Origin of the sequence: Streptomyces botrytidirepellens, assembly GCF_003721215.1 — a bacterium.
In the GTDB taxonomy this organism is placed as follows: domain Bacteria; phylum Actinomycetota; class Actinomycetes; order Streptomycetales; family Streptomycetaceae; genus Streptomyces; species Streptomyces himastatinicus.
The window spans coordinates 1-57671 of sequence record NZ_RIBZ01000313.1; the positions used below are offsets into that span (position 1 = coordinate 1).

Here is a 57671-nt window from a genome sequence, read left to right on the forward strand (position 1 = left end):
GGCCCGGCGCCGCGGGTGAGCGCCCGCGACGGCGTGGCCGCCGTCCGCATCGCCGAGGCCGCCGCCCACTCCGCGCGCACGGGCCGCGCCGTCGAGCTGACCGCCACCGAGGAAGGAACCCCCACGTGAGGGTCGCCGTACTGTCCTTCGCCCACGTCCACGCCGCGACGTACGTCGAGCTGCTGCGCGACCGCGACGGCATCGACCTGATCACCGCCGACCCCGACGCCCCGCCCGGTGACGCCACCCGCGGGCGCGCCCTCGCCGAGCGGCTGGGCGCGCCGTACGCGGACACCTGGGACGAGGCCTTCTCGCAGCCCCTCGACGCGGTCGTGGTGTGCAGCGAGAACGCCCGCCACCGGTCCCTGGTCGAGCGCGCGGCGGCGGCCGGAGCCCATGTGCTCTGCGAGAAGCCGCTCGCCACCACTGAGGCTGACGCCCGCGCCATGATCGACGCGTGTGCGCGCGCCGGAGTCGGCCTGATGACCGCCTACCCCGTACGGTTCAGCCCGGCCTTCGACGCCCTCCACCGCTCCCTGGCCGACGGCTCCCTCGGGGACCTCGTCAGCGTCCACGGCACCAACAACGGCACCAACCCCGCCCGCGTCCGCCGCTGGTTCGCCGACCCGGAGCTGGCGGGCGGCGGCGCGGTCATGGACCACACCGTCCACCTCGCCGACCTGATGGACGTCCTGCTGCACGGCGAACAGGCCACCGAGGTCTACGCCCAGGCCAACACCGTCCTCGACGCCGACTCGCCCGTCGAGACGGCGGGCCTGGTCACCGTCCGCTACCCGAGCGGCGCCGTCGCCACCATCGATTGCAGCTGGAGCCAGCCCCCGGCCCATCCCACCTGGGGCGGCCTGACCCTGACCTGCGTGGGGGAGCGCGCCATCGTCGAGTTCGACGCCTTCCCCCGGCTGCTCGGCGGCTTCGACACGCGGAGCGGCCGCGCCCGCTGGGAACCCGGCGGCACCGACCTGGACGCCGCCATGCTGGACGAGTTCCTCGACGCCGCCCGCACCCGCCGCCGCCCCCGCCCCGACGGCGAGGCGGGGCTGCGCACCCTGCGCATCGTCCTTGCCGCCTACGCCTCCCTGCGCACCGGCCGCCCCGCCGCCGTGGGCTGAGCCCGGGCGACTAGCGCACCCTGGCGGTGTCGGCTGTGTCGTCTTCGCCTGCCTCCAGCAGACCCGCCGCCGCGCCCACGATGCGCGGATCGGGGGTGCCGACGACCTCCTCGTCCTTGTCGGCGTAGTCGAAACGGGCGAGCACGCTGCGCATGGCCTCGACGCGGGCCCGTTTCTTGTCGTTGCTCTTGACCACCGTCCAGGGTGCGTGATCGGTGTCCGTGTCGCGGAACATGGCCACCTTCGCGGCGGTGTAGTCGTCCCAGCGGTCCAGCGAGGCGAGGTCCATCGGGCTGAGCTTCCACTGCCGTACGGGATCCACCTGGCGGATCGTGAAACGCGTGCGCTGCTCGCCCTGGGACACCGAGAACCAGAACTTCACCAGGTCCACGCCGTCGTCCACGAGCATCCGCTCGAACATCGGCGCCTGGCGCATGAAGCGCCGGTACTCGTCCTCCGCGCAGAAGCCCTCACCCGCTCGACACCGGCCCGGTTGTACCAGGACCGGTCGAAGAGCACGATCTCGCCCGCGGTCGGCAGATGCTCCACGTACCGCTGGAAGTACCACTGGCCGTTCCATGCACTGCGCGTACGGATAGTTCTCCCGCCACGTGTCGACCGGGCTTCTGTCCGGCCGGAGGAGCACGGGATCGTCGTGGTCGCTGTAGTCGACCCGCAGGTCGGCCAGCTCGGACAGCAAGGGCGGTGTCGTCATCCGGTGTTCCTTTCCGCCACGGTGCCTCAGTGGAACTGCGGCACGATCAGATAGATTCCGTAACCCACCACCGCGGCGCACGCCATGAAGCACAGCCCGGCCTGGGTGAGGCCGACGGTCGAGCCGGTGCCGTTCTCCTCACGGGCCGCCTCGACGCGGGCGAGGCCCAGGACGCCGAGGGCGAAGACGGTGACCACGGCGACGGTGACGCCGACGCTCACCGCGGCGACCTGGCCGAGTGCGCTCCAGTCGAGTTGCATCGTTTTTCCACTCTCCGTGATTCAGCCGTGCTGCGAAAGGAGTTACGCGGCCGAGCCGACCGTGGCCGGCGGCTCGGTGCGGAGGGTGACCTCGTGGGTGTCGTTCACGTTCTGCGCGTGCACGGGGTTGCGGCGGGAGAGGACCACGATGCCGGTGGCGAGGGCCGCGCCGACCAGGGCGACCACCGCGGCGCCGATGTTGCCGCCGTTGGTGACCACGCTCGCGGAGACGCCACCGACCACCGCGGCGGCGGGCAGCGTGACCATCCAGGCGATGACCATGCGGCCCGCGACGCCCCAGCGCACCTCCGCCAGCCGCCGTCCCAGTCCCGCGCCGAGGATGCTGCCGGAGGCCACCTGGGTGGTGGACAGGGCGAAGCCGAGGTGCGCGGAGGTGAGGATGACGGTGGTGGAGGCGGTCTCGGCGGCGAAACCCTGCGGCGACTGGATCTCGGTGAGGCCCTTGCCCATGGTGCGGATGATCCGCCAGCCGCCGAGATACGTGCCGAGCCCGATGGCGAGCCCCGCGGAGGCGATCACCCACAGCGGCGGACCGGCGTCATGGCCGAGCGCGCCCGCCGAGATCAGGGTCAGCGTGATGACACTCATGGTCTTCTGCGCGTCGTTCGTACCGTGCGCGAGGGAGACGAGCGAGGCCGAGGCGATCTGCCCGGCCCGGAAGCCCTTGGTCACCGACTTCTTGCGGGCCCGGTCGGTGAGCCGGTACGCGAGGTAGGTGGCCAGCAGCGCGGCGACACCGGCCACGACCGGCGAGGCCACCGCCGGGACGAGCACCTTCTCGACGACCTTGTCGAAGTGCACACCATGGGCGCCCGCCCCGACCCACACGGCACCGATCAATTCGCCGAACAGGGCGTGCGACGAACTCGAGGGCAGCCCGACCAGCCAGGTCAGCAGGTTCCAGAGAATGGCCCCGACCAGTCCCGCGAAGATCATCCCTGGGGTGACCAGGGAGTCGTCGACGATGCCGCCGGAGATGGTCTTGGCGACCTCGGTGGACAGGAAGGCGGGAAGGACAAGGACACCGCCTGGACCGGTGTCAGCCGGTGACCGTGGGCCACTCCCCGCCGTCCCGCTCGGGCAAGGCGGCCGCGGCGGTGTGCAGGAGGGCGAGGGCCTGGGGGAGGAACGGGTTGGGGTCGCTGGTGCGCCGGGTGGCATAGACCCGGCGGGTGTGGGCGGGATCGGTGAGCCGGACGAGGTGGGTGCCGGAGGCGTCGGGTGAGGCGGAGGTGTCCATGATGGCGAGTTCGGGTGCGATCGCCACCCCCAGGCCCTGCCGGACCAGTTCGTAGGGCAGGTTGTAGTCGTTCGTACGGAAGAGCACCTCGGGCAGGAAGCCGCCGGCCGCGCAGATGTGGCGCAGACAGCGCGCCGCGTCGGTGTCCTCGTGGTAGCTGATCCAGCGCTCGTCCCGCAGGTCGGCGAGGCGGATGTGCCGCCGTCCTCCCAGCGGGTGCCCCGCCGGGAGGAGCACGTACAGCGGCTCCTCCCGTACCAGCGTGTGGTCGAGGCCGTCGGGCCGGCTGTGCGGCACCACGCCGTACTCGAAGATCACGGCGAGGTCCAGCCGCCCCTCCACCACCGCGGGCACGGTCACCTGAGGGTCGCCCTCCTCGTAGCGGACGTCGACGTCGGGCCGGTCGCGGAGGAACCCCGTCAGCACCGTCGGCACCAGCCGGAACCCCGCGGACCAGAAGCTGCCCAGCCGCAGCCGCCCCCGCTCGGCGGCGGCGTAGGCGCGCATCTCGTCCTCCGTCGCGGACAGGTCGGCCAGCAGCCGCCCCGCGCGCCGGGCGAGCTGGAGCCCGGCCGGGGTCGGGCGCACGCTGCGCGGTGAGCGCTCGAAGAGCGCGACGCCCAGGGCGCGTTCGATGGTGGAGATCTGCTGGGAGACGGCGGAGGGCGTGTAGCCGAGGCGCTGCGCGGCCGAACGGAACGAGCCCGCGGCGACCACCTCGCATATCGCCTGGAGCTGCGGCGGGGTCAGCATCAAAGGAACTTAACACTCCGCGTGGAAACGTTCATTCTCTCTGTTCTTGCCCGGGCCCTCGCCGTCGCGCAGATTGGGCGTCCACCAGCCCCGCGCAGATCCCCTGACCAGCAGCCCAGAAGGGAGGCACCGTGCCCGGAAGTCAGGCGCGAGCCCGCGCCACCGCACTTCCCCTCGCGCTCGCGGCACTGCTCACGCCGACCGTGACGGCGTGCGGCGGCACCACGTCCGTCAACCAGTCCAAGGTGCCCGAGCAGCGCGTCGACCCCGCGCTCCGTGCCCTGCTCCCGCGGGACATCCGCGACCAGGGGTCCCTCACCTCGGCCGTCGGCAACGACTACCCGCCGCTGTCCCTGCTGGACCTCGACAACAAGACCGTCATCGGCGCCGAACCCGACCTCATCCGCGCGGTCGGCCAGGTCCTCGGCCTCCGCGTCCACCTGGTGAAGGCGAACTTCGACAGCATCATCGGCGGTGTCCGGTCCCACCGCTACGACGTGGCGATCCAGGCGATGCTCGACAAGAAGGAGCGCCAGTCGCAGGTCACGTTCGTCGACTACATGAAGACCAGCAGCTCGATCCTGGCGTCGGAGAAGGCCGCCGGGAACATCCGCTCCCTCACCAGCCTGTGCGGCAGCCAGGTCGCCGTCGAGCAGGGCACGTCGCAGGTGGACGACGTGGCGGCGCAGGCGAAGAAGTGTGCGGCGGACGGCAAGCCCGAGCTGGAGACACTGGTCTTCCCCGACTCCGTCGGCTGTTTCCAGGCCCTGTCCACGGGCCGCGCCGACGCGTTCGTCGGCGGCACCCCCACCGTCGACTACCAGGCCGAGATGTCGCACGGCAGGTTCCGCACGGCTGGTGAGCCGTACCGCTTCCTGCCCTACGGAATCCTGATCAACAAGGAGGAGCGGACCTTGGTACGGGCTGTCCGCGGTGCCCTTCAGAAACTCATCGACAACGGCACCTACGCGAAGATCCTCAAGCAGTGGAAGCTCACGTCCGGGGCGCTGAAGCGCGCCACCGTGAACGGGGGTGCGGCATGACCGAGACCCTCACCCGGGCGGACTCCGGCGGCACCGGCTCCGGCCCCGCCGCGGAAACCCTGCGCGCCGTCCCCGTGCGGCGTCCGGGGCAGCGCGTCGCCGCGATCGTCGTGACCTTCCTGCTGGTCTTCCTCCTGGAGGGCTGGATCACCAATCCCCGGATGCAGTGGGGGACCGTCGGCGAGTTCCTCTTCTCGCCGGTGATCATGGAGGGGCTGCGGACCACCCTGCTGCTGACCGCCCTCGCCATGGCGGTCGGCATCGTCGGCGGTGTCGTCCTCGCCGTGCTGCGGATGTCCGCCAACCCGATCCTGTCCCGGCTCAGCTGGGCTTACATCTGGCTCTTCCGCGGCACCCCGCTGCTGGTGCAGCTCCTCTTCTGGTACTTCCTCTCCGCGATCGTCCCCACCATCGGCCTCGGCGTCCCCTGGGGACCGACGTTCGTGGAGGCCGAGACGAACGTCCTCATCACCCAGCTCACCGCCGCCGTCCTCGGCCTCGGGCTGCACGAGGCCGCGTACATGGCCGAGATCGTCCGTGCGGGCATCACCTCCGTCGACGACGGCCAGAGCGAGGCCGCCCAGGCGCTGGGCATGTCCCGCGGGCAGACCCTGCGCCGCATCGTGCTGCCGCAGGCGCTGCGCATCATCATCCCGCCCACCGGCAACCAGGCGATCTCCATGCTGAAGACCACCTCGCTGGTCTTCGCCATCGCCGTGCCCGAGCTGCTGACCTCCATCCAGGGCATCTACTCGCGCAACTTCCAGCAGGTGCCGCTGCTGGTCGTCGCCTGCTTCTGGTACCTCGTGGCCACCTCCGTGCTCAACGTCGGCCAGTACTACCTGGAACGGCGCTTCGGCCGCGGCACCAGCCGCACCCTGCCGCCCACCCCGCTCCAGCGGCTGCGCAACGCAACCCGGAAACACCGTGAGGAGACCGCACGTTGACCCCAGCCGTGATCAGAGCCGAGAGCGTGCACAAGAGCTTCGGCCGCACCGAGGTGCTCAAGGGCATCGACCTGACCGTCGCGCCCGGCGAGGTCCTGTGCCTGGTGGGCCCCTCCGGCTCCGGCAAGTCCACCTTCCTGCGCTGCATCAACCACCTGGAGACCATCGACCGGGGGCGCCTGTACGTCCGCGGTGAACTCGTCGGCTACGAAGAGCGGGACGGCAAACTCCACGAGCTGAGCGACAAGGCCGTCTCCAGGCGCCGCCGGGGCATCGGCATGGTCTTCCAGCGCTTCAACCTCTTTCCGCACATGACCGCGCTGGAGAACGTCATCGAGGCTCCCGTCCAGGTGCGCAAGGAGCCGAAGGCACGGGCCCGCGAACGCGGCGCGGAGCTCCTCGACCGCGTCGGCCTCGCCGACAAGGCACACAGCTACCCCGCCCAGCTCTCCGGCGGCCAGCAGCAGCGGGTGGCCATCGCCCGCGCCCTGGCCATGCGACCCGAACTGATGCTGTTCGACGAGCCCACCTCCGCGCTCGACCCCGAACTCGTCGGCGAGGTGCTGGAGGTGATGCGGGCGCTCGCCGACGACGGCATGACCATGGTCGTCGTCACCCATGAGATGGGCTTCGCCCGGGAGGTCGGCGACACGCTGGTGTTCATGGACGACGGCGCCGTCATCGAGACCGGCCCGCCCGCGGACGTACTGAGCGACCCGCGCCACGAACGCACCCGCGCGTTCCTCAGCAAGGTCCTCTGAACCGCCTCGCCACTGTCCTGCCACTGTAAGGAGTCTTCATGACCCGTGCCCTCGTCATCGGCGCCGGAGTGATAGGCGCCGCCACCGCGCACCGCCTCGCCGAGGCAGGTGTCGACGTCACCGTGCTCGACGCCGGCGGCCGCACCCCGGGCACCTCGAGCGCCACCTTCTCCATCGACGTCACCCACCTGAAGACCCCCCACTCCTACTTCCTGCTCAACCAGCGCAGCGCCGCGCTCCACCGGGAACTGGAGCGGGAGATCCGGGCCCGCACGGGAGCCCCCGGCTGGCGCCATCCCGCACCGCTCGTCCAGTGGGGCCACACCGAGGAGGAACAGCGCACCCTCCGCGCGCGTGCCGAGCGCCTCGCCGACTGGGGGCACCCCTGCCGCACGGCCGACCCCGGCGAACTGCGTACCCTCGCACCCGCCGTCGACCCCGCCTCCTGCCGCGCCACCGAACTCGTCGTGCACGACGACGCCACCTGGTACGACGCCCCCCTCCTCGCGCACACCCTCCTCGACCGGGCCGCCGCGCTGGGCGCCGACATCCGCTACGACACCCCCGTCACCGCCCTGCTGCGGGACGGTGAACGGGTGCGCGGCGCCGAGGCGCGGGGCCGCCCCTTCGAGGCCGACCACGTCGTCAACTGCGCGGGCCCCGACGCCGGACGCATCGCCGAACTGGCCGGGGTACGGCTGCCGTTGCGCCGGATCCCCGGCCTGGTCGGCGAGTCCGTCCCGCTCGCCGAGCCGCTGCGCGCCATCGTCGCCACCCCCGGCGTCGATCTGCGCCCCGCCCCGGGCAACCGGGTGTGCGCCATCTCCTGGCCGGTCGACGCGCTCCTCGCCCCGACCCCGGACACCCAGGTGCCGCCCGAAGCGGACCTCCTCGGCCGGTGCGCCGCGGTCCTGCCCGCCTTCCGCGCCCTGGGAGGCACCCGGATCGGCGTCCGCCCCGTTCCCGAAGACGGCCTTCCCCTGGTCGGCCCGCACCCCCGTGCGCCCGGCCTCTACACCATCGCCACCCACAGCGGTGTCACCCTCGCCCCGCTCCTCGCCGCCCTCGCCGCCGAGGAACTCACCACCGCCAGCCCCGCACCCGCCCTGGCCCCCTACCGCCCCGACCGCGACACCTCACGGCCCATCCGCGACGAAAGCCTGGCCGTGATGAGCGGCCACCGGGCCGAAGCCGGGTGACGCACCGGTGGCTCAGGCCAGCAGGTTGCCCGAGTGGGAGAGGCGGCGCGCCGTGGTGAGGAGGGCGTGGATCTGGGGTCCGGCCTGGTTGATGTCGGTCACGGGGGTCTTGAACGGCAGCCGGACGTCGTGGTGGGCGCGCGGGTGTTCGAGGCGCAGGGTGATGCCGTAGCGGTCCATCGCCACGGGGAGGGCGCGCACCATGCCCTTGTCCGGGTGGGGGTGGACGAGGCGCAGCAGCAGGGGGACGAGTTCGCTGTGGTCGTCGACGAGATGGGTCAGCATGCTCGCCTCGCTGGTCGCGATGGGGTCGAGGGGCGCCGCCTGGAGGGTGTGGAGGGTGACGTACGTGCGTCCCCGGTCGTCCTCCAGGACCGCCTGGCCGAACTCCAGGCAGGTGCTCTCCTTGGCCTCCGCGTCGTACGGAGCGGCCAGCAGCCCGGTCACCGTGACGCGGGCGCGCAGGCGGTCGCGTACGGGCGTGGGGGCGATGTCGGTGAGCTCCAGCCGCACCGGGATGCGCATCGCCGTCCGGGCCCCCGGGGTGCCCTCGAACGGCGGGTGGAGGTGGAAGTGGCCCATCGCCCCCGTGCCGTCGAGGCGGCGGACTTCGGTGCTGACCCCGTCGCTCACCACGGACATCGAGTGGGCGGCGGCGAGGATCGCCCGGACGCGCTCGGCGGCGGTCGGGGTGGTGGCGCGGGTGGAAGAAGGACGCATCCGGGGGCTCCAGGCGCGGGTAGGGCGGACACCAAGCGGGCTACTTAGGTATGCCTAACCTAACTCACCCGCCGGTATTCGGGTAGTCCCGCCGGACGGCGAGGGGCCGTCACCGGACGGTCTGCCGGGGGCGTACGCGGAAGTACGCGCGGCTTGGCGGCGCGTAGAGGAGGCCCACGCCGGTGCCGGAGGCGCCGATGGCGAGGATGGCGCGCACCGCGTAATCCGGCTGGAACACCCCGCCCGGCGCCGACAGCCCCCAGATCGCGTGCGGGCCCAGATAGAGGAGCAAGAGCACGGCAGTCACCGTCCCCGTGACGCGGGCCGTGCGGCCGCCGCCGAGTATGCGGACGGCAGCACCGATGGTGACGAAGAGCAGCAGGTACACGGACTGAGTCATCGCCGGGTCGTTCACGGCGATGGTGGTGCCGAGAAACGCCGAGAGGATGAGGAGCGAGACGGCCGCGGTGACCTGGGACGGCCGCCGGGCCGGGGCTGCTTCCGGCCCGTGGTCCTCGTCCGGTGAACTGGTCATCGTGCCCTCCCTGCTCGCGGGTCCGCTGGTCCGGTGGCCGGAGGTCGGCCGTGCCCGGGGTCCTGCCGGGATCGTCCGTCCGCGGCTTCGGGACCCGTCCCGTCACACGCCAGTTGGCTCGTACGCTGTGAGGCGAACGTGCTGTGGGGACGGGTCCCGGAGCAGGGAGCGGACCCTGGGCGCGTGTGACCGCGCACGTGCCGCGCATCCCCCGAACCGAGGAGACACCCGATGCCCCTCTCCGCCAGCCTCGCGCGCGGAGTCGCGCCCACCACGCCCGGCAGCCTGCATGCCCGGACCCTGACCGGTGACCTCAGCGCACTGCCCCAGCCGGGCCTGACGGTCTGTTTCGGGCGCGGTCAGAAGCCGGACGTGGACCTGGGGGTCGGCGTGGACGACCTCCGGGTGAGCCGGCGCCACGGCGAGCTGACCTACCGCCAGGGGCAGTGGTGGCTGCGGAACACCGGGCGGCAGCTCGTCCGGCTGCCCCGCGGCCGGATGATGCACCTCAGCACCGAGCCGATCCCGCTCGAGACCGGGTACACCCCGCTGTTCGTCAAGGGCTCCGGCTACCGGGAACACCTGGTCGAGCTGTACGTGGCGGGCCACGACGACCAAGGGCCGGTCTCGCGGCGGCGCGCCGAGACCCTGCGGCCGGAGATCTGGCCCCTCGACGACGACGAACGGCTGCTGCTGGTCGTCCTCGGCCAGCGGTACCTGCTGTACGAGGAGGATCCGCGCCCCATGAGCTACGCCATGGCGGCCCGGCAACTCGGCTACCTCCGCCCGGACGCGGGCTGGAACGAGCGCAAGATCGAGTACCGGATCGAGGCCGTACGCCGCCGCCTGCACCAAACCGGCTTCAAGTACCCGCTGATGCACGACAAGTCGCAGGGGCGCCCCGCGGACAATGGTCTGCTGCACAACCTGCTCAAGGGGTTGGTGGAGTCCACGACGCTCGTGCCCCCGGACCTGGACCTGATCGAGGACGACGCCCCCTGGCCCGATCCCGCGTGATCGTCGGGCCGGTTCCCCCGTGTCCGTCTTCGGGGCCGTCTCCGTGCCCGTCTTCGGGACCCGTCCCGAACGTGTCGGCGAACGATGGCGGCGGCTGACACAGGAAGGAACACTCCCATGACGCGCATGCGCATCGTCGCTCTCGCGGGTATCACCGCGGTCGCCTCGGCGGCCGCCCTCGCGATTCCGGCGCAGGCCGACGCCGCCGACCCCCAAGACGCCACGGCCGCCCGGTGCACGTACCCCGCCGACGTCCTCGACCTGACCAACTGGAAGCTGACCCTGCCCACCGGCGAGGACGAGGACCCGACCGAGATCACCCAGCCCGGTCTCACCACCTTCTCCGCCACGCCCTGGTTCCAGGTCACCGAGGACTGCGACGCGGTCCGGTTCCGGTCCGCCGTCGACGGCGTGACGACGGGGGGCTCCAGCTACCCGCGCGCCGAGCTGCGGGAGATGACCGACGGCGGGGAAGAGGAGGCGGGCTGGTCGACCACCGAGGGCACCCACACCCTGGTGGTCAAGGAGGCGTTCATGGCGCTCCCCAACGACAAGCCGCATCTCGTCGGGGCCCAGATCCACGGCGGGGACGACGACGTCACGGTCTTCCGCCTCGAAGGCAGCAAGCTCTACATCACCAAGGGCGACGACTCCCACCACCACCTCGTCACCGACGACTACGAGCTGGGAACCGAGTTCGAGGCCAAGTTCGTGGCGCGGAACGGGAAGATCGACGTCTATTACAACGGGGAGCGCGAGACCACGATCTCCGACGACGGCGACACCAACTACTTCAAGGCAGGGGCCTACACCCAGGCCAACTGCGAGAACTCGGACCCGTGCGACGGCGACAATTACGGCGAGGTCCGCATATCCGGTCTCAAGGTCACCCACTCCTGACCGGCGGAAGACGGTGCCGGGCCTCCCCGTCGCGGGCGAGCCCGGCACCTCCGCATGCGCATTCGGGCGGCCACAACCCTCACAAACGTGAAGATTTCCGCAGTGGCGCGTGAATTCCCTTCTCAACCGGCCAGGCCGGGCCCGCCGCGGGCACGCCCCGCGCCCGGAACCGCCCTCAAGGGCGGCACAACCGGTGCGGGCCCGCCCCCGTGGGCGCTAAGTTCGGACTACGTGCCTGGTGGCAGCAGGGATTCTGGTTTCGCGAGAGGGGAGTTCGCCGTGCGGCGGGGGGAGAGGGTGGGCAAATACCGGCTCACAAGGGGGCCCGTCGAAGGAGGGAGAGGCGCGGTCTGGTTCGCCGTCGACACGGAGCTGGGCCGTCCCGTCGTCCTCAAACGGGCCCTGCTCGAGGACAACAGCCAGGCCGACTTCGACGAGTTGCTGGCCGAAGCGCGCGCCCTGGCGAAGTTCAGCCACCCGAATGTCGTCACCCTCTACGACGCCGTCCGCGCGGGCAAGGGCAAGAGGTCCACGTTCTGGCTGGTGATGGAACATGTGACCGGCGGGAGCCTGGACGTCCCGGTGAAGATGGCCCCGGAACTCGCGGCGCACGTCGGTGCGCAGATCGCGAGCGCGCTGGCGGCCCTGCACGCCAAGGGCATCGTGCACTGCGACGTCAAGCCCGGCAACATCGTGGTCACCCACGAGAGGGTCGCCAAGCTGGCCGATTTCGGCGCCGCGTACCGGGTGGACGGCAGCGAGACGATCACGCCCAACGGACCGGTCAGCCTCACCCCGTACTACGCCGCTCCCGAGGCGTTCCGGGGCGCACCCGAGCGCGCGTCCGACGTGTTCTCCCTCGGCGCCACCCTGTACTGCCTGGTGACGGGGACCCCACCGCTGCGCGGCGCCGGGCGCATGGTCCGGCTGGAGGCCATCAGCCCCCGGGTCGGTCCGCTCCGGGAGCTGCTCACCGCGATGCTCCAGCATGACCCCGGGGCCCGGCCCACGGCCGCCGAGGCGCTCGGCGCCCTCGCGGACATCGCGGGCCCGCCCGAGCAGTTCCCGACGCTCCCCGAGGCGGCGGCGACCACGCCCTATACGGCCACCGTGGTGTACCGCGAGGACGCCGCGGGAGCGCGACAGCCGCGCCTGCCGACGAGCCTCGTCCGGCGCCGCCCGCTGCTGACGGCCGGTGCCGCCGCCGTCACCGCGCTGGCCATCGCCGTACCGTTCGTCGTGATGAGCCTGGACGGTGACTCCGGGACGGACAACGCCGCTCCCTCCGCCGAACCGGCCAAGCTGACCAGCGCGGACTTCATCGGCGACCCCCGTACGGCCAACCCCTGTGCCTTGCTGAACGCGGACCTGTTCGACGGCTACGAGCAAGCCGAACTGGACGCCGACTACGGCAACTTCAACCGGTGCGACGTCCTCCTGAAGCAGCGCGGCGAGGAGGTCGTGGACGTCAGGGTGGAGCTCGACGCCGATCCGCTGCCGGAGGGCGTGGCACGGAGGACCACCGGCAGGGTCACCGTCGTGGAGCGTGCCGCCGAGCGCGACGAGTGCGAGCGGGCCGTGGCGGTGACCGGCGCCCGCGAGAACAGCCTCCGGGTCACCGCGGCCGCGAGACGCCCTGGTGAGGTCAAGGAGCCGCTGTGCGACACCGCCGACACCGCCACGGGGCGCGCGGTCAAGGTGCTCAACCGCGGTGCGATTCCGCGGCGTTCCCCGGACTTTCCGGCCAGCTCGCTGGCGCACAAGGACGCCTGTACGTTGCTCGACATCAAGGCGCTGGAAGAGGTGCCCGGCATCGACGCCCAGGACCCGGACGTCGGATTCGGCCGCTGGGACTGCCAGTGGAAGAGCACCACCAGCGAGTACGAGGTGGACCTGCGCTTCGACCAGGGCAGCCTGCCCGACGACGAGAACGCGCGGTCGACGCGGCTCAGCGATCACCAGGCCATCGTTCTGCCGGAGGACGAGGGCCCGGGGACCTGCCGCGTCGAGGTGGTCCATCGCGAGTACACCGGCGTGGACCGGGTGCAGGGGACCGAGCGGGTGGCCCTGGTCGTCAAGGGGGCGGGCCGCAAGGACCGGCCCTGCGAGATGGCCACCGATCTCGCCGGGGCGGCCGCCGCCGCGCTGCCGTCCGCCTGACCGCGGCCGTCGCCATAGGGGCTCTGATCCGCGGTCGCTACGGGGTCTCCCTTCCGAATCGGGCGATCGCCTCCAGGATCGCGTCCCGCATCGCGGGGCTGCCCGTGTGCCCCGATTCGTCGATCACCTTCAGCTCCGCGTCCGGCCACGCCTTGGACAACTCCCACGCGGTCTTCAGCGGACTGCCCAGGTCGAGCCGCCCGTGGATCAGCACCCCGGGGATCCCCGCCAGCCGGTGCGCGTCACGCAGCAGTTGCCCGTCCTCCAACCAGGCGTCGTGGGCGAAGTAGTGCGCGCAGATCCGGGTGAAGGCCATCAGCGCGTCATCGGGTTTGTCGCTGTAGTAGCCCGGGTTGCCCAGCACCTCATGGGCGATGACCGCGTCCTCCCAGGCGCACCAGTCCCGCGCCGCCTTGACCCGGACCGCCTCGTCCGGGCTGTTCAGCAGCCGGTCGTAGGCGGCCACGAGACTGCCGCCGCGGTCCGGTTCGGGCACTGCGTCGCGGAACGCCTCCCAGGGGCCGGGCAGCAGGCGTCCGACGCCGCGGTAGAGCCAGTCGATTTCCTCGGGCCGGGTCATGGTGACGCCGGGGATGACGATCTCGGAGACCCGCTCGGGGTGGCGCTCCGCGTAGGCCAGGATCAGCGTCGAGCCCCAGGAGCCGCCGTAGAGGAGCCAGCGCTCGATGCCCAGGTGCTCGCGCAGCCGCTCCATGTCGGCGATGAGGTGGTGGGTGGTGTTGTGAACGAGATCGACTGCCGGGTCGGCGGCGTGCGGCAGGCTCTCACCGCAGCCACGTTGGTCGAACACGACGACCCGGTAGACCTCGGGGTCGAACATCGTGCGGCTGCCGCGGCGCCCGCCGCTGCCGGGGCCGCCGTGCACGCACAGCGCCGCCTTCCCCTCGGGGTTTCCGCTGGTCTCCCAGTAGATCCGGTTTCCGTCGCCGACATCGAGGAGTCCGTGCGCGTCCGGTGCGGTGGGCGGGAAGGGCTGGGCCATGACGGTCTCCTCCTGAAGCCTGAAGCCTGAAGGCGTCACCGCTCGGCGGGAGCGGCGGTGCTCTGTCGTAGGACGAGCTGTGGGGTGGGGGCCTGCACGGGGCGGGGCGCGGGCCGTTCGGCCACGACGCGGAGCAGTTCGGTGGCGGTGAGCGTGCCGAGCGCGAAGGTGTCGCGCGTGAGCGCGGTGAGCGAGGGGTGCGCCATGGTGGTGAGCACGGAGTCGTCGAAGGACACCACGGAGACGTCGCGGGGGACGGGGATGCCCATCTCGGTGGCCACGCCGAGTCCGGCGACCGCCATGACGTCGTTGTCGTAGACGACCGCCGTGTAGCGGGGGCGGGTTTCGAGTAGACGGCGGGTCGCCGACGCGCCCTGGGCGTCGGAGTAGTCGGTGGCGATGGACGTCACGTCGATGCCGGTGGAGTCGCGTACGTCGTCGATGGCCCGCAGACGGCGCTGGGTGTGCTGGTAGGCCACCGTGCCGCTGACGTGGCCGATGCGCCGGTGCCCGAGGGCGACCAGGTGGCGCAGGATGCTGACCGTCGCGGCGTGGTCGTCCACCCAGACGCTGGTCAGCGGCATGGGGTTCCCGTGGCTGCCCAGCACCACCGCGGGGATGCCCAGATCGGCGACGAGTTGGGGCCGGACGTCGTCGACGGCGAGGTCGAGCAGGACGAGCCCGTCCACGCGGTTCTCGGCCGCCCAGCGCCGATAGACCGCGATCTGGGTCTCGGTGTCCTCGACGATGAGCAACTGCGTGGCGATGCCCCGGTTGGACAGGCAGGACTGGAGGCCGGAGAGGAACTGGGCGAAGAAGGGCTCGACGCCGAGCGTGCGCGCGGGGCGGGCGATGACGATGCCGACCACGTCGTTGGCCGCGCCCTTGAGCGCGCGGGCGGCCAGGTGCGGGCGCCAGTTGAGTTCGTTCGCGACATCGAGGATGCGCTTGCGGGTGGCGTCGCTCAGCCCCGGGCGCCCGTTGACCGCGATGGACACCGCCGCGACGGAGACGCCCGCGAGCCGTGCGATGTCGGTGCTGCGCAGCCGGGCCGGTAATTCCCCGGCGTGCGGGCGACCGGGGGAGCCCGGGTCCGCGTCCGCCCCCGCTCCTGACGAGGCATGGTTCCTCGGTGGCATCGCCCCTCCCTCGTGACCCACGTCGACTTTACGCAACCGTGATGATCCGCCGCGGTGACTGGCGAACTGAAACGTATTAATCTGCGGCCACTCGCGATTCTACTAAAACGTATTAGACGACCTGTTGCTTCTCCTCCGCGATGAGGACCACGCATGCACCGTCACTTCAGCAGGACCCTTGAGCGGCTTGACCGCGTACGTCGTGAGCGCATCCTTCCCCGGCTGCACAGCCGCCTGGGGGACGTCGAGATCGAGGCATGGACGGTCGGGGACGACGGCGAGCCGGTGAGCCCCCGTCACGCCCTCGGGCTGACGGCGGAGCCGCGCCGCGGCCGCCCCGACTACCGCCCCTTCGCCCTGGGCGACGCGTGGGGACCCGCGTGGTCCACGACCTGGTTCCGCGTCAGCGGCAAGGTCGAGCCCGGGACGCCCGGACCGGTCGACCTGCTGCTCGACCTGGGCTGGTTCGACCACTCCGTCGGCGGCCACTGCGAGGGCCTGGTCTTCACACCGGACGGCACCGTCGTCAAGGGCCTGCACCCGCGGCAGACGGCGATCCGGCTCGCTGCGGGGGACACCGGACCGGGGCTGCTGGACCCGGACGGCCGCTTCGTGCTCTACGTGGAGGCCGCCGCGAACCCCCTGCTGCTGGGCCTGCCGCCCTTCGTCGCCACCGAGCACGGCGAGAAGGGCGCGCGGGAACCGTTCGAGCAGTTCCGGTTACGGCGCGCGGAGACCGCCGTGTTCGCGCCGGAGGTGCACGCCCTCCTCTCCGACCTGGACGTCCTCGGCGGCCTGGCCGCCGAACTCACCGAGGACGAACCGCGCCACTGGCGCCTGCTGTACGGCATCGAGCGCGCCCTCGACGCCTACGACGAGGCGGACGCCGAAGCCGGTGCCCGCCGGGCACGCGCCCACCTCGCCCCGCTGCTGGCCGCCCCCGCCCATGCCTCCGCCCACCGGATCACCGCGGTGGGCCACGCCCACATGGACTCGGCGTGGCTGTGGCCGCTGCGCGAGACCGTGCGCAAACTCGCCCGGACCGTCTCCAACGCCCTCGCCCTGCTGGACGCCCACCCGGACCTCGTCTACACCATGTCGGCCGCGCAGCACTTCGCCTGGCTCGAAGACCACTACCCCGAACTCTTCGCGCGGGTGCGCCACCACGTGGAGCGAGGGCGGCTGGTGCCCGTCGGCGGCATGTGGGTGGAGCCGGACGGCGTCATCCCCACCGGTGAGTCCATGGTGCGCCAACTCACCTACGGCAAACGGTACTTCCTCGACCGCTTCGGTCTCGAACCGCGGGAGGTATGGCTGCCCGACTCCTTCGGCTACTCGGGAGCGCTGCCACAGCTGGCACGCCGGGCCGGGGCCCGCTGGTTCCTGACGCAGAAGATCTCCTGGAACGACACCACGACCTTCCCGCACCACTCCTTCTGGTGGGAGGGCATCGACGGCACCCGCATCTTCACCCACTTCCCGCCCGCGGAGACCTACGCCGCCGAGGTCACCGCCCGCGAACTGCGCCACGCGGTCACCACCTTCAAGGACAAGGCGATCGCCTCCCACTCGCTGCTGCCCTACGGCTACGGCGACGGCGGGGGCGGCCCCACCCGGGAGATGGCCGAACGGCTGCGCCGCTTCGCCGACCTGGAGGGCGCGCCACGCGTGGTGTCCCGCACTCCGGCGGAGTTCTTCGAGGACGCCGAGGCGGAGCTGCGCGAGGTCGAGTCGGTGGCCAAGCCACTGGCGCCCGTCCACCGCGGCGAGCTGTACCTGGAGCTGCACCGGGGCACCCTGACGTCGCAGGTGGCGATGAAGCGCCACAACCGGGCGTGCGAATCGCTGCTCCGGGCGGCCGAGTACCTCGGCGCGGCGGCCACGGTCCTGCGGGGCGCGCCCTATCCGGGGGAGAGCCTGGACGAGATCTGGCGCGGCGTGCTGCTGCACCAGTTCCACGACATCCTGCCGGGCACGTCGATCAGCTGGGTGCACCGCGAGGCCCGCGCCACCTATCGATCGACGGAGTCCCGGCTGCGCGGGCTCATCGAGCGGGCCGCCGAGGCGCTGGGCGACGCGGTGCTGGGCGACGCGGCCGCGGCCGCGGGCGGGACGGCGGGGCTGCTCCCTCCGTTCGTCCCCGCCCGTACCGCCGACACGGAGCCCGACCCCGTCCGCGTCACCGACGGGGAAGCCGGTGCCACCGTGCTGGACGACGGTCTGCTGCGGGCCGTCGTGGACGCCGACGGCCACCTGACCTCGCTCCACGACACGCGCAGCGGACGGGAGGTGGTGCCGCCCGGTGGGCGCGCGGGCGTGCTCCAGCTGTTCCGGGACGAGCCGGTGCGGTGGGACGCGTGGGACGTGGACCGCCACACCCTGCGCACCTTCCAGGAAGTGGACGACGTCACCAGCCGGACGGTGGTCCACGACGGGCCCGACGCCGGTGTCGAGGTCGTCCGGCGGTTCGGCGCGTCGACGGTCACGCTGACGATGTGGCTGAGGGCGGGCACCGGCCGGTTCGAGACGGAGTGCGCGGTCGACTGGCAGGAGCGCGAGCGCCTGCTCAAGGTCGCCCTGCCGGTCCACGTGATGGCGCCAACGGCACGCTTCGAGACGCAGTACGGATACGTCGAGCGGCCGCTTCTGGTGAACACCGAGGCGCAGGAGGCGATGTTCGAGGCCGCCATGCACCGGTACATCCACGTGGCCGACGGCGCCTTCGGCGTGGGCATCCTCAACGACACCATGTACGGCGCCGACGCACGCGCCGATCACGACGCCACCGTCGTCCGGCTGTCGCTGCTGAGGGGCAGCCGCTTCCCCGACCCCGACGCGGACGCGGGAACCCACCACTTCCGCTGGGCGCTGCTCCCCGGCGCGGACGTGCCCGCCACGGTCGAGGCCGCCTCCGTGTTCAACGCGCCCGACATCCCGCCGCTCCCGCCCCTGGAGCCCCTGGTGGCCATCGAGCTGCTGCAAGGCCACGCGGTCGTCGACTGGATCAAACTCGCCGACGACGGTTCGGGGGACGTCGTCGTACGGATCTACGAAACGCAGGGAAGCCGGGCGAAGGCCCTGCTCCGCCCCTGCGCGGAACTCGGCGCGGCCGCCGCCGTGGAGGAGACCGACCTGCTGGAACGCGCACTCGCGCCCGCGGACGACCTGCCCACGGCCCTGTCCCGGACACCGGCCGGTACGCGCCGTCCCGCGATGGGCGCGGCCCTGGACCTCGGCTCCTTCCAGGTGGCGACCCTCCGGATCGCCCCTGGAACCCACCCCAGATGAGGAGAAGACGAATGACGCCAGCGGGAAGACGGACCGCGCTCATCGCGGGACTCGCTGCGGGATCGCTGATGCTGTCCGCCTGCGTCATGGGCGGCGGCGACAGTACGACGAAGGCAGAGGACGGAAAGGTGTCCGGCAAGATCACCTTCCAGACCTGGAACCTGAAGAACGACAAGTTCACCTCGTACTTCAACGACCTCATCGCCTCCTTCGAGAAGGCCCACCCGGGCACCGACATCAGATGGGTCGACCAGCCCGCGGAGGGCTACCAGGACAAGCTGTCGGCCGACGCCGCGGCCGGATCCCTCCCCGACGTGGTCGACATGGGCCCGGAGTCCGCCTACACCCTGGCCAAGGCGGGTGTCCTGCTCGACCTGAACAAGGCCGACCCGAAGGCCGAGGGCCGTTACGTGGACAAGGCGTGGAAGGCCATGACCTTCGAGGGCCTGGGCGGCGGCACGTACGGCTACCCGTGGTACCTGAACACCGGGCCGTCCTTCTTCAACAAGGCGCTGTTCAAGAAGTGCGGTCTGAACCCCGGCAAGCTGCCCGCCACCTACGACGAGCTGTTCGACCAGGCGGAAACCATGGCCGATAAGTGCTCGGACACCATGATGATCGCCAGGATGCCCGCCATCGAGACCTTCGGCGAGTACGGCGTACCGCTCATGGACGCGGGCGGGAAGAAGTTCACGTACAACAATGCCAAGGGCGTGGAGTACGTCGAGCGGTTCCGCAAGCTCTACGCCAAGAAGGGCATCGGCGAAGAGGCGCTGAACAACCTCCAGACGAAGGAGGTCGAGGAGTTCAAGGCGGGGCGTCTGGCCTATCTGCCCGGCAGCTCCTACACCCTGGACGATCTGAAGGCCACCGCGCCCGACGTCTACAAGAACCTGGGCATCGGGCCGCGCATCAGCGACAGCGCCCCCAACATGTACCTCGAGTCCCTGGTCGTCAACGCCGCGACCAAGAACCAGTCCCTGGCCACCGCCTTCGCCACGTACGTCACGAACTCCGCCCATCAGCTCACCTTCGCCAAGAAGGCGTCCGTCTTCCCCTCGTCCGCCGGGACGCTGGACGATGCGTACTTCACCCAGGACGACAAGGACCCGGCCACCACGGTGCGGCGGGAGAGCGCCGACCAGGTCAGGAAGGCGGTCGTGTGGTGGCCGCCCGCGTTCTCCGGCTCGGCCGACAGCAACACGCTGCGGGAGCAGATCGCCCAGGCACTGCTGGGCAAGAAGTCCGTGAAGGCAGCGCTGGACGCCTCCGTCCGGTACTCCAACGAGCGCCTGAAAGCGGACAAGTGACCCTCTCCCTTCAGCGTGGGACCTCCGTGAAGCGAGCCGGCCGGGACGGCCTCTCCCGCCGTCGCGGGAGCGTCCTGGCCACGCACCGCTGGAGCCTGACCCCGTGGCTGTTCCTGCTACCGGGGCTGACCGTCATCGTGGCTCTGGTCCTGGTGCCGTTCGCGAACACACTGGGGTTGTCGTTCACGGACTCGACCCTGCTGCGGCAGGGGGAGTTCGTCGGCTGGGACAACTTCCGCCGGATGTTCGCCGACGAGCGCTTCACCACCGCCCTGCTGAACTCCACGCTCTACACCGTGTGCGTGGTGCCCTGCATGGTGGTCCTCCCGCTCGTCCTCGCCACCCTGGTGAGCAGCGCGGGACGGCTGACCGGCTTCTTCCGCACCACCATGTACCTGCCCGTCGTCATGTCACCCGTGGTCGTCGGCCTGATCTGGACGACCATGCTCGACAAACGCGGCCTGGTCAACGCCCTGTTCTCCACCCTCCACGCGGTGGCCGAGCCCGTTCCCTTCCTCACCGACCGGTGGCTGCTGCTCTTCAGCGCCATGTTCGTCACCGTGTGGACCGGCCTGGGCTACTACATGGTCATCTACCTGGCGGCCCTGGCCAACATCGACCAGAGCCTGTACGACGCGGCGGCGATGGACGGCGCCGGGGCGGTGCGCAGCTTCCTGGCCGTCACGGTCCCCGGTGTGCGGTCCACGATGACGCTCATCGCCGTGCTGTCCTCCGTGGCGGCCTTCCGCGTGTTCGGCGAGGTCTACGTCCTCACCGGCGGCACCGGGGGAGTGGGCGGGGGCGACCTCACCATGACCATGCTGATCCAGCGCGAGGGCACCGGACTCCAGGCGCGCACCGGATACGCGGGCGCGATCAGTCTCGTCATGTTCGTGATCCTCGGCGCGCTGCTGCTCGCGCAGCTCGCCCTCCAGCGCAAGAGGAGCTCCTGATGGCCCAGCCTTCTCCGCGCCCGCACACCACCGCAGCCCGGCGGTGCAGGGTCACGCCGGGCTCCGCGGCGCGCCACCTCGTCCTCCTCCTCATGGCCGTGCTCCTGGCGGGCCCGCTGGTGTGGCAGCTCTCGCTGTCCCTCAAAGGCGCCGGAGAGCCCCTGTACACCCAGCCACCGAAGCTGATCCCCGAACACCCCACGCTCGACCACTTCGCCACGGTGCTCGACCGCATCCCCGTGCCGCGCTATCTGCTGAACTCCCTGGCGGTGGCGGCCATGGCCGTGGTGGGCAACGTCGTCGGAGCCACCTGCGCCGGGTACGCCCTCGGCAAGCTGCGCTTCCGCGGCCGGGGCGTGGCGACCGCCATCTGCGTCGCCGCCCTGCTGGTCCCCTCCGAGACCGTCCTGATCGCGCAGTTCCTCACCGTCAGGGCCACCGGGCTGGTGAACACGCTGTTCGGGGTCGCCCTGCCGACCCTGGTGGCGGCGCTGAACGTGCTGCTCATGCGCAACGCCTTCCGCAACCTTCCCGGCGAGCTGGAAGAAGCCGCCATCGTCGACGGCGCCAACGCCTGGCAGCGGTTCATCCGGATCTCCGTACCGCAGGTCAAGGGCGTGATCGCGGTGGTGGCCATCTTCGCCTTCGTCGGCTCGTGGAACGACTTCCTCTGGCCCCTCATCGTCCTGTCGGACGAACAGAACTACACCCTCACCGTCGGCCTGAACCGGCTGCGCGGCACCTTCTACGAGGACCCGCGCCTCATCGCCGCCGGCACCATCATCGCCCTGGCGCCCATCGTGGCGTTCTTCGCCGTCCTCCAGCGCTACTTCTTCCGCGGGCTGGAAGCCGGCGGCCTGAAAGGTTGAGATGCTGAGGTTTGGAGTCAACTACACGCCCTCCCAGGACTGGTTCTACTCCTGGCTGGCCCCGGACCCGGAGAGTACCCGCCGCGACATGAAGGCCCTGGCCGGCCTGGGAATCGACCATGTGCGCATCCTGCCGCTGTGGCCCGTGGTGCAGCCCAACCGCACCCTGATCCGCCGCCGCGCCCTCCAGGACGTCCGCGCGGTCGTGGAGATCGCGGGCGATGCCGGTCTCGACGCCGCCGTCGACGTCCTCCAGGGACACCTGTCCGGCTTCGACTTCGTGCCGAGCTGGCTGACGGACTGGCACCGGCGCAGCATGTTCAGCGACCCCGATGCCATCGCCGCCCAGGCCCGGCTGGTGGAGGCGTTCGACGAGCAGCTGCACGACCTGCCCACCTTCCTCGGGCTGACCCTGGGCAACGAGGTCAACCAGTTCACCTCGGCGGTGCACCCCAACCCGATGCCCGCCACGTCACACCAGGTCACTTCCTGGCTCGACGCCCTGCACGGCACCGGGCCGCGCGACCCCCGCCACTTCCGGCTGAACGCCGAATACGACGCCGTCTGGTACGCCGACGGCCACGCCTTCGTCCCGGCCCACTCCGCGCGGTACGGCCACATGAGCGTCGTCCACTCGTGGATCTTCAACGGCACGGCACAGGGCTACGGGGCCATGTCCCACGAGAGCGTCCACCACGCCGCGTATCTCATCGAGCTGTCCCGCGCCTTCGCCGTCGACCCCGTCCGCCCGGTGTGGCTCCAGGAGGTGGGCGCACCGCTCAATCACCTCGCCGAGGAGCAGGCGCCCGACTTCCTCGAACGGACGGTGCGGGCGGCGGCCGACAGCGAGGCGCTGTGGGGCATCACCTGGTGGTGCTCCCACGACGTGGAACGGCGGCTCGGAGACTTCCCCGACCTCGAACACAGCCTCGGCCTGATCGGCACCGACGGCGCGGTGAAGCCCATCGGGGAGCGCTTCGCCGCGCTCGCCGCCGAACTCCGCGGCCGGTCGCGCCCCGCTCCCCGGCGCGAAGCCGTCGTGGTCCCGGTCGACGGCGAGGACATCCCCGTGTCCCGGGCCGAACTGTCCCCGGGCGGCGGCGTGTTCGAGACCTGGATGCGGCGCGCCCGCGCCGGGGCACGCCCCGCCCTGGTCACGTCGGCGACCGCCGCCGACCCGGGCGCGCTGAGCGCCCGTGGCATCACCTCCCTCGTCCACGCCGAACCGACCGGGCGCACCTTCTACACCTCGGTCAGCGACGCGGACGTCCTCAACCGGACCCACACCCATGCCGAACACTGAACACCCGGCTGCTCCCGCGCCCGCCCCCGCCGCCGTCGAACGCCTCCTCACCGAGCTGACACCGCGGGAGAAGGTCGGCCAGCTCAACCAGCGCCTGTACGGCTGGCAGGCCGTCGAACGCAGGCCCCGCGGCGGCTTCCGGCTCACCCACCGGGCCCGCACCGAGATCGACCGCTGGGGCGGCCTCGGCGCCCTGTACGGGGTCTTCCGCGCCGACGCCTGGTCGGGCCGCTCCTGGCACGACGGCATCCGGCCCGAGGAGCGGGCCGAGGTCGCGGCCCTGGTGCAGGAGGAAGTGGCCCGGGGCGGCCGCCACCGCATCGGGGTGCTCCTCTCGGAAGAGGCACCCCACGGCCACCAGGCCCTCGGCGGGACGCTGCTGCCCACCAACCTGGCCGTCGCCGCCGGATGGGATCCGGCCCTGCTGACCGAGGCGGCGGCGGCCGCCGGCGCGGAACTGGCGGCGAGCGGGGTGCATCTGGCGCTGGTCTCGGCGCTGGATCTGCTGCGCGACCCGCGCTGGGGGCGGGCGGAGGAGTGTTTCGGCGAGGACCCGCTGCTGGCCGCCGAACTCACCCGTGCCGTGGTGACCGGAATGCAGGGTGGCCACCGGAACGCGCCCGGCGGTGTCGCCGTCGTCCTCAAGCACCTGGCGGGCCAGGGCGAGGCGGTCGGCGGACGCAACGGCCAGTCCGCCGTCATCGGCCCCCGCGACCTGCGCGAACTGCATCTGCCGAGTGTCCGGGCAGCGGTCGAGGCGGGGGCGCTGGGCTTCATGGCCGCCTACAACGACATCGACGGCGTGCCCTGCTGCGCCCACCGCGACCTGCTCACCGGCTTCCTGCGCGCCGAGTGCGGGTTCGACGGCATCGTCATGGCGGACGGCCGGGCCGTGGACCGCCTGACCGCGATGACCGGAAGCCCGGAGGCCGCAGCCGTGGCCGCCCTCGACGCCGGGGTGGACCTGTCGCTGTGGGACGAGTCCTTCACCCTGCTGGAGACCGCCGCGGCCCAGGACCCCCGCGTGGCCGAGCTGGTCGACGCCGCCTGCCGCCGGGTGCTCACCCTCAAACACCGCCTGGGCCTCCTGCCGGACACGGCCCCGGCGCGGCCCGCACCCGGGCGGGAGCGGCTCACCTTGGCCGCCCGGACGACGGACCGGCTGTCCCGGCGCCTGGCCCGCCAGTCCCTGGTCCTGCTGCACAACGCGGACCATCTGCTGCCGCTGACCCCGCAATCCCTCACCAAGGTGGTGCTCGCCGGGCCCAACGCCCACGACGTCACCGCGATGCTGGGCGACTACGTACCGCCCCTGCCCGCGTCGTCGGCCGTCTCCCTGGACCATGCGCTGCGCCGGGCGCTGCCCCACGCCGAGATCGTGTGCCCGCCGGGCCTGCCCTCCCGGAGCGACCTGGGCGGCGCCGACGTCGTGATCCTCGCCCTCGGCGGGACGAGCCACCGCGCCTACGACGACGCCTTCGCCGACAACGGGGCCGTCGCGGGACCCGCCGCAGTGGCGACCGCAGGAGAGGGCGTCGACCTCGCGGACGTGTCGCTGCCCGGAGGCCAGGACGACCTGGTCACCGCCGTACGCGCCCGGTCCGCATGTCCCGTCGTGGCGGTGGTCGTCGCGGGCAGGCCGCATGTGCTCACCACCGTTACGGAGCACACGGACGCCGTGCTGTGGGCCGGGTACCCCGGCCCCCACGGCGCCGATGCGATCACCGCCACGCTCCTCGGCGGCTGTGAACCGGTCGGTCTGCTGCCGTTCACCGCGCCCCGCCACTCCGGAGCCGTGCCCGTGCGGTACAACGACCGCCACTCGGCCGCCGACGTCTACCGGGACGCGCCGGACCCGGTGCTGTTCCCCTTCGGGTTCGGCCTGCGCTACGGGACCGTCGGCTTCGACCACCTCACCGCCACCGTGACCGGGCGATCCGTCCACGTCGAAGTCGGCGTCACCAACTCCGCCGCCACCGAGGCCGAGGTCATCGTGCCGTTGTTCGGCCACCGCACCGGCGGGGCGGTGCTGCCCCGGCGACGGGAACTCCTCGCCTTCCGCCGGGTCACCGCCCCGCCGCGCGGCCGCGTCACCGTCGCCTGGGACCTGCCCGCCGCGCGCTGCTTCGCCGAGGGCGCGACCGCACGGGCCCGCACCGACCTGTACGTGATGGATCTCCGTACGACGATCCGCCCCCACCAGGGAAGCGAGGACACGGCATGGCACGACAACGGCGACACCACGGCACCGGAAGACGGACCACGGACCGCATACGCACCGGCGCGCTCGCGGCCGCACTGGCCCTGACCCTGGGCGCCGGCAGCGCCCTGGCGAGCGACACCCTCCCCTGGCCGGGGGAGAGCGCCGTCGGAGCCAACCAGCCCTACCAGCACGGCTACTCCTCCACCGACCTGCTGCGGTGGAACCCCGCGGACGACACCGACGCCGAACTGCTGCGCGCCAAGGTGCCCCTCCAGACCCGCATCGCCCCCAACGCGAAAACCCAGCGCACATCGTCGCTCCCGGCCGACACCCAGATGCTCACTCTCGCGGGCGACTACGGCAACGCGTTCTTCGAAAGCCACCCGTACAGCAACGAGTTCAGCCAGTACCTCTTCAACTACTGGCAGTACAGCGACGTGTACGCGTCCTGGCACGGCATGCCCACCGAAGGCGTGCCCGTGGACTACTACGACCCCGACCTCGACTGGAAGGAGAAGTGGTTCGAGTTCGGGGCGGTCAACCTCCCCAACCCCGGCTACACCAACGCCGCCCACGCCAACGGCGTACGGTCGCTGGGCTGCGTCTTCTTCTCCCCGAACGACCGCGGCGACCAGGCGTACTCCGAACTGCTCCAGCGGGACGCCGACGGCCGCTTCCCCGCCGCCGCGAAGCTCATCGAGGTCGCCCGGTACTACGGCTTCGACGGCTATTTCCTCAACCAGGAGGACGCGGTCGCCCCGGCCGACATCCCCACCTACAAGAAGTTCCTCAAGCAGCTGCGCGACGGCGGCCTGTATGTGCAGTGGTACGACTCCATCGACAACTCCACCGGCAGGATCTCGTACCAGAACGAGTTCAACGCGGTGAACGGCCCGTTCGTCCGGGACGCGGCCGCGGGCGATGTGTCCGACTCCATCTTCCTCAACTACTGGTGGAACAAGTCCAAGCTCACCAAGTCGAAGACCTACGCGAAGGGCCTGGGTCTCGATCCGCGCAGAAGCGTCTTCGCCGGTGTCGAGGCGGGCATGTACCAGTTCGACCAGCCCTACGACCTCGACAACAACCTCGACGCCGACGGCGCCCCCATGAACGGCATCGCCACGCTCGGCGCCGACTTCGTCTCCTCCGACTACGCCAAGAAGACCGACGACACGGCCCAGTCGGCCGTCTTCGACCGGGAACGCCGCTGGTGGACCGGCTCGTCGCAGGGCGCCACCACGCCGGAGGGCACCTGGAAGGGCATGGCGAAGTACATAGCCGAGCGCTCCGTCATCAAGGGCAGCACCTTCGCGACGTCCTTCAACACCGGACACGGCCTGTCGACCTGGAGCGACGGCAAGCTCTCCAACGACGCCGAGTGGGGCAACATCAACCTCCAGGACATCCCGGTGACCTGGCAGTGGTGGATCGACGCCGCGAAGTCGTCGCTCAAGGCCGACTTCGACTACGGCCCCGAGTACACGCCCGCCGACCGCTTCTCGTACCGGAAGATCGGTGGCTACAACGGGGGCAGCTCCCTGGTCCTCAGCGGCACGCTCGACAGCGACAACACCGTACGCCTCTACAAGACCGACCTGAGCGTCACACAGGCGTCGACGCTCGACCTCACCTACAACAAGCCCTCGGCGGACGACGACTCCCAGCTGCGGCTCGCGCTGGTGCTCGCCTCCGACCCGGGCAAGGTGGTCCAGGTGCCGCTGTCCGGCTCCGGCCAGCACACGGGCGGCTGGACCACTGCCTCCGCCGATCTGTCGAAGTACGCCGGGGAGCGGATCGCCTCCCTCGGCCTCGTCGTCGCCGCGGGCGCACAGCCGATCAAGGACTACCAGGTCAACCTGGGCGCCCTGGCACTGCACGACGGCGTCGACCGCACCCCGGCGGCGCCGAAGAAGCTGCGCATCGACCAGCTGCTGCCCGGAAGCGATGAGTTGTTCCTGTCCTGGCAGCGCAGCGACTACGACACGGTCCGCCGCTACGACGTCTACCTCGACGACACCTACCTCGGCGGCATCTACGACGACGTCTACTACGTCAAGCGCTTTACCGCCACCTCGGGGCAGATCAAGCTCGTCGCGGTCGGCCCCGACGGCACCCGGAGCAAGCCCGCGACCGTGTCGTTCGACCTGTCCACGGCCCCGGCCGACGTGACCGCCAAGGCGGCACCCGACGGCACCCTGAAGGCGGCATGGTCCCCGAAGCAGACCGGTCGGCCCGTCACCGTGGCCGTCCGCAGCCTCGACACCTCCAAGCCGTTCACCAAGGAGGTCACGGTACCGGGCAACCAGTCGGGCGCGACCCTGACCGGCGTGCCCGTGAGCGGAGATGAGTACCTGCTCACCGTGAAGACCGCCGACGGCACGGCCACCGGTGTGCGCGGCACCTTCGCCGACACCGACATCAGCCCCTATCCCACGTCCGCCGTGAAGATCACGGGAAACACCTTCGCCTTCTCCCGCCCCACCCTTGCGGACTGGCACACGCTGACGGTCCTGGAGAACGGGCAGCCGAAGTCGTTCGCCACGACCTATGGATCGGGCACCAAGCCGTATATCGTCCGCGGCCGCACCACCCGTTCGGCGATGACGGTCACCATGTCCAGCGCCACCAGTAAGGTCGTCGCGGTCCTGGAGGACTACGCCGGGAACAAGACCACGACGGTGTTGCGCGACAACTGACCACGGGGGCGCCGCCGGTGCGGGACCGAGCCGGGTTTATGAGTCCGGGCGCGGGCAACCCTAAAAGCGTTGGCCATAGAATTTGTCAGCGCGAGGGCGTTCTCGCGTTCGAATTGAGCTCTACCCAACGATATCTGACGGTGCGTATTCGCTGGTCAGTTCGATGGATCACCCGTGCACTCACCTGCGGCGCCCTCGGCCCCACTCTCTTGTCCCTTCCGTCCCGGGCGTGAATTTCGGCCCCTTATCTAAAATCGTCGGCAAGTTGAAATCCCGTCATGCAGTTGTTCGGCCCTTTTAGGACTTTGCTAACGCATTACTTTCCTGGATAAGTGGATAATCGTTTCTTCATATCTAGGATCGCGGGCTATGACGGACACTCCACGCGGCAACTCCGCCACCCGTGCGCGCTGGCAGACGTGTCTCAGGCTCGCTCGCGAGCTCCTCCTCATCGGGCCGGACGACAAGGACCTCAAGCTCGGTTATCTCCAGACTCTGATCGACACCGGCGACCTCGGCCCCACCCCGCATCCGCGCAAGAAGATCCTCATCGTCGGCGCCGGTATCACCGGCCTCGTCGCCGGCCGACTGCTCAAGGACGCCGGTCACGACGTCACCATCCTGGAGGCCAACGCCAGTCGGGTCGGCGGACGCATCAAGACCTTCCGCACCACCAAGCACCACCAGCCCTTCGACGACTCCGCCCAGTACGCCGAGGCCGGGGCCATGCGGCTGCCCGACTTCCATCCGCTCGTCCTCGCCCTCGTCGACAAGCTCGGGCTCGGCCGCCGCCAGTTCTACAACGTGGACATCGACCCCTCCACCGGCAGCGGCCCCGAGGTCGCCGTCCCGCCGGTGACGTACACGTCCTTCACCGGCCGCACCTGGACCCACGGCGAGGACAGCCCGGGCTTCCAGGAACCCGACAAGCGCGGCAACTCCTGGATCCGCGCCAACCGCACCCAGGTGCGGCGGGCCGACTACGGCGCCGCCCCCGAGCGGATCAACGAGGGCTTCCACCTCACCGACGACGAGGTCCGCGCCCCCGTCATCAAGATGGCCGACGACGCGCTGGAGTACGTACGCGACTACTACTCCGACATCGTCGACGGCCGGCGCGTCAACAAGCCGTTCGACGAGTGGGTCGAGGGCTGGGCCCGGGTCATCCGCGACTTCGACGGCTACTCCATGGGCGGCTTCCTGCGTGAGTGCGGCGGGCTCAGCGATGAGGCGATCGAGGCCGTCGGAACCCTGGAGAACATGTCCTCGCGGCTGCACCTCTCCTTCTTCCACAGCTTCCTGAGCCGCAGCGACATCAACCCGGGCGTCCGCTACTGGGAGGTGCCCGGCGGCAGCTGGCGCCTGCCGCACGCCCTCCACCAGGGCCTGCGCGACGAGGTGAAGCTCGGCCACCGCATGATCCGCCTCGAATACCACGACCCCAGCCGCGATGCCGACCCCGAGGGCACCGGTGCCGTCGGATCCGATGGGTGGGGCGTGGCCGTGCAGACCGTCCCCGAGAACGACCCGCAGGCCCCGCCGCGCCTGTGGACGGCGGACCTGGCGATCGTCACCATCCCGTTCTCCGCGCTGCGCTTCGTGGAGATCGTCCCCTCGATGTCGTACAAGAAGCGCCGCGCCATCATCGAGACCCACTACGACCAGGCCACCAAGGTGCTGCTGGAGTTCAGCCACCGGTGGTGGGAGTTCACCGAGGACGACTGGCGCAACGAACTGGAGAGCATCGGCCCGGGCCTCTACGAGCACTACCAGCAGGGCGGCGAGCAGGACACCGCGCCCGTCCCCGCGTTCGTCGCCGAGGCGGGCGCAGGGCTGCTCGGTGCCGCGGTCAAGGACAACAGCGTCACCGAGGACATGCGGCAGCTCAACAGCACCATGCCGCTGCGCGGCCCCGCCGTCCGCCCCGCCTCCCACTGCTTCGGAGGGGGTTCCGCCACCGACAACCCCAACCGGTTCATGTACTACCCCTCGCACCGGGTCGAGGGCAGCACCGGCGGCGTGGTGCTCGCCTCGTACTCCTGGTCCGACGACGCCGCGCGCTGGGACTCCATGCGCAACGACGAGCGCTACGTCTACGCCCTGCGCAACCTCCAGGCCCTGCACGGCCGCCGCATCGAGGTGTTCTTCACCGGCCGCGGCGCCACCAAGAGCTGGGCCCGCGACCCGTACGCCTTCGGCGAGGCCGCCATCTACACCCCGCACCAGATGACCAGCTTCCACCTGGACGTGTCCCGCCCCGAAGGCCCCGTCCACTTCGCCGGGGAGCACACCTCGCTCAAGCACGCCTGGATCGAGGGCGCACTGGAGAGCGCCGTCCGCGCCGCCACCGCCGTCCACCAGGCCCCGTCGGTCACCACCCCGGGCGCGCACCGGGAGGGCCGTTCATGACCGCGGTCTTCCCCGAGTGCACGGTCGCCCGCTACCTGGCCCGCCGTCTGGCCGAGTTGGGCATCACGCATCTGTTCGGCGTCCCCGGCAACCACCTGGGCCCGTTCCTCACCACCCTGCGGGCCGAGGGCGACGTCGAGTGGGTCGGCACCCCCACCGAGGGCGGCGCGGGCCAGGCCGCCGACGCCTACGCCCGCGTCCACGGCATCGGCGCGGCCGCCGTCACCTACAGCGTGGGCGCGTTCAACCTGCTCAACGCCTGCGGCGGCGCCTACGTCGAACACGTCCCGCTCGTCGCCATCAACGCCTGCCCGCCCTACGAGCAGTGGCAGAACTACCGCGCCCTCGGCCTGCTCACCTCCCACATGAGCCCCCGTCGGGAGAGCAACCTGGACGTCTACCGGCAGGTCACCGTAGAGGCGCAGGTCATCTCCAACCCCGGCCTCGCGCCCGGCCAGATCGACGCCGCGCTCACCGCCTGCCTGTCCGAGCGCAGGCCCGTCTACCTGGAGGTCATGGAGGACCTGTGGGACGAGCCCTGCGCCGCCGCCGAGCAGCCCCTCCTCCGCCGCGAGCGGCCGTTCAGCACCCGCAACCAGACCATGCTGGACAACGCGGTGGACGCCATCCTCACCCTGATCGACGAACACCCCGGCCCGGACGGCAGGCCCCGCCCGATCATCTGGGCCGGTGAGGAGATCGACCGGTTCCGCCTCGGCGGGCAGCTTACCGAGCTGACGGACGCCACCGGGGTGCCCTTCTGTACCACCGTCGGCGCCAAGGCCGTCGTCGACGAGGAACCGCGGCAGTTCCACGGCGTCTACAACGGCGCGGCCAGCCACCCGGACGTGCACTGGATCTTCAAGGAGTGGGCCACCTGCCGGATCGGCCTCGGGGCCTGGTCCACGTCGAAGAACCTCGGCGGGGAGCAGTGCGTCGGCACCGACTGGGCGATGGCCGCCCAGGGCGGTGTCAGCGTCGGCACCCGGTACTTCCCCGACGTCCAGCTGGAGCGGCTCCTGCCCGCCCTCCAGGACGCGCTGGTGAAGCGCTTCGGCTCCGGCGGACTGACCGCCGACTACTACGCCGAGGCCCACGCCCACCACGGCGCGCCCGGTGACCGCCCCGCGAGCCTGCGGAGCCACCGCGCCACGCTCCGCACCGGCGGCTCGCGCTCCCGGCACGACGAACGGCTCACCTACGACGGCGTGTTCGACCGCGTCAACCACTTCCTGGGCCATGAGACGCAAGGTGACTGGACGGTCGTCTCCGACGCCGCGTTCTCGCTCATCGGCTCGATGAACCTGAGCCTGCCCGCGGGCGGGTTCCTGTCGCAGATCAGCTGGCTGTCCATCGGCTGGTCCGTCGGCGCGGCCACCGGCGCCGCGCTCGCCCCGGAACGCCATCACGCCCGCCCGATGGTGTTCGTCGGCGACGGCGCCTTCCAGGAGACCTGCCAGGAGATCTCCACCCACACCCGGCTCGGGCTGCGGTCGGTGGTGTTCGTCATGGACAACGGGCACTTCTACGGCATCGAGCAGATGCTGGTGCACCCGTCCTACTACGCCGACCGGGACTCCCGCGACGGCACGGGCGAGACGGAGGAGGCGGACTTCTACAACGTCCTCCACCCGTGGCACTACGACCGCCTCGCGGAGGTGTTCTCCGGCAAGAACACCCCGGCGAACGGGATCAGCATCGCCCACACCTCCGAGCTGGACGAACTGCTGGCCCGCCTCGCCGATCCCACCGACCCGCTCAACGCCGGACCGCTGCTGGTCCGCGTCCGCCTGCACCGGCACGACTACCCGCGGGCCATGGCGTACAAGGTGCAACAGAAAAGGGGTTAGGAACATGTCCGAGTTCATCAACGTGATGATCGCGTTCGACGCGTTCTCGATCGCCAAGCGCTACCCCAGTGCGTCGAGGAACCCCGACGCGCCGACCCAGGTCGACCACGACCTGATCTACATGACGACACGCCACGACCGCGTCGTCGGCACGTCGGGAGCCGAGCTGAACTTCCGTGCCAACCCCCGGGACATCATCCGGTGGCGCGAGACGACGCTGTCGCTCAACAGCGAATACAGCGCCCTGCTGTACCGGTACGTGAGCGGCGATCCGTTGATCAGCACGCCGCGGATCGTGGTGGGCGACGGCACCTATCCGATGCCGAAGGAGGGGTCCGACGGCAGGCCGGACTTCGTCACGCAGGACTACGAGGACCACTACTGGGAGGCGGACGTCCGCAAGACCGGCCGGGTCACGTACCGCTTCTACTTCCAGATCCTGGACAGTGACCTGAAGCCGGTGGGGTACTTCCAATGGGACCCGTTCATCACCATCGACAAACGCTCCTGACGGCCATCGCCGCGGTCGGGTAACCGCACACCACGTGGACGGCGCGCAGCCCCGCGCCGTCCACTCCGCCGTCCGTCATGCGTCAGCGGATCCAGACGACCCGGCCCAGAACGGCGATCTCGCCTCCGTCGGACTCGCCGTCGGGAGGGATCACATCGATGACCGGCCCGGTGCAGTCGTTGTTCATGTAGGCGAGGGAGACCGACTGACCACCTCCCCCTGCTGGCGGGCACCCCCATCCTCGTCCAGACCACGGAACTGGCCACCGCGCGCCAAGGTGGCCGCACCATCGACGCATTGATCGACTTCCCGGGTGCGACGTATACGGAACTCACCGGTGAGGCCGAGACCTGGCCCGGTGTCCGCATCGTCCCCACCCCTGGCCACACCGACGGCCACCAGTCCCTCGTCGTCCGCCGCCCGGACGGCACGGTCGTCCTGGCCGGTCAGGCCCATGACTCCGCCTCCGAGTTCGCCGCCGACCACCTGGCCCGCCACGCCGCCAGGAGCGGCCTGGCCCCGCCGCTTCCCCCGTACCGGCCCTGGCTGGACCGCCTCGCCGACTTCGACCCGCGCCGTGTGCTCTTCGCCCACGACCACGCCGTGTGGGAGCCCCCGAGAAGCGGACCGGAGCCTGAGGTGGGATCAGCGACCGTGGTGGTGCATGACGTGCTTGGTGCGCGAGTAGTCCTGGAGGGCGTAGATCGACAGGTCCCGGCCGTAGCCGGATCCCTTGAAGCCACCCCAGGGGACCTCGGCGGCCAGTACGAGGTGCGAGTTCACCCAGACCGTTCCGCTGTCGAGGCGCGCGGCGACGTCGTGACTGCGGCGGGCGTTCTCGGTCCACACCGAGGCGGACAGGCCGAGGGGCACGTCGTTGGCCCGGCGTACCGCCTCGTCCTCGTCGGTGAAGGTCTCGACGGTGACCACCGGGCCGAAGATCTCCTGGCGCGTGGCCTCGGCGCCTTCGGGGAGGTCGATCAGCACGGTCGGGGCGACGAAGTAGCCTGGGCCGTCGAGGGCTTCGCCGCCCGTCGCCGCGCGGGCGCCGTCGTTCTTCGCGCGCTCCACGAACCCGGTGACACGGTCGAAGTGTGCCTTCGAGACCATGGGGCCGACCTCGACCTCCTCGCCGGAGCGCGGGTCACCGACAACCAATGCCCGAACCTCGCCGACGAGATGGTCGACGAACTGCTCGGCGACCGACGCGTGGACGAGGACGCGGCAGGCGGCCCCGCACTCCTGGCCGGAGTTCCAGAACCCGGCTTCCCGCAGGGCCGAGGCGGCGGCCGCGAGATCGGCGTCCGGGAAGATCAGAACCGGGGCCTTGCCGCCGAGTTCGAGGTGTACGCGCTTGAGGGTGTCCGCGGCGGCCCGGGCCACGGCGCGGCCGCTGGGGACCGAACCGGTCAACGCGATCATGTCCACGTCCGGGTGCTCGGCGAGCCGGGCCCCGGCCACCGCGCCGTAGCCGGTCACCACGTTCACCACCCCGGGCGGCAGGAGATCGGCGACGAGCTCGGCGAACTTCAGCGTGGTCAGCGGAGTCTGCTCGGACGGCTTGATGACCAGGGTGTTGCCCGCGGCGAGGATGGGCGCGAGCTTCCAGGCCGCCATGAGCAGGGGATAGTTCCAGGGCGTGATCACGCCGACGATCCCGAGCGGTTCCCGCAGGATGACCGACAGGTGGTCCTCGACGTAGTCACCGGCGGCCATCGAGGTGGCCGCGCGCATCGCACCGGCCATGAAGCGGAAGGTGTCGACGGTCATGGCGACGTCGTCCCGTGACACCGCGAGCGGCTTGCCGGTGTTCGCCGACTCCAGCCTGACCAGGAGGTCGGTGTGCTCGGCCAGCCGGTCGGCGATGGCGTGCAGCACCTCCGAGCGGTCCTTGGGGACCAGCCGCGCCCACGGGCCCTTGGCCCGCGCCGCGGCGGCGACCGCTCGGTCGATGTCCTCGGCGGTTCCCTCGGGAATCCGGGCGATGACGCTCTCCGTGCTCGGATCGACCACGTCGATGACGCGCTCGTGCGATCCGCCGGGGGACGTCCCGTCGAGGAAGGCCCCGTCCACGAAGTGGCCGGCCGGAGGAAGGTCGGCCGCGGAGATCAGCGGCGGTGCGTCCGTCGCGCGGCGAACGGTGACCGTCGTGGATGCGGCGGCAGTGCTCATGATCAGTGGCTCCCTGGGTGGTGGTGGGAATCGGCCGGGATGCGGTCGGGGGCCTTAAGCCCCGTCACGCCGACCGCTGGCGAAGCTCCTCGTACAGGGCGGAGATCCTGGCGGTCGTGGCGGCGTCGAGGCCGAGCACCGGCTCACGGGGAGGCCCGATGGGGAACCCTGCCACCTCCAGGGCGGCCTTGACCGCCGGAATGAACGGCGCGGACATCATGGTGTCCATCAGGGGGTAGATCCGCGCCCACTCGGCTCGCGCGCGCCCGAGTTCGCCGTCGCGCACCGCACGGTGGATCGAGACGAGTTCGGCGGGCATCACGTTCGCGGTCCCGGCCATGACACCGGCGGCGCCCTCGGAGATCGCCTGGAGAAGGAGGCTGTCCCAGCCGATGAAGGTGGAGATGACGTCGCCGTACCGGTGGATCAGCTGTCCGGCCTGGGCCATGTCGCCGCTGGTGTCCTTGATGTACTGGATGTTCTCGACCTCGCGGGCGAGCTGTCCGACGGTTTCCGGCGGGAGCGGGACACCGGTGGCCGCGGGCAGGTTGTAGAGCATGATCGGGATGTCCACGGCGTCGGCCACGGTACGCAGGTAGCGCAGCGTCTCATCGAGCGTGAGCGGCTCGTAGTACGGGGCGACGACCATCAGGACCGAGGCTCCGGCGGCCTCTGCGTGGCGGGACAGCGCGACCGCTTCCTTCGTGCTCAGCGCACCGGTCTGCGCGATCACCGGCACGCGTCCGGCCACCTGGTCGACGACGGTCTCGACCACCTGGCGCCGCTCCGCGCCGCTCATCGCCGCGAACTCACCGGTGGATCCGCAGGCGACGACGCCGTCGACCCCGCCGTCGACGCTGCGGTCGACCAGGCGGCGCAGGGTTTTCTCGTCGATCTGTCCGTCGGGCGCGAACGGTGAGGCAAGGGCGGTCAGGACACCGCTCAGCTGTGACGACATGCTGTGAGTCTCCTCGGAAGAAACTGGGGGACAGGGGAGGCGGAGTCAGGTGACGGCGCGCAGCGGCGCCAGGCCGTGCGGGATGGTCTGCCGGTCGGTGGCCAGCAGGCTCTGCGCCTCCTGCGCGGCGGACAGGCCGGTCTGGATCGCGGTCTCGGTGTAGAGGGTGCCGAGGTAGTCACCGGCCAGGAGGACCCGGCCGCTGCGGCGGGTCAGCGTCGACTGCAACCTCCCGCGGCCGGGGAAGCAGTAGGGCGCGCCGGTGGGCCAGCGCTGCACCTCGGCTTCGACGACCTTCTCGGGGAGGCCCGGCAGGACCTGGCCGAGGTCGTCGAGGTAGGTCCGGCGGATCTCGTCGTCGTCGCGTTCGAGGAGCGACCGCGCCAGACTGCCCGGCGAGAAGGTCATGACGCTGCTGCCGGGACGGCGTTCCGGCTCCAGACCGCGCGCGATATTCGACATGTTCAGCAGGACGTTGAAGGACCGCTTCGGCGTCGCGATGGCGTAGGCGCCGTCCCATTTCTGACGCCCGGTCTCGTTGGTGAGGAACGCCGCGCTCACGTACGGGCCGTAGACGACCTTCGACAGGGCCTCCCGGACGTCGCGGTCGAGGTCGACCGCGATGCGGTGGCTGACGGTCGCGGGAGTGGCCAGGACCACGCAGCGCGCCTCGACCTCCCGCTCCACCCCGTCCTGCCGGTAGCGGACGACGACCGAGCCCTTTTTCTGAACGATCTCGTCGACGGCCGCGTTCAGCCGCACCCGGTCCGACAGGGCCGCGGCGATGCCCTCGGTGAGGGTGGAGGGGCCGCCGAGGATGCTCTGCGTGAGGCCACCGCCGATGTTCCACACCAGGCTGAAGTAGCCGACACCGGCACCGGCGGAGATCTGGTCGATGTCGGCGGCGGAACGGGTCACCGTGGGCTTGAACAGCGCTTCGGCGTCTTCGGGCAGGTCGCCCACGAAGTCGGAGAAGCTGCGGTCGTTCATGAAGTCGTAGACCCGCCGCTGGCGGGCGGCCTCGTCCTCGCCGGGCCGCAACCGCACGATCCTCGCGTACTTGGCGACGGCGAGCGCGACCTTGGCACCGGCCTTCACCATCCCGGCGCGGGCGGACCACGGCATGGGAATCCGGAACGGATAGCTCTCCACCCGGCCGTTCAGGAGCAGCTTGCCGTTCATGGACAGCCCGGCCAGCGATCCCGTCACCGGGGTCGAGTCGATGCCGGTGTCGCGCAGGAGCCACGCCGTGGAGGAGTTTCCGCCCGCGTAGACGTGCCCGCCCCAGTTGAGCCAGTACGGTCCGCGGCGCTCCGAGCGGATGCGTCCGCCGACCCGGCCCTCCGACTCCAGCAGCAGCGTGTCCCAGTGCCGCAGTCGCCAGCCCGCGGACAGTCCCGCGATGCCGCCTCCGACGATCACTACGTCCTTCATCATGTCCTTCCCTGGCCGTTGCGGGGGAGATGACAGCGGTCAGACACTCGCCGGGCGCCCGGCGGTCTCGGCGGTCCCGCCGGTGCGGGGATGCAGCGCGGCGGCTTCGTGCAGGGCCAGGTCCCGCGTCTCGGGCGCCCACAGGACGGACACGAGGGCGCCGACGAGGCTGATCGCGGCGGCGGCGATCATGGTGCCGCCGATGCCCCAACTGGTCAGGGCCAGCGGGACGAGATAGGTGCCGACGGCGGCGCCGATACGGCTGACGGAGGAGGCCAGCCCGACGGCGGAGCCGCGTACCTCGGTCGGGAACAGTTCGTTCGGGTAGATCCACTGGAGGATCTGGGTGCCGCCGATGATGATCGCGTACAGGGCGAACAGGGTCATGATCACGCCCGAGGGGGCGTGGGGGAAGATGCCGAGCAGCAGCAGGGCCAGGCCCGACCAGACGAAACTGTGGATGACCAGGGTGCGGCGGCCCATTCGGTTCACCCCGAGCAGGGCGATCACACAGCCGAGGAGGAACATGACGGTGATCAGCGCCTCCCCGATGTTGGCGAGCCCGCCCTCGAGCTGAAGCGCGTCCAGGATCTTCGGGCCGAAGGCGTAGATGGCGAACAGCGGGACGACGGAACAGGTCCAGAAGACGGAGATGTACAGCATCCGTCCGCCGTAGCCGGAGCGCATGATCGCCTTGACGTCGACGTTCTCGTGCTCCTCCGCGGTCAGGTCGACGATCGTCGCGTCGGGACCGTAGACCTGCTTGAGGACGGCCTCGGCCTCGTCGGTGCGGCCCTTGTTCGCCAGCCAGCGCGGGGACTCGGGCGTGCCGTGACGCAGCAGCACGATGATCGTGGCGGGCAGCGTGGCGCTGGCGAGCATCCACCGCCATCCGTCGTGGCCGACCGACAGCAGGATCTCGCCGACGACGTACGCGGTGGCGGCGCCCACGAACCACATGACGACCAGGCCGCCGAGCAGCGGCCCCCGGTAGCGGCGCGGCGTGAACTCGGCCAGCAGTGAGGTGGCGATGGGGTAGTCCGCGCCGACCGCCATGCCGATCAGCAGGCGCAGGATGAACAGCCACACCGGATCGGCGGCCCAGAACTGGGCGACCGAGCAGACGATGATGGCGATCAGGTCGATGGTGTACAGCAGCTGCCGGCCGAACTTGTCGGTCAGCCAGCCGCCCACGAAGGCACCGAGGAAGATGCCGATGAGCGCCGAGGCGCCGATGAGCCCCTGGGCGGAGTCGGACAGGTCCAGTTGCGGCGTGATCTGCACCATGGCGACGCCGATGATGCTCAGGACGTAGCCGTCGAGGAACGGCCCCCCGGAGGAGTACAGCGCGAGTTTCTTGTGGAAGCCCGAAAGGGGCGCGTCATCCACTCTGTTTTGTGCGTTTGCGGTCATCTCAGCCTCCGGGAGCGGTTCCCGGACGTGCCCGGGGCAGGGCCGTCCGGTCCAGGTCGGGGTTGATGTCGTGTCGTTGGTGCCGGACGCCCGGTCGCCGCCCCGGTGAGGGCGGTCCGGGCCGGACACACCGCGGTTCCGAGGTCGCGAACTCACGGTTTCCTGGGGACGCCGGCAGCGTGGCCGCCGGATGGCAACGAAGTATGTGAAGGCCGAGGGCGGCCAACAATGCCCCCGCCGTCCGACCCGGCACCGGGGTACACCCGAATCAGAAGTTCGGCTACGGTTGCCGCCATGGTCGGCCGCCCCCGCAACGCCGTGATCCTCACCGAGGACGAACGGGCCGCACTGCGGACATGGACCCGCAGCCGCAACTGCTCGCAGGCCCGCGCGCTGCGTGCGCGGATCGTGCTGGCCTGCGAGGACGAGCCCACCAACAGCGGTGTGGCCAGGCGCCTCGGCATCTCCCGCGACATGGTCGGCAAGTGGCGCGCCCGCTTCCTCGCCGAACGGCTGGCGGGCCTGGACGAGCAGCCCCGTCCCGGGCGGCCCCCCGTGGCGGACGACGACACCGTGGCCCACGTCCTCGTCCGCACCCTCACCCCACCGCCGCCCGGTGCCGGACACGCCTGGTCGACGCGTTCCATGGCGGCCGAAACCGGCCTGAGCCAGAGCACCGTGAGCCGGATCTGGCGGGCCTACCGCGTCCGGCCGGGGGCGGGCGCCACGGCCGGGCCGCGCCGGGCGTGGTCCCTGCCGGACCGCGCCGAGGAGGTGGTCGGCCTGTTCATCGCGCCACCGGTGTGCGTGCTCGCGACGGCCCGGACGGGGCGGGGCGGGGCCGCGCGCACCTGCGCGGGCCGGCTGTTCGGCCAGGAGCGGGAGGCGCCCCACGTCCTGGCCGTGGCCTCCGCCTTCGCCGCGCTCCGGGGCGGGCGGCACACGCCGGACACGCCCTGGACGGACCACCCCGCCCTGCGCACGTTCCTGGAGCAGGCGGGGGCGGCGGCCGATACCGGGGGAGCGGTGCACGTCCTGGCACACGGCGTACCCGCGGAAGGCCGCGACGTGTGCCAGGACGTGTCCCCGCGGCTGCGCTGGCACCACGTACCCGGCCCGGCGGAGTGGACCGACGAGACCCGGCGCCTCCTCGCCGCCGATGCCCGGTCCGCCCAGGAGACCGTCCCCGATCCGCACCGCCTCCGTGACGCGCTGCTGACCTGGTCCACCACATGGACCCCGTCCGCGGCCCCCTTCACCCGGGTCGCCGCCCCGCGCCCGGTGTACGACACCCCGGCCATCTGCGGCTCCGGCAACGACTCGAACGCCCGGGACGTGTGCGCTCCCGGCGACGCCGACGTCCCCACGGCGACCACGTTCACATCCCCCGACGAGCCGCCCGGCGCTCCCCTCACGACCGATCCCGTCGTGGGCCTGTTGCGCGAAGCCCTGCTCGCCGACCGCCACCGGCCCGGCGACCGGGTCCGGGAGGCGCCGCTCGCGACCCGCCTCGGCCTCTCGCGCCGGGTCGTCCGCGCGGGGCTCCGGGCGCTGGCCGAGGAGGGCATGCTCGATCTGCTCCCGGGCGGTGCGACCGCCGTCCCCACCGTCACGCCGAAGGACGTCCTCGACCTCTACGCCCTGCGCGCCAGCCTGGGCGCGCTGCTCATCCGGCGCGTCGCCATGCTCGGGCGCGACCAGCTCGCCCCGGCCTCAGCGGCCCTGGCGGAGGTGCGCGACGCCGCCCGGGACAACGACCACGCCCGCATACGCGAGGTGGACTTGCGGTATCAGGACGCCCTCGCCCGCACCGCGGACCTCCCGCAGGCGGCGCACACCTTCGAACGCCTCACGGCCCGTCTGCGCATGTTCGTCACGGTGCTGGACATGGACTACAGCCAGGCGTGCGACGCCATCAGCGACGAAGACACCGCCGTCCACGAGGCGTTGCACAACGCCGACGGGAACGAGGCGGCCCGCCTGTGGCGAGTCAAGATCGAACGCTGCGTCCGCTTCATGATCGCCCAGCTCCCCGAGGACGACGCCGCCCCGCATCTGTGGACGACCCTGGCGGGCAGGCCCCGTCTGCGCCGTGATAATTCGCGGGACGCCGCGCACTGACGCGGAAACGAGGCTTCAGCTCAGGCCTTACGGGGCCTCAGATCGCGGCGCGAATGGCCCGCTCGAAGCCTTCGACATGGTCGCGGGCGAGCTGGGCCGCCTTCTCGGCGTCACCGGCGACGACCGCCTCGAGCAGCGGTCCGTGCTCTTCGACGTGGCCCGCCATGTCCGACAGCCGGTCGATGAACAGGCACCAGATGCGCGTGGCCAGGTTGTCGTGGCGGACGAGGGTGTCCTCCAGGTACGGGTTGTGGGTGGCGGCGTAGATGGCGCGGTGGACCTGGAGGTCCAGGCGCATCAGCTCATCGGCGCCGGGCCGACGGGAATCCACGCTCCCCAGCTCCCGTAGCGCACCCGCCAGGACCGCACGGTCGGCCGCCGTGGCGCGCCGCGCGGCCTGGGCGGCGGCCAGCGGCTCCAGCTCCTGGCGCACCTCGGAGATGTGGGCCAGGTCGGTGATGTTGACGTCGGTGGCGAAGGTGCCGCGCCGGGGGTAGGTCGTGATCAGGCGCTCGTACTGGAGCCGCTTGAGCGCCTCGCGCACCGGCGTCCGGCCGACCCCGAGGGACTGTGCCAGCTGGTCCTCGTTGATCGGCGCGCCCGGGCGGATCTCGAGCATGACGAGCCGGTCGCGGATGGCGCGGTAGGCGCGCTCGGCGAGGGACAGCTCCTCGCCCCTCGGCTCGGTCGCCACGTGCTGCATGAAACCCCCTTGACCTCTCCCGTCGAGCTCCCATACCTTACCGCAGAGGCTGATATATCAGTTGCCCATTAGTTGGCTCTCAGGATGGTGCACAGATGGCAACCAACCCGTCGATCACCACGGTCACCTCCCACCTCACCCTTCCGCTCAGCACACTCGACCCGGATATCGCCACCGCGGTGGACGCCGAGCTGCACCGTCAGCAGTCCACCCTCGAGATGATCGCCTCGGAGAACTTCGCTCCGGCCGCGGTCATGGAGGCCCAGGGCTCGGTCCTGACCAACAAGTACGCGGAGGGCTACCCGGGCCGCCGCTACTACGGCGGCTGCGAGCACGTCGACGTGGTCGAGCAGCTGGCCATCGCCCGGGTGAAGCAGCTCTTCGGCGCGGAGGCCGCCAACGTGCAGCCGCACTCCGGCGCCCAGGCCAACGCGGCCGCGATGTTCGCGCTGCTGGATCCCGGTGACACGATCCTCGGCCTCGACCTGGCGCACGGCGGCCACCTCACCCACGGCATGCGCATCAACTACTCCGGCAAGCTGTACAACGTCGTGCCGTACCACGTGCGCGAGTCCGACATGCGCATCGACATGGACGAGGCCGAGCGGCTCGCTCTCGCGCACCGGCCCAAGATGATCGTCGCCGGCTGGTCGGCCTATCCCCGCCGACTGGACTTCGCCGCGTTCCGGCGCATCGCCGACGCGGTGGGCGCGTATCTCATGGTGGACATGGCGCACTTCGCCGGGCTGGTGGCCGCGGGCCTCCACCCGAGCCCGGTGCCGTACGCCGATGTCGTGACGACCACCACCCACAAGACCCTCGGCGGCCCGCGCGGCGGGGTGATCCTCAGCCGCGCCGACCTGGCCAAGAAGATCAACTCCGCGGTCTTCCCGGGCCAGCAGGGCGGCCCGCTGGAGCACGTCATCGCCGCGAAGGCGGTGGCCTTCAAGGTGGCGGCGAGCGAGGAGTTCACCGAGCGCCAGCAGCGCACCCTGGCCGGTGCCCGCATCCTCGCCGGGCGGCTGCTGTCCGACGACGTGGCCGAGGCCGGGATCACGGTGCTGACCGGCGGCACCGAAGTCCATCTGATCCTCGTCGACCTGCGCGCCTCCGCGCTCGACGGGCAGCAGGCCGAGGACCGGCTGCACCGCATCGGCATCACCGTCAACCGCAACGCGGTGCCGTTCGACCCGCGTCCCCCGATGGTCTCGTCGGGACTGCGCATCGGCACCCCGGCCCTGGCCGCCCGTGGCTTCGGCGAGACGGAGTTCCGCGAGGTGGCCGACATCATCGCCCAGGCCCTGAAGGAGGAGACGTTCGGCGACGAGCAGGCGGGCCTGCTGCGCGACCGGGTCGAAAAGCTCGCCGCCGCGTTCCCCCTCTACCCGCACCTGAACATCCCCACCTGAACGGAGACGCGGCATGACCACCCAGCCGCTGCCGGAGCACCCGGACTTCCTCTGGCGCAACCCGGAGCCGCGCTCCTCCTACGACGTCGTCATCGTCGGCGCGGGAGGCCACGGCCTGGCCACCGCCTATTACCTCGCCAAGAACCACGGCATCACCAACGTGGCCGTCCTGGAGAAGGGCTGGCTGGCCGGCGGCAACATGGCCCGCAACACCACGATCATCCGCTCCAACTACCTGCTGGACGAGAGCGCGGCGATGTACGAGCACGCGCTGGGGCTGTGGGAGCGGCTCCCGGAGGAGCTGGAGTACGACTTCCTGTTCAGCCAGCGCGGCGTCCTCAACCTCGCGCACACCCTCCAGGACGTCCGCGAAGGGGTGCGCCGCGTGGGCGCCAACCGCCTCAACGGCGTCGACGCCCAGTGGCTCACCCCGGACGAGGTCGCCGAGGTCTGCCCCATCCTCAACGTCTCGCCCGACACCCGGTATCCGGTCCTCGGCGCCACCTTCCAGCCGCGGGCCGGTATCGCCAAGCACGACCACGTCGCCTGGGCGCTGGCCCGGCGGGCGGACGAGCTGGGCGTGGACCTGATCCAGGGGTGCGAGGTCACCGGCTTCGTCAAGGACGGCGACCGGGTCGTGGGCGTGGAGACCAGCCGCGGGCGCATCCTCGCGGGCCGGGTCGGCCTCGCGGCCGCCGGACACAGCAGCGTCCTGGCCGAGATGGCCGGCTTCCGGCTGCCGGTGCAGTCACACCCGCTCCAGGCGCTGGTGTCCGAGCTGCACGAGCCGGTGCACCCCACCGTGGTGATGTCCAACCATGTGCACGTCTACGTGTCCCAGGCGCACAAGGGCGAGCTGGTGATGGGCGCGGGCGTCGACGCGTACAACGGCTACGGGCAGCGCGGCTCGTTCCATGTGATCGAGCATCAGATGGCCGCCGCCGTCGAACTGTTCCCCGTCTTCGCCCGTGCGCACGTGCTGCGCACCTGGGGCGGCATCGTCGACGTCACCCCGGACGCCTCCCCGATCATCGGCGCCACCCCCGTCGAGAACCTCTACGTCAACTGCGGCTGGGGCACCGGTGGCTTCAAGGCCACCCCGGCCGCCGGATGGACCTTCGCGCACACCATCGCCACAGGCGAGCCCCACCCGCTGAACACCCCCTTCGCCCTCGAACGCTTCACGACGGGCGCACTGATCGACGAACACGGCGCCGCGGCCGTGGCCCACTGAGGAGAACACCGTGCTGCTGATCACCTGCCCATGGTGCGGTCCTCGCGACGAGGCCGAGTACCACTACGGGGGACAGGCCCACGTCCCCTACCCCGGAAACACCGCGGACCTCACCGACGAGGAATGGGCCGCGTACGTCTTCTACCGCGACAACCCCAAGGGGCCCTTCGCCGAGCGGTGGATGCACGGCACCGGGTGCCGCCGCTGGTTCAACGTCCTGCGCGACACCACGACGTACGAGGTGCTGGCCGCCTACCGGCTCGACGAGCCCCGCCCCGCACTGCCCCAGGCCGGAGGGAACCGATGACCGACCAGCCATTCCGGCTCCCGGGCGGGGGCCGCATCGATCGCGGTTCCGTGCTGCGTTTCACCGTCGACGGCCGTGAGCTGACCGGGCACCCCGGGGACACCGTCGCCTCGGCGATGCTGGCGAACGGGCTCGTGGAGGTCGCCCCGTCGATCTACCGCGGCCGTCCGCGCGGCATCGTCGCCGCGGGCCCCGAGGAGCCCAACGCCCTGGTGCAGATCGACGGCCCGTGCTCGGAGGGCATGCTGCCCGCGACGACGACAGAGCTGTACGACGGCCTGTCCGCCACCACGCTGTCCGGGATGGGCCGCCTCGACCCGGCCCCCGACCCCGCGGTCTACGACAAGAAGTTCCTCCACACCGATGTGCTGGTCGTCGGCGCCGGACCGGCCGGGCTCGCCGCCGCCACCGCCGCCGCGGGCTCCGGCGCCCGGGTGATCCTCCTCGACGAGCAGTCCGAGCCGGGCGGCTCGCTGCTCTCCGGGCGCACCGAGACGGTCGGCGGCCAGAGCGCCCTCGCCTGGGCCGCCGAGGTCCGCGCGGCCCTCGACGCCGCACCCGAGGTCGTCGTCCTGCCGCGCACCACGGCGTTCGGCTCCTACGACGACAACTACGTGCTGGCCGTCCAGCGCCGCACCGACCACCTCGGCGCCGACGCCCCCCAGCCGTCCGAAGGCGTCTCGCGCCAGCGCGTGTGGCACATACGGGCCCGCCGGGTGGTCCTGGCGACCGGCGCCCACGAGCGTCCGCTGGTCTTCGCGGGCAACGACCGCCCCGGGGTGATGCTCGCCGCGGCCGTACGCTCGTACCTCAACCGGTACGCCGTGGCCCCGGGCTCGCGGGCCGTGGTGAGCACCACCAACGACAGCGCCTATGACACGGTCGCCGATCTGCACGCCGCCGGGATCGACATCGCCGCCGTCGTGGACGCGCGCCCCGAGCTGTCCCACCGGGCCGCCGAAGTGGCCGTGGCGACCGGGGTGCGGGTGCTGACGGGCAGCGCGGTGGCCGCCACCGCGGGGGAGAGCCGCATCACCGGCGTCACCGTCCAGGCCCTCGACGCCGAGGGCCAACTCACCGGCGCCCCCGAGTCGTTCGACTGCAACCTGCTGGCTGTCTCGGGCGGCTGGAGCCCGGTGGTGCACCTGCACAGCCAGCGCCAGGGCCGGTTGCGCTGGGACGAGGACCTGGCCGCCTTCGTGCCCGACGGCACCGTACGGGACCAGCAGGTCGTCGGCGCGGCCGGCGGGACATACGGCCTCGACGGCTGTCTGGCCGAGGGGGCACGGGCCGGTGCGCGGGCCGCGACGGACGCCGGGTTCCCGGTGCCCGTGCCCCCGTCCGACGACGCGCGGTCCGCAGCAGGACCGGTGCGCGCCCTGTGGCTGGTCCCCGCGGCCGAGGGCGAACCCGGCGGCTGGGACACCCACTTCGTCGACCTCCAGCGCGATGTGTCGGTCGCCGACGTCTGGCGGTCGGTCGGCGCCGGCATGCGCGGTGTCGAGCACGTCAAGCGCTACACCTCGCTCGGCACGGCGAACGACCAGGGCAAGACGTCCGGCGTCAACGCGATCGGCGTGATCGCCCAGGCCCTCGGCGCGGACGCCTCACCCGGAGACATCGGCACCACCTCGTACCGGGCGCCGTACACGCCGGTGGCCTTCGCCGCCCTGGCCGGGCGCGAGCGCGGCGAACTGTTCGACCCGGAACGGACCACGTCCATCCACGGCTGGCACGTGGCACACGGCGCGGAGTTCGAGGACGTCGGGCAGTGGAAGCGCCCCTGGTACTACCCCCGGCCCGGCGAGGACATGGACACCGCCGTGGCCCGCGAGTGCCGCGCGGCCCGTGAGGGGGTGGCGTTCATGGACGCCACCACCCTCGGCAAGATCGAGATCTGGGGCACGGACGCGGGCGAGTTCCTGGGCCGGATCTACACCAACGGCTTCAAGAAGCTGAAGCCCGGCATGGCCCGCTACGGCGTGATGTGCAAGCCCGACGGGATGATCTTCGATGACGGCGTGACCCTGCGCCTGGACGAGAACCGCTACTTCATGACCACCACGACCGGTGGCGCCGCCGGGGTCCTGGACTGGCTGGAGGAGTGGCTCCAGACCGAGTGGCCCGAACTCGACGTCCACTGCACCTCGGTGACCGAGCAGTGGACGACGATCGCCGTCGTCGGACCCCAGTCCCGCGACGTCGTCGCCGGTCTCGCGCCCGACGTCGACCTGTCCGCCGAGGCGTTCCCCTTCATGGCCTTCCGCGAGACCACCCTGGCCTCCGGCGTCCCGGCCCGCATCTGCCGGATCTCCTTCTCCGGTGAACTCGCCTACGAAATCAACGTCCCCGCCTGGTACGGCCTGGCGGTCTGGGAGGAGGTGTACGCGATCGGCCGACCGTACGACATCACCCCGTACGGCACCGAGACCATGCACGTCCTGCGCGCCGAGAAGGGCTACATCATCGTCGGCCAGGACACCGACGGCACCGTCACCCCGCAGGACGCGGGCATGTCCTGGGTGGTCTCCAAGCAGAAGGACTTCGTCGGAAAGCGGTCCTACGCCCGCGTGGACACCTCCCGCACCGACCGCAAGCAACTGGTCGGCCTCCTGCCGAGCGACGGCAGGACCCGGCTGCCCGAGGGCGCCCAGCTGGTCGCGCCGGACGTGCCCTTCACCCCCGAGGCCGGGCCGGTGCCGATGCTCGGCCACGTCACCTCCAGCTACCACAGCCCGGCCCTCGGCCGCCCCTTCGCCCTCGCCCTCGTCGCCGACGGGCGGGCGAGGATCGGACAGACCCTGCTCGCCCCGGTGGGCGAGGAGCTGGTGCCCGTCCTGGTGGCCGACTCCGTCCTGTACGACCCCGAAGGGACCAAGCGCGATGGCTGAGCCGACGATCGACGCGGGCGCGGGCCCGGTGGCCCTGCGCACCAGCCCCCTGGCCCATCTGGAGGCGCGGATGCGCGCCGCCGCCGTCACCGGCGAGCGGGGCATCCGGCTCGCCGAGTGGCCGTTCAACACCATGGTGAACCTGCGCGTCGCCCCCGACTCCGAAGCGGCCGACCGCATCGAGAAGACCCTGGGCGCGCCGCTCCCGCGGCAGTGCGGTCAGACCGCCGTATCCGGCCCCCACACGGTCGTGTGGCTCGGCCCCGACGAGTGGCTCGTGGTGTCCCCGGCCGGCGGGACGTCCGTGGCCGCCGAGTTGCGGGAGGCGCTCGCCGGAGACCCGGGGTCGGCGGTGGACGTCTCGGCGAACCGCACCACGCTGGAGCTGAGCGGCCCGGCCGCCCGGCAGGTGCTGGAGAAGGGCTGCCCCCTGGACCTGCACCCCCGGGCCTTCGGCCCCGGCCGGGCGGTGTCGACCACGGTGGGACCCGTCGCCGTACTGCTCTGGCAGGTGGACGAGGCCCCCACGTACCGGCTGTTCCCGCGGTCCTCGTTCGCCGACTACCTGGCGCGCTGGCTCATCGACGCGATGAGCGAGTACCGCGGCCCGGCGCTGCCGTAGCGCCAGGGGAACACGGTTCCCGCATCGGGTGCGGGGCCGACGACGCGGTCCGGGATGCGGTCACATCCTGACCGCATGCCCTGCGATCGTCGTCCCGCACCCGACAGCAATCGGCAGGACCCGAAGGGAACACGTGTGACGATGAGGATGACCGTCCTCGACGACCGGGCGCTGGGCCGCGCCACGCTGGCCCGGCAGCTGCTGCTCGACCGCGCCGACGTACCGGTGCTCGACGCCGTGGCCCACCTCGGCGGTCTTCAGGCGCAGGAGCCGCAGGAACCGTTCACCGGCCTGTGGTCGCGGCTGCGCGCGTTCGACCCTGCGGCCCTGGACGGCCTGCTGACCGGGCGGCACGTGGTACGAACCCACCTCATGCGCCGCACCGTGCACCTCCTCACCGCCGACGACACCCTGGCCTGGCGGGCGCGCCATGACACCATGCTGCGCCAGAAGGTGCTGGGAACCTACCGCCGCGAGCTGGAGGGGGTGGACCTCGCCGAACTCGCCGCCGCGGCCCGCGCGGTGCTGGCCGACGGTGAGCCCCGCTCGATGCCCGAGGTCGCACGGATCCTCGCCGACCGCTGGCCCGCGCCGAGCCCGATGGCACTGGGCGAGATGGCGATCGCCGCCCTCGTCCCGGTCGTGCAACTGCCGCCGCGCGGGCTGTGGCGCGCGCGGTCGGGGGTGCGCTACACCCCGCTCACCCGCTGGCTGGGCCGCGAGGTCGCCCCGTCCGCGCCGGAGGGGTCCGACCCGGTCGGCGAAGCCCTGGTGCGCCGCTACCTGGCCGCGTTCGGCCCCGCCGCTTCGGCCGACCTGCGCGCCTGGTGCGGGCTCGCCGGACTGCCCGCCGCGGTGGCCGCCCTCCGCGGGGAGCTGGTCGCCTTCCGTGACGAGCGCGGCCGCGAACTGCTCGACCTGCCCGACGCGCCGCGCCCCGACCCCGGCACACCCGCTCCGGTGCGGTTCCTGCCCGCGTTCGACAACGCGATCCTCGGCTACCACGACCGCGGCCGGATCATCGACGATGTCCACCGCGGCCTGTCCGTCGCGGGCGCCCGCGTGGTGCTGGTGGACGGCCGGGTCGCCGCGACCTGGACGGTCGACGCGGGCACCGTCCAGGTCACCCCGCTGCGGGGCTTCTCCCGGGCCGAGCGCGCGGCGGTCACCGAGGAGGGCCAGGGCCTGGCCTCGTTCCTGTCCGAGAACGACAGCGAGCGTGTACGGATTGTCCCGTCTACTTGAGCGGCGGCGGCCTACGATGACGGCATGGTCAAGGGAGTGATGTTCGACTTCTCGGGGACGTTGCTGCGCTGCGAGTCGGTCGAGGAGTGGCTCGGCGCGGTCCTGGCGGAGACCGAGGTCCCGGTGGACGGCGAGGAGTTCGCCGATTGGGTGCGGCGGCTGACGGAGTGCGGAGCACTGCCGGGCGGACCGTCGCCCCAGCGCATTCCCCCTCGGCTCGAAGGGCTGTGGCATGAAAGGGATCTGAGTGCGGATCAGCACCGTGCGGCCTACAGCGCGTTGATCGACGAGGCCGGGCTGCCGCGGCCGGAGCTGACCCAGGAGCTGTACGACCGCCACAAGGCGCCCGCTGCCTGGCGGCCCTACCCGGACACCGGAACAACGCTGCGGGCGCTGCGCCGACGCGGGATCCCGGTGGCTGTGGTCAGCAACATCGGCTGGGACCTGCGGCCGGTGTTCCGGGCCCATGACCTCGATGGGCTGGTGGACGCCTATGTGCTCTCGTACGAGCAGGGCGCGCAGAAGCCCGATCCGGCCATCTTCCGGGCCGCCTGTGACGCGCTCGGCCTGTCGCCCTCCGATGTGCTGATGGTCGGGGACAACCGCGTCGCGGACGGCGGTGCGGAGGCGCTGGGCTGTCCGGTGCACTTCGTCGACCCTCTGCCGGTCGACCGCCGCCCGGCGGGGCTCGCGCCCGTCCTGGACCTGCTCGGCTGAGCGCTCCTGACCTGACCTGACCTGGCCGACGCCAGGTCATGGGCCTCGTCACCCCTCCATTTGATTACCTAACTTAGGTATGTATATTATCGCGGTCATGGCCCACTCCACGCACCGCACGATCCTCATCTCCGGCGCGAGCATCGCCGGTCCGTCCCTGGCCTATTGGCTCGATCGCCACGGCTTCGAGGTCACCGTCGTCGAGAAGGCATCCGCGATCCGCGGCGGCGGCTATCCCATCGACATCCGCGGCACGGCCCGCGACGTCGCGGACCGCATGGGGCTGCTCCCGCAGCTGCGGAAAGCCCACGTCGACACCCGCAAGATCTCGTACGTGGACACCGACGGACACCTCATCGGCTCCCTCCGCCCCGAAGCCATCACCGGCGGTGCGGAGGGCCTGGACCTCGAAGTGCCGCGCGGCGACCTGGCCGACGCCCTCTACGCCCCGGTCCGCGATCGGGTCGAGTTCGTGTTCCACGACTCCATCGCCACCCTGGACGACCGCGGCGACCGTGTCGAGGTCACCTTCGACAGCGGCGCCCACCGCACGTTCGACCTGGTCATCGGCGCGGACGGGCTGCACTCGAACACCCGCCGCCTGGTCTTCGGCCCCGAGGATCGGTTCCACCGCTACCTCGGCCACACCTTCGCCGGTTTCACCCTCCCCAACGACTTCGGCCTCGCACACGAGGCGGTCGCCTGGAACGCCCCCGGCAGGGCGGCTGTCCTCTACGCCCACGAACCCGACGACCGGGTGCACGGGTTCCTCGTCTTCCGGCAGGACGAACCGCCCTTCGACGCCTTCCGCAACCCCGGGGCCCAGCGCGAACTCGTCGCCTCCAGGTTCCCCGAGCGCACCTGGCACATCCCGCACCTGGTGGCCGCCATGCGCACGGCCGACGACCTGTTCTTCGACATCGTCAGCCAGATCCACATGCCCACCTGGGCACACGGCCGCGTCGCGCTCGTCGGCGACGCCGCCCACGCCACCTCGTTCGTCTCCGGGCAGGGCTCCAGCGTCGCCCTCGTCGGTGCGTACATCCTGGCCGGGGAGCTGGCCACCCACGCCGATCACGCGGCCGCCTTCGCCGCCTACGAGCGGACGATGCGTCCCTTCGCCGAGCAGAACCAGGCCCTGGCCACCTCGGGCGCCGCCATCACGATCCCCGGCACCCGGGAAGCGCTCGACGCCCGCAACGCGGCCCTGCTCAACCCCGCCGAGCTGACGGGCGCCGAGTTCCGCGAGGCCTACACCGGCCTGGTTCTGCCCGACTACAGCCACGCCGGATGACGGGCCGCCGGGTTCGCTACAGGCCGTCTCGTACCATCGCGGCGACGATGTTGACGTGCCGGTCGGCGGCGGTCTGGGAGAACTCGTTGTCGTAGTTCAGGCCGTACGGCCAGAAGTGGCCGCCCCCGGCGGACAGCGTGGCGCTGGCGCCGTCGTACTGCCGGACGAGCCTCGTGGCCTCCGCGCCACGCCAGGTGCCGCCGCTGGTGAGCGACGCCCAACGGCTGCTCGTGCCGACGCCTATCGTGTGCGCGATCTCGTGCAGTGCGGTGCGCTCGGTCATATAGGCGCGGTTGCCGAAGCGGATGGTCCCGTTGATGTTGCCGTCCGCGGTGGGAACACCCGGGTCGTACTGCACGGTGATGTTCTTGCCCAGGTCGCTGAGGTTGTTGTAGCGGGCCACCGCGGCGTTCATGGCCGCGGTGATGCGGTTGTACGCGTCCTGCTGGTCCGGGGTGGGATTGCCGGCCTTTTGCAGCGTCCAGGTGATGGTCGCCAACGCGGCCTGTGGCGACCGCTGTTGGGTGGCGCTCGGTGCCTTCGCGGGGGCGGCTGCCTGCGCCACGACCGGCGCGGCCATCGTGAACGTGACGGCCGCCAGAGCGGCGGCCAGGGCCCGGCGTCTGGGGTGGGGTGACGTCATGTCCCGTACTCCTCGTCATCCGTGCGGTGCTGTGTGGGGGCGTTCGACTTTGTGCGGTATTAAGAGAAGGCATGGGTGACGGAGTGTCAAGATGTCGCGCGTCTAAAGGATTTCCCGCTGGTCCTCGCCCGCGGACGCCTGCTCCGCCACGCCGGTCGTGGCCGGGGCCGGGCGCACGAGCAGGGACACCACCGCGGCCAGTGCCGCCGCCGCTGCCGCGGCCGCGAACGCCCAGGTGTGAGAGCCGTCGTCCGCGCCGACCAGCTGACCGGAGAGCGACGAGCCGAGCGCGTAACCGCCCCACATGAAGGTGCTCATCCAGGCGAACGCCTCGGTGCGGTACTCCTCCGGCGCGGCCTCGCCCAGCACGACCTGGTGCAGGGTGTCCCGGCGGCCGCCGACCATGCCCACCAGCAGCAGGACCAGCCCGGCCCACACCAGATGGGACACCTGGGCGCTGATGACGAGCAGTGCCGCGGAGGCGGCGTGGTACAGGGCGAGCTGGAGCCCCGGACGTCCCTTGCGCTCGCGCGCCCCGTAGATCAGCGCACTGATCACCGCGCCCAGGGACAGGACGCTCAGGAGCACACCGGACGAACCGCCGGAGCCGTCCCCACCGGCCGGCGCCGCGATCGCCACGACCATTCCGCCGTACGCGACGGTGTCGCAGACGACGATGCCGAGCAGCACCCGGACCTGCCCGTGCGACAGGGGGCCGAGGAAATGCCGCTCGGCACGTTCCCCCGTCGGCGCCGGGAGGGAAACCGTCAGCAACAGCAGCACTCCGGCGGTCGTGCTGCACGCCGCGAACACCACCGCGGCGTTCGGCGAGGCGAAAGGCATCAGGCCCGAGACGATCAGGGGGCCGGAGACGAACATGACCTCGTTGAGCACCGCGTCGAGGGCGAACGCCGTCTTCAGCTGCTCCCCGGACACCAGCACCGGCCAGCTGGAGCGCACCACAGGGCCCGCGCGGGGTGGTGGCGCCGAGCGCCGCCACGCCCGCGACCAGCACTCCCACGGAGGCGTGCTGAGTGAGGGCCCACAGCAGCACCGCGTAGGCGGCCATGTTCACCACCAGGTAGCAGGCCAGGACCCGGCGGGGCCGCAGCCGGTCCACGAGCCGCCCGGCCACCGGAACAGCCACGGCCAGCGCCGCCGCGTACCGCGAGAGCACCCCGGCGGCCGAACCGTACGAGCCGAGGGAGGAGTTCACCGCCAGGAACAGACTCAGGCTGAGCATCGGCGCGGCGATACGGCTCGCTACCGCCGAGACGGCGAGGCGGGCCACTTGCGGTCGGCTCAGCAGGGACAAGTATGCGCGCATGTCCCGTCTCCCGGGGAGCTGGCGTACTCGGCGGGCCATACTCGCACAGCCATGACCGTTCCGCAGATGCCGGTGCGGTTGCCCGCACCCCGGAGCGGAGGTCAGCAGCGCGCCGTGAGACCGCCGTCCACCGGCAGGCACACGCCGTTGACGTAACCCGCCTCGTCGGAGGCGAGGAAGACGGCGGCCGCCGCGACATCCCAGGGGCTGCCCATGCGTCCGGTCGGGCTCGCCGCGTGGCGGGCCGCGAGTGCGGCCTCGGGGTCGTCGGCACCGGCCACGATCTGCCCGGCCACCAGCGGGGTGTCGATCAGCCCCGGAAGGACGGCGTTCACGCGGATGCCCTCGGCGGCGTGGCGCAACGCCAGGGTGACCGTGAGCTGATTGACGGCCGCCTTCGCAGCGCTGTACGCGGGGTACGGGTAACCGGTGTCGCGTATCGCGGCGATCGAGGACACGTTGACGACCGCGCCACCACCTGCCGCCACCATCCGCGGCAGCACGTGCTTGCAGGTCAGGAAGACACCGTCCACGTTGACCGCGAGGGTGGACCGCCACTCGGCGAGGTCCAGCTCGGTGACACCGCCCAAGCGGGCCACGCCCACGTTGTTGTGCAGCACCGTCGGCGTGCCGAAGGCGCGCTCGGCCGCGACGACGGCGCCCGCCACCTGCTCCTCGACCGTCACATCGGCCGTCAGGGGCAGCGCCTCACCGCCCTCGGCCGTGATCGCCTCGGCCGTACGCCGCGCCTGGTCCCCGTCGATGTCGATCGCCGCGACGCGCGCGCCCTCCCGGGCGAACGCGAGCGCGGCCGCCTTGCCGTTGCTCACCCCGCCACCGCTCGAACCGGCCCCGAAGACGAGCGCGGTGCGGCCGTCCAGTCGTCGTCCCCTGCGCATGGCCCGATCCTGCCGCGCCGCGATGGGTACGGACCACCGACGGCCGTCGCAAACCTGCCCTACCCGATTCTCGATCTGTAGAAAACACCAGGTCATAACCCTTCACCTGGCAGCTCCCATGCGTAATGATCTTCCCTTGGCAGTGTCCTTGGCGGTGCTCTGGGCAGTGGCAGCGTCCCGTGGGAGGTGATGCGCGATGCCCGGAGGCCGACTCCAGGACGTCGTGGACGACTTGGCCGAGCGCATAGGCCGCTCCGTCGCGGTCAACGATCCACGCGTTCACATCCTCTGCGCCAGCCGCCACTTCGGCGACGAGGACCGGGTACGGGTGCGCGCCGTGCTCCAGCGCGACGCGGGGAGCGCCGCGGCCGGACACATCCTCGCCCAGGGCGTCGACCGCTGGACCGCACCCGGCGTCATCCCGCCGCGCGCCGACCTCGGCATGCGGGCCCGGCTGTGCGCACCGATCCGGTGGCGGCACCACCTGCTGGGCCTGCTCGTCGTCATCGACCCCGACGGCTCCCTGCCCTCCTCCAGCATCGACGCCGTCACCGCCGCCACGCACACCCTCGCGCCCCTGATGTACCAGGACTTCGCCGCCGGGGACACCGAACGCACGGCCCGCGAGGAAGCGCTGCGCCAACTGCTGAACCCCTCGGCCACCGTGCGCGAAACCGGGCGGGACGCGCTCGCCCGCGGTGGATGGCTGCCGTCGTCCCGCTACGCCACCGTCACGGTCGCAACGGTCGCCGGTGACCCACCGGACGACCACGGGGGAGCGGTGGAGGTGGCGCTGCGTACAGGGCTGGAGCGGGTGGCGGCCGACAGAACGTGGCGGACCGAGTTCTGCCTCAACGGACCGCACGGCGTGCTGCTGACCTTCTCCGACCGCCCCCTGCCGGAGGAGTCGCTGCGCGCCCGCGCCTCGGCCCTCCTCGAACAGGCACGGTCGGTGCTGGCCGGAACGGCGGAGTGCGTCGCGGGAGTCGGCGAGACCACGGACGGCGGCGCCGAAGCGGCGTGGATGTCGTACGAGCAGGCCACCGGTGCCGCACGGGCGGCCGGTGCGCGGCCCGGCGGCGACGGCATCGTCCACTGGGAACAACTCGGCGCGCTGGCACCCCTGTCGCTGCTCCCGCCGGACCGCCTGACCCCCGCGCTGCTGCCCGCACCGCTGCGCACCCTCCTCGCGCAGGACCCGTCGGGCCGCCTCACCGAAACCCTCACCGCCTACCTCGACCACGGAGGTTCGGCCCCGCGCACCGCACACGCCCTCCACCTCCACCGCACATCGCTCTACTACCGGCTCCAGCGGATCACCGAACTCACCGGGCTCGACCTGGCCGACGGCGACAACCGGCTCACGCTCCACCTCGGGCTCCGCCTCCACGCGCTGATGCGCTGAGCCACGCGCCAGGTCCGGCAAACGAACGTCCGCGCCGACGGATTTCGACAAAGCGAGGAAAGCACCCGGCCGATTCCCGACAGGCAACGGTGGCGTGCCCCGCCGCCGCGCCCCATACTCCGACCGCAGTCCAAGGTCACCCAGGAGCCGCCGCCATGTCCACCATCGCCCCGCCCGCCGTCCGTACGGTGTCCACCACACGGATCGCGGTGGCCAGTTTCGTCGGAACGGCCATCGAGTTCTACGACTTCTACATCTACGGGACCGCCGCCGCGCTCGTCCTCGGCAAGCTGTTCTTCCCCACCTTCTCCGCGCTCGCGGGCACCCTGGCCGCGTTCGCCACCTTCGGTGTCGGCTTCGTCGCCCGCCCGATCGGCGCAGTCATCTTCGGACACTTCGGCGACCGCACCGGCCGCAAGACGATGCTGGTCACCTCCCTCCTCGTCATGGGCACGGGAACGGTCGCCATCGGGCTGCTGCCCACCTACCGGGACGTCGGCATCGCGGCACCGGTCCTGCTGGTCCTGTGCAGGTTCCTGCAAGGCGTGGGGCTGGGCGGCGAGTGGGGCGGCGCGGTGCTGCTGGCCACCGAGTACGCGCCCCGGGACAAGCGGGGGTTGTGGTCGAGCTTCCCGCAGATGGGCCCCGCCATCGGCTTCATCGCCGCGGGCGGTTCGTTCCTGCTGCTGGGCCGGGTGATGGACGACGCGGCGTTCGAGTCCTGGGGGTGGCGGATCCCGTTCCTCGCCAGCGCGGCGCTGGTGGTGGTCGGCTTCTACATCCGGATGCGGATCGCCGAAACACCGGTGTTCCGGAAGGCGCTGGAACAGCACGAGCGGGCCAAGGCACCCATCGTCGAGGTGGTCCGCCGTCAGGGCACCACCCTGGCCCTGGCGACCTGCGCGTTCATCCTCGCGCACACGCTCTTCTACACCATCACGACCTTCGCGCTCTCCTACGGCACCACCGTGCTGGACCTCGACAAGGACATGCTGCTGCTGTGCGCGATGGCCGCGGCGCTCGTCCTGGGCATTGCCACTCCGCTGCTGGCCGTCCTCTCCGACCGGGTCGGCCGTCGCAACGTCTGCCTGAGCGCGGGGGTACTGGCCGCGGTGTGGGCGTACCCCATGTTCGCCCTGATCAACACCGGTGAGCCCCTGCTCATCGGGCTCGCCATGGCCGTCGGGATGCTCGCCTTCGCCGCGCTGTACGGCCCGATGGGCGCGTTCCTCCCCGAGATGTTCGCCACCCGCTACCGCTACACCGGCGCGTCCGTGGCCTACAACGCGAGCGGCATCGTCGGCGGTGGCATCACGCCCCTCCTCGCCACCCAGCTCGTCGCCTCCACCGGCTCCTCGGTGCCGGTGTCCGGCTACATCGTGGTGGTCGCCCTGGCCTCCGCGCTGTGCGTGTGGTTCCTGAAGGAGACCCACACCAGCGACCTGGAGACGACCTGACCGGCTGACCGGGGTCAGCGTCAGCCGAGGACATCCTTGGCCATCAGCCGGAGCCGCCCGGCGAACTCGGTGAGCCCGGCCCGGTCGACGTTGCCGAAGCTGACCCGGAACACCTGGCGGTCGTCGGGCAGGAAGGCGGTGCCCGGGATGACGAGCGTGTCGTAGCGGGTGACGAGGTCGCGCACGACCTCGTCGGTGCCGCGCCCCGCGAAGGGGTGGCGGACCCAGCCGAAAAACCCTCCGCAGCTCAGCAGCTCGAAACCGCCCGGCCGGTCGGCCATCACGGTCTCCAGCCAACGCCGCTTCTCCGTGACCTCGTTCGCCCGCTCACGGCGCCACTCCCGGGCCGAGGTCAGCCCGGCCCAGGCGGCCTCCTGCCCGACGCGCGGAGGGCAGATCGCCACGCAGTCGAGCAACTTCATCACCTCGCGGCTCAGTTCCGGCGAAGCGACGACCGCGCCCACCCGGTAGCCGGGAATGGCGAG

The 57671-nt window shown here is 71.4% G+C and carries 44 protein-coding genes and 3 pseudogenes (1 of these 47 running past the window's edge); 30 read left to right on the forward strand and 17 right to left on the reverse strand.

The genetic code is table 11. The annotated features are described in order from the left end of the window. Positions 1-125 precede the first annotated feature (125 nt). Positions 126-1130, forward strand: coding sequence for a Gfo/Idh/MocA family protein (locus tag EEJ42_RS26540; protein WP_123103654.1), 1005 nt, complete (start codon positions 126-128; stop codon positions 1128-1130). 10 nt (positions 1131-1140) lie between these two features. Here the strand turns inward: EEJ42_RS26540 and EEJ42_RS26545 are convergent. From EEJ42_RS26545 to EEJ42_RS26560, 4 genes and pseudogenes are all read right to left on the reverse strand, one after another. Beyond that, positions 1141-1845, reverse strand: a pseudogene (locus EEJ42_RS26545) (polyphosphate kinase 2 family protein). Positions 1846-1871: 26 nt separating this feature from the next. Next, complete coding sequence (locus EEJ42_RS26550) at positions 1872-2105, reverse strand: hypothetical protein (RefSeq protein WP_123103656.1); 234 nt, start codon at positions 2103-2105, stop codon at positions 1872-1874. Between the two features lie 42 nt (positions 2106-2147). Next, positions 2148-3140, reverse strand: a pseudogene (locus EEJ42_RS26555) (anion permease); the annotation flags it as partial. A 25-nt stretch (positions 3141-3165) separates the two neighbouring features. Continuing rightward, complete coding sequence (locus EEJ42_RS26560; RefSeq protein ID WP_123103658.1) at positions 3166-4119, reverse strand: LysR family transcriptional regulator; 954 nt, start codon at positions 4117-4119, stop codon at positions 3166-3168. Positions 4120-4250: 131 nt separating this feature from the next. On the opposite strand from EEJ42_RS26560, the gene EEJ42_RS26565 reads away from it, so the two are divergent. From EEJ42_RS26565 to EEJ42_RS26580, 4 genes are read left to right on the forward strand one after another with little or no spacing between them, the layout of a single operon-like run. Continuing rightward, complete coding sequence (locus EEJ42_RS26565) at positions 4251-5162, forward strand: ABC transporter substrate-binding protein (protein WP_123103660.1); 912 nt, start codon at positions 4251-4253, stop codon at positions 5160-5162. Next, positions 5159-6109, forward strand: coding sequence for an amino acid ABC transporter permease (locus EEJ42_RS26570; RefSeq protein WP_123103662.1), 951 nt, complete (start codon positions 5159-5161; stop codon positions 6107-6109). The genes EEJ42_RS26565 and EEJ42_RS26570 overlap by 4 nt, the downstream gene beginning before the upstream one ends. Then, entirely contained in the window at positions 6106-6870 is a 765-nt protein-coding gene (locus tag EEJ42_RS26575; RefSeq protein WP_281291514.1) for an amino acid ABC transporter ATP-binding protein, read from the forward strand. The genes EEJ42_RS26570 and EEJ42_RS26575 overlap by 4 nt, the downstream gene beginning before the upstream one ends. 38 nt (positions 6871-6908) lie before the next feature. After that, a complete protein-coding gene (locus tag EEJ42_RS26580) occupies positions 6909-8069 on the forward strand; it encodes an NAD(P)/FAD-dependent oxidoreductase (RefSeq protein WP_123103666.1) in 1161 nt (386 codons plus the stop codon). A gap of 12 nt (positions 8070-8081) precedes the next feature. Here EEJ42_RS26580 and EEJ42_RS26585 read toward each other — a convergent pair whose 3' ends face one another. Together EEJ42_RS26585 and EEJ42_RS26590 are read right to left on the reverse strand one after the other, a co-directional pair. After that, the gene (locus EEJ42_RS26585; RefSeq protein ID WP_123103668.1) at positions 8082-8789 is read right to left on the reverse strand and encodes a DUF2470 domain-containing protein; all 708 of its coding nucleotides are present in this window, start codon (positions 8787-8789) and stop codon (positions 8082-8084) included. Positions 8790-8898: 109 nt separating this feature from the next. Beyond that, a complete protein-coding gene (locus EEJ42_RS26590; protein WP_123103670.1) occupies positions 8899-9324 on the reverse strand; it encodes a hypothetical protein in 426 nt (141 codons plus the stop codon). 231 nt (positions 9325-9555) lie between these two features. Here EEJ42_RS26590 and EEJ42_RS26595 point away from each other — a divergent pair, with 231 nt between their 5' ends. The 3 genes from EEJ42_RS26595 (at position 9556) to EEJ42_RS26605 (ending at position 13401) form a co-directional block, all read left to right on the forward strand. Next, positions 9556-10341, forward strand: a complete 786-nt coding sequence (locus EEJ42_RS26595; protein ID WP_123103672.1) for an FHA domain-containing protein — start codon at positions 9556-9558, stop codon at positions 10339-10341. Between the two features lie 117 nt (positions 10342-10458). Further along, positions 10459-11241: a polysaccharide lyase family 7 protein gene (locus EEJ42_RS26600; RefSeq protein ID WP_184503285.1), complete on the forward strand. Its 783-nt coding sequence runs from the start codon at positions 10459-10461 to the stop codon at positions 11239-11241. A 279-nt stretch (positions 11242-11520) separates the two neighbouring features. Continuing rightward, complete coding sequence (locus tag EEJ42_RS26605; RefSeq protein ID WP_246097408.1) at positions 11521-13401, forward strand: serine/threonine-protein kinase; 1881 nt, start codon at positions 11521-11523, stop codon at positions 13399-13401. 37 nt (positions 13402-13438) lie between these two features. Here EEJ42_RS26605 and pip read toward each other — a convergent pair whose 3' ends face one another. Both pip and EEJ42_RS26615 read right to left on the reverse strand, forming a co-directional pair. Further along, complete coding sequence (gene pip / locus EEJ42_RS26610) at positions 13439-14404, reverse strand: prolyl aminopeptidase (RefSeq protein WP_123103676.1); 966 nt, start codon at positions 14402-14404, stop codon at positions 13439-13441. Between the two features lie 35 nt (positions 14405-14439). Continuing rightward, positions 14440-15543, reverse strand: a complete 1104-nt coding sequence (locus EEJ42_RS26615; protein WP_123103678.1) for a LacI family DNA-binding transcriptional regulator — start codon at positions 15541-15543, stop codon at positions 14440-14442. A gap of 153 nt (positions 15544-15696) precedes the next feature. On the opposite strand from EEJ42_RS26615, the gene EEJ42_RS26620 reads away from it, so the two are divergent. The 11 genes and pseudogenes from EEJ42_RS26620 to EEJ42_RS53155 all read left to right on the forward strand — a co-directional run. After that, complete coding sequence (locus tag EEJ42_RS26620; protein WP_123103680.1) at positions 15697-18831, forward strand: alpha-mannosidase; 3135 nt, start codon at positions 15697-15699, stop codon at positions 18829-18831. A gap of 11 nt (positions 18832-18842) precedes the next feature. Further along, complete coding sequence (locus EEJ42_RS26625; RefSeq protein ID WP_246097409.1) at positions 18843-20141, forward strand: ABC transporter substrate-binding protein; 1299 nt, start codon at positions 18843-18845, stop codon at positions 20139-20141. Between the two features lie 26 nt (positions 20142-20167). Then, the gene (locus EEJ42_RS26630; RefSeq protein WP_246097410.1) at positions 20168-21094 is read left to right on the forward strand and encodes a carbohydrate ABC transporter permease; all 927 of its coding nucleotides are present in this window, start codon (positions 20168-20170) and stop codon (positions 21092-21094) included. Further along, positions 21094-21963, forward strand: a complete 870-nt coding sequence (locus EEJ42_RS26635) for a carbohydrate ABC transporter permease (protein ID WP_123103686.1) — start codon at positions 21094-21096, stop codon at positions 21961-21963. The genes EEJ42_RS26630 and EEJ42_RS26635 overlap by 1 nt, the downstream gene beginning before the upstream one ends. A gap of 1 nt (position 21964) precedes the next feature. Then, positions 21965-23266 carry a glycoside hydrolase 5 family protein gene (locus EEJ42_RS26640; RefSeq protein ID WP_123103688.1) on the forward strand — a complete coding sequence of 434 codons (1302 nt, stop codon included), beginning with the start codon at positions 21965-21967 and terminating at the stop codon, positions 23264-23266. Next, positions 23253-25574 carry a glycoside hydrolase family 3 protein gene (locus tag EEJ42_RS26645; protein WP_123103690.1) on the forward strand — a complete coding sequence of 774 codons (2322 nt, stop codon included), beginning with the start codon at positions 23253-23255 and terminating at the stop codon, positions 25572-25574. The genes EEJ42_RS26640 and EEJ42_RS26645 overlap by 14 nt, the downstream gene beginning before the upstream one ends. After that, positions 25487-28165, forward strand: a complete 2679-nt coding sequence (locus EEJ42_RS26650; protein WP_123103692.1) for an endo-beta-N-acetylglucosaminidase — start codon at positions 25487-25489, stop codon at positions 28163-28165. Before EEJ42_RS26645 ends, EEJ42_RS26650 begins: the two co-directional genes overlap by 88 nt. A gap of 369 nt (positions 28166-28534) precedes the next feature. Beyond that, a complete protein-coding gene (locus tag EEJ42_RS26655; protein WP_123103694.1) occupies positions 28535-30574 on the forward strand; it encodes a flavin monoamine oxidase family protein in 2040 nt (679 codons plus the stop codon). Further along, positions 30571-32424 (forward strand): thiamine pyrophosphate-binding protein, encoded by a 1854-nt coding sequence (locus EEJ42_RS26660; RefSeq protein ID WP_123103696.1) that lies wholly within the window; start codon positions 30571-30573, stop codon positions 32422-32424. The genes EEJ42_RS26655 and EEJ42_RS26660 overlap by 4 nt, the downstream gene beginning before the upstream one ends. Positions 32425-32428: 4 nt before the next feature. After that, the gene (locus tag EEJ42_RS26665) at positions 32429-32935 is read left to right on the forward strand and encodes an inclusion body family protein (RefSeq protein WP_123103698.1); all 507 of its coding nucleotides are present in this window, start codon (positions 32429-32431) and stop codon (positions 32933-32935) included. A gap of 216 nt (positions 32936-33151) precedes the next feature. Next, a pseudogene (locus EEJ42_RS53155) lies at positions 33152-33559 on the forward strand (MBL fold metallo-hydrolase); the annotation flags it as partial. A 21-nt stretch (positions 33560-33580) separates the two neighbouring features. On the opposite strand, the gene EEJ42_RS26675 reads toward EEJ42_RS53155, so the two are convergent. The 4 genes from EEJ42_RS26675 to EEJ42_RS26690 form a co-directional block, all read right to left on the reverse strand. Beyond that, entirely contained in the window at positions 33581-35107 is a 1527-nt protein-coding gene (locus EEJ42_RS26675) for an aminobutyraldehyde dehydrogenase (protein ID WP_184503287.1), read from the reverse strand. A 64-nt stretch (positions 35108-35171) separates the two neighbouring features. Then, the gene (locus tag EEJ42_RS26680; RefSeq protein WP_123103700.1) at positions 35172-36065 is read right to left on the reverse strand and encodes a dihydrodipicolinate synthase family protein; all 894 of its coding nucleotides are present in this window, start codon (positions 36063-36065) and stop codon (positions 35172-35174) included. A 45-nt stretch (positions 36066-36110) separates the two neighbouring features. After that, positions 36111-37502 (reverse strand): protoporphyrinogen/coproporphyrinogen oxidase, encoded by a 1392-nt coding sequence (locus EEJ42_RS26685; protein WP_221179431.1) that lies wholly within the window; start codon positions 37500-37502, stop codon positions 36111-36113. A 36-nt stretch (positions 37503-37538) separates the two neighbouring features. Continuing rightward, positions 37539-38888 carry an MFS transporter gene (locus EEJ42_RS26690; protein WP_221179432.1) on the reverse strand — a complete coding sequence of 450 codons (1350 nt, stop codon included), beginning with the start codon at positions 38886-38888 and terminating at the stop codon, positions 37539-37541. A gap of 318 nt (positions 38889-39206) precedes the next feature. On the opposite strand from EEJ42_RS26690, the gene EEJ42_RS26695 reads away from it, so the two are divergent. Next, positions 39207-41033: a helix-turn-helix domain-containing protein gene (locus EEJ42_RS26695; RefSeq protein WP_123103704.1), complete on the forward strand. Its 1827-nt coding sequence runs from the start codon at positions 39207-39209 to the stop codon at positions 41031-41033. Positions 41034-41070: 37 nt separating this feature from the next. Here the strand turns inward: EEJ42_RS26695 and EEJ42_RS26700 are convergent, their stop codons facing one another. Then, positions 41071-41736, reverse strand: coding sequence for a GntR family transcriptional regulator (locus EEJ42_RS26700; protein ID WP_123103706.1), 666 nt, complete (start codon positions 41734-41736; stop codon positions 41071-41073). A 95-nt stretch (positions 41737-41831) separates the two neighbouring features. On the opposite strand from EEJ42_RS26700, the gene glyA reads away from it, so the two are divergent. The 8 genes from glyA to EEJ42_RS26740 all read left to right on the forward strand — a co-directional run bounded on the left by glyA (position 41832) and on the right by EEJ42_RS26740 (position 51455). After that, positions 41832-43145, forward strand: a complete 1314-nt coding sequence (gene glyA, locus EEJ42_RS26705) for a serine hydroxymethyltransferase (RefSeq protein WP_123103708.1) — start codon at positions 41832-41834, stop codon at positions 43143-43145. 13 nt (positions 43146-43158) lie between these two features. After that, a complete protein-coding gene (locus EEJ42_RS26710) occupies positions 43159-44379 on the forward strand; it encodes a sarcosine oxidase subunit beta family protein (protein ID WP_123103710.1) in 1221 nt (406 codons plus the stop codon). A gap of 10 nt (positions 44380-44389) precedes the next feature. Beyond that, a complete protein-coding gene (locus tag EEJ42_RS26715) occupies positions 44390-44686 on the forward strand; it encodes a sarcosine oxidase subunit delta (RefSeq protein WP_009712259.1) in 297 nt (98 codons plus the stop codon). Next, positions 44683-47577 carry a sarcosine oxidase subunit alpha family protein gene (locus tag EEJ42_RS26720; RefSeq protein WP_123103712.1) on the forward strand — a complete coding sequence of 965 codons (2895 nt, stop codon included), beginning with the start codon at positions 44683-44685 and terminating at the stop codon, positions 47575-47577. Before EEJ42_RS26715 ends, EEJ42_RS26720 begins: the two co-directional genes overlap by 4 nt. Further along, complete coding sequence (locus EEJ42_RS26725) at positions 47570-48199, forward strand: sarcosine oxidase subunit gamma (RefSeq protein ID WP_123103714.1); 630 nt, start codon at positions 47570-47572, stop codon at positions 48197-48199. The genes EEJ42_RS26720 and EEJ42_RS26725 overlap by 8 nt, the downstream gene beginning before the upstream one ends. Before the next feature lie 147 nt (positions 48200-48346). Beyond that, the gene (locus tag EEJ42_RS26730) at positions 48347-49444 is read left to right on the forward strand and encodes a winged helix DNA-binding domain-containing protein (RefSeq protein WP_123103716.1); all 1098 of its coding nucleotides are present in this window, start codon (positions 48347-48349) and stop codon (positions 49442-49444) included. 24 nt (positions 49445-49468) lie between these two features. Continuing rightward, on the forward strand, positions 49469-50161 hold the full coding sequence (locus tag EEJ42_RS26735; protein WP_123103718.1) for an HAD family hydrolase: 693 nt from the start codon (positions 49469-49471) through the stop codon (positions 50159-50161). A 97-nt stretch (positions 50162-50258) separates the two neighbouring features. Further along, positions 50259-51455, forward strand: coding sequence for an FAD-dependent monooxygenase (locus EEJ42_RS26740; RefSeq protein WP_123103720.1), 1197 nt, complete (start codon positions 50259-50261; stop codon positions 51453-51455). A 16-nt stretch (positions 51456-51471) separates the two neighbouring features. Here the strand turns inward: EEJ42_RS26740 and EEJ42_RS26745 are convergent, their stop codons facing one another. The 3 genes from EEJ42_RS26745 to EEJ42_RS26755 form a co-directional block, all read right to left on the reverse strand. Further along, on the reverse strand, positions 51472-52098 hold the full coding sequence (locus tag EEJ42_RS26745) for a hypothetical protein (RefSeq protein ID WP_123103722.1): 627 nt from the start codon (positions 52096-52098) through the stop codon (positions 51472-51474). A 102-nt stretch (positions 52099-52200) separates the two neighbouring features. Beyond that, the gene (locus tag EEJ42_RS26750; RefSeq protein WP_148082035.1) at positions 52201-53058 is read right to left on the reverse strand and encodes an MFS transporter; all 858 of its coding nucleotides are present in this window, start codon (positions 53056-53058) and stop codon (positions 52201-52203) included. A gap of 468 nt (positions 53059-53526) precedes the next feature. Then, positions 53527-54324, reverse strand: coding sequence for an SDR family NAD(P)-dependent oxidoreductase (locus EEJ42_RS26755; RefSeq protein WP_123103727.1), 798 nt, complete (start codon positions 54322-54324; stop codon positions 53527-53529). 196 nt (positions 54325-54520) lie between these two features. Here EEJ42_RS26755 and EEJ42_RS26760 point away from each other — a divergent pair, with 196 nt between their 5' ends. After that, the gene (locus EEJ42_RS26760; RefSeq protein WP_123103729.1) at positions 54521-55729 is read left to right on the forward strand and encodes a PucR family transcriptional regulator; all 1209 of its coding nucleotides are present in this window, start codon (positions 54521-54523) and stop codon (positions 55727-55729) included. 155 nt (positions 55730-55884) lie between these two features. Then, complete coding sequence (locus EEJ42_RS26765) at positions 55885-57186, forward strand: MFS transporter (protein ID WP_123103731.1); 1302 nt, start codon at positions 55885-55887, stop codon at positions 57184-57186. Between the two features lie 20 nt (positions 57187-57206). Here the strand turns inward: EEJ42_RS26765 and EEJ42_RS26770 are convergent, their stop codons facing one another. Continuing rightward, a protein-coding gene (locus EEJ42_RS26770; RefSeq protein WP_123103733.1) for an aminotransferase crosses the window boundary here: on the reverse strand, positions 57207-57671 show its final stretch. 705 nt of this gene lie beyond the right edge of the window; 465 of the gene's 1170 nt are visible here — the last part of the coding sequence; its start codon lies beyond the right edge, outside the window — the gene reads right to left on this strand; it ends in the stop codon at positions 57207-57209.

Excerpts from the sequence above, each read along its gene's own strand:
- EEJ42_RS26720 (WP_123103712.1), top strand. The coding sequence starts at position 44,683 with ATGACCGACCAGCCATTCCGGCTCCCGGGCGGGGGCCGCATCGATCGC.
- EEJ42_RS26640 (WP_123103688.1), top strand. The coding sequence starts at position 21,965 with ATGCTGAGGTTTGGAGTCAACTACACGCCCTCCCAGGACTGGTTCTAC.
- pip (WP_123103676.1), bottom strand. The coding sequence starts at position 14,404 with ATGGCCCAGCCCTTCCCGCCCACCGCACCGGACGCGCACGGACTCCTC.
- EEJ42_RS26735 (WP_123103718.1), top strand. The coding sequence starts at position 49,469 with ATGGTCAAGGGAGTGATGTTCGACTTCTCGGGGACGTTGCTGCGCTGC.
- glyA (WP_123103708.1), top strand. The coding sequence starts at position 41,832 with ATGGCAACCAACCCGTCGATCACCACGGTCACCTCCCACCTCACCCTT.
- EEJ42_RS26645 (WP_123103690.1), top strand. The coding sequence starts at position 23,253 with ATGCCGAACACTGAACACCCGGCTGCTCCCGCGCCCGCCCCCGCCGCC.
- EEJ42_RS26765 (WP_123103731.1), top strand. The coding sequence starts at position 55,885 with ATGTCCACCATCGCCCCGCCCGCCGTCCGTACGGTGTCCACCACACGG.
- EEJ42_RS26755 (WP_123103727.1), bottom strand. The coding sequence starts at position 54,324 with ATGCGCAGGGGACGACGACTGGACGGCCGCACCGCGCTCGTCTTCGGG.
- EEJ42_RS26650 (WP_123103692.1), top strand. The coding sequence starts at position 25,487 with ATGGCACGACAACGGCGACACCACGGCACCGGAAGACGGACCACGGAC.
- EEJ42_RS26600 (WP_184503285.1), top strand. The coding sequence starts at position 10,459 with ATGACGCGCATGCGCATCGTCGCTCTCGCGGGTATCACCGCGGTCGCC.
- EEJ42_RS26625 (WP_246097409.1), top strand. The coding sequence starts at position 18,843 with ATGACGCCAGCGGGAAGACGGACCGCGCTCATCGCGGGACTCGCTGCG.
- EEJ42_RS26745 (WP_123103722.1), bottom strand. The coding sequence starts at position 52,098 with ATGACGTCACCCCACCCCAGACGCCGGGCCCTGGCCGCCGCTCTGGCG.
- EEJ42_RS26590 (WP_123103670.1), bottom strand. The coding sequence starts at position 9,324 with ATGACCAGTTCACCGGACGAGGACCACGGGCCGGAAGCAGCCCCGGCC.
- EEJ42_RS26695 (WP_123103704.1), top strand. The coding sequence starts at position 39,207 with ATGGTCGGCCGCCCCCGCAACGCCGTGATCCTCACCGAGGACGAACGG.
- EEJ42_RS26585 (WP_123103668.1), bottom strand. The coding sequence starts at position 8,789 with ATGCGTCCTTCTTCCACCCGCGCCACCACCCCGACCGCCGCCGAGCGC.
- EEJ42_RS26655 (WP_123103694.1), top strand. The coding sequence starts at position 28,535 with ATGACGGACACTCCACGCGGCAACTCCGCCACCCGTGCGCGCTGGCAG.
- EEJ42_RS26700 (WP_123103706.1), bottom strand. The coding sequence starts at position 41,736 with ATGCAGCACGTGGCGACCGAGCCGAGGGGCGAGGAGCTGTCCCTCGCC.
- EEJ42_RS26550 (WP_123103656.1), bottom strand. The coding sequence starts at position 2,105 with ATGCAACTCGACTGGAGCGCACTCGGCCAGGTCGCCGCGGTGAGCGTC.
- EEJ42_RS26710 (WP_123103710.1), top strand. The coding sequence starts at position 43,159 with ATGACCACCCAGCCGCTGCCGGAGCACCCGGACTTCCTCTGGCGCAAC.
- EEJ42_RS26570 (WP_123103662.1), top strand. The coding sequence starts at position 5,159 with ATGACCGAGACCCTCACCCGGGCGGACTCCGGCGGCACCGGCTCCGGC.
- EEJ42_RS26730 (WP_123103716.1), top strand. The coding sequence starts at position 48,347 with ATGACCGTCCTCGACGACCGGGCGCTGGGCCGCGCCACGCTGGCCCGG.
- EEJ42_RS26595 (WP_123103672.1), top strand. The coding sequence starts at position 9,556 with ATGCCCCTCTCCGCCAGCCTCGCGCGCGGAGTCGCGCCCACCACGCCC.
- EEJ42_RS26740 (WP_123103720.1), top strand. The coding sequence starts at position 50,259 with ATGGCCCACTCCACGCACCGCACGATCCTCATCTCCGGCGCGAGCATC.
- EEJ42_RS26620 (WP_123103680.1), top strand. The coding sequence starts at position 15,697 with ATGCACCGTCACTTCAGCAGGACCCTTGAGCGGCTTGACCGCGTACGT.
- EEJ42_RS26685 (WP_221179431.1), bottom strand. The coding sequence starts at position 37,502 with ATGATGAAGGACGTAGTGATCGTCGGAGGCGGCATCGCGGGACTGTCC.
- EEJ42_RS26615 (WP_123103678.1), bottom strand. The coding sequence starts at position 15,543 with ATGCCACCGAGGAACCATGCCTCGTCAGGAGCGGGGGCGGACGCGGAC.
- EEJ42_RS26660 (WP_123103696.1), top strand. The coding sequence starts at position 30,571 with ATGACCGCGGTCTTCCCCGAGTGCACGGTCGCCCGCTACCTGGCCCGC.
- EEJ42_RS26635 (WP_123103686.1), top strand. The coding sequence starts at position 21,094 with ATGGCCCAGCCTTCTCCGCGCCCGCACACCACCGCAGCCCGGCGGTGC.
- EEJ42_RS26760 (WP_123103729.1), top strand. The coding sequence starts at position 54,521 with ATGCCCGGAGGCCGACTCCAGGACGTCGTGGACGACTTGGCCGAGCGC.
- EEJ42_RS26580 (WP_123103666.1), top strand. The coding sequence starts at position 6,909 with ATGACCCGTGCCCTCGTCATCGGCGCCGGAGTGATAGGCGCCGCCACC.
- EEJ42_RS26560 (WP_123103658.1), bottom strand. The coding sequence starts at position 4,119 with ATGCTGACCCCGCCGCAGCTCCAGGCGATATGCGAGGTGGTCGCCGCG.
- EEJ42_RS26675 (WP_184503287.1), bottom strand. The coding sequence starts at position 35,107 with ATGAGCACTGCCGCCGCATCCACGACGGTCACCGTTCGCCGCGCGACG.
- EEJ42_RS26725 (WP_123103714.1), top strand. The coding sequence starts at position 47,570 with ATGGCTGAGCCGACGATCGACGCGGGCGCGGGCCCGGTGGCCCTGCGC.
- EEJ42_RS26680 (WP_123103700.1), bottom strand. The coding sequence starts at position 36,065 with ATGTCGTCACAGCTGAGCGGTGTCCTGACCGCCCTTGCCTCACCGTTC.
- EEJ42_RS26665 (WP_123103698.1), top strand. The coding sequence starts at position 32,429 with ATGTCCGAGTTCATCAACGTGATGATCGCGTTCGACGCGTTCTCGATC.